This is a genomic window from Flavobacteriaceae bacterium (assembly GCA_014075215.1).
In the GTDB taxonomy this organism is placed as follows: domain Bacteria; phylum Bacteroidota; class Bacteroidia; order Flavobacteriales; family Flavobacteriaceae; genus Polaribacter.
Genome location: CP046177.1, coordinates 3,169,626 through 3,227,296 on the forward strand (window position 1 = coordinate 3,169,626; position 57,671 = coordinate 3,227,296).

General features: G+C 34.6%; 48 protein-coding genes and 6 pseudogenes (2 of these 54 cut by a window edge). 30 read left to right on the plus strand and 24 right to left on the minus strand.

The genetic code is table 11. The annotated features are described in order from the left end of the window. The 5 genes in view from GKR88_15775 to GKR88_15795 are tightly spaced (at most 6 nt apart) and all read left to right on the plus strand, a layout consistent with a single transcriptional unit that may run on beyond the window. Positions 1-1,270, plus strand: the 3' portion of a protein-coding gene (locus GKR88_15775) for an NAD(P)/FAD-dependent oxidoreductase (GenBank protein ID QMU65595.1). Its footprint begins 38 nt before the window's first position; the window shows 1,270 of its 1,308 coding nt (coding positions 39-1,308); its start codon lies beyond the left edge, outside the window; its stop codon occupies positions 1,268-1,270. 6 nt (positions 1,271-1,276) lie between these two features. Next, on the plus strand, positions 1,277-2,878 hold the full coding sequence (locus GKR88_15780; GenBank protein QMU65596.1) for a 4Fe-4S binding protein: 1,602 nt from the start codon (positions 1,277-1,279) through the stop codon (positions 2,876-2,878). Next, complete coding sequence (locus GKR88_15785; GenBank protein QMU65597.1) at positions 2,878-3,363, plus strand: hypothetical protein; 486 nt, start codon at positions 2,878-2,880, stop codon at positions 3,361-3,363. The genes GKR88_15780 and GKR88_15785 overlap by 1 nt, the downstream gene beginning before the upstream one ends. Further along, positions 3,360-4,055 carry a glycosyltransferase gene (locus GKR88_15790; GenBank protein QMU65598.1) on the plus strand — a complete coding sequence of 232 codons (696 nt, stop codon included), beginning with the start codon at positions 3,360-3,362 and terminating at the stop codon, positions 4,053-4,055. Before GKR88_15785 ends, GKR88_15790 begins: the two co-directional genes overlap by 4 nt. Beyond that, positions 4,055-5,545: a glycosyltransferase gene (locus GKR88_15795; GenBank protein QMU65599.1), complete on the plus strand. Its 1,491-nt coding sequence runs from the start codon at positions 4,055-4,057 to the stop codon at positions 5,543-5,545. The genes GKR88_15790 and GKR88_15795 overlap by 1 nt, the downstream gene beginning before the upstream one ends. A 146-nt stretch (positions 5,546-5,691) precedes the next feature. On the opposite strand, the gene GKR88_15800 is transcribed toward GKR88_15795, so the two are convergent. From GKR88_15800 to GKR88_15830, 7 genes and pseudogenes are all read right to left on the minus strand, one after another. Beyond that, positions 5,692-9,990, minus strand: a complete 4,299-nt coding sequence (locus tag GKR88_15800; protein ID QMU65600.1) for a hypothetical protein — start codon at positions 9,988-9,990, stop codon at positions 5,692-5,694. A gap of 6 nt (positions 9,991-9,996) precedes the next feature. Then, positions 9,997-15,009, minus strand: a complete 5,013-nt coding sequence (locus tag GKR88_15805; protein QMU65601.1) for a hypothetical protein — start codon at positions 15,007-15,009, stop codon at positions 9,997-9,999. An 11-nt stretch (positions 15,010-15,020) separates the two neighbouring features. Next, on the minus strand, positions 15,021-15,614 hold the full coding sequence (locus GKR88_15810; protein QMU65602.1) for a hypothetical protein: 594 nt from the start codon (positions 15,612-15,614) through the stop codon (positions 15,021-15,023). Positions 15,615-15,616: 2 nt separating this feature from the next. Further along, entirely contained in the window at positions 15,617-16,267 is a 651-nt protein-coding gene (locus GKR88_15815) for a hypothetical protein (protein ID QMU65603.1), read from the minus strand. Between the two features lies 1 nt (position 16,268). Further along, a pseudogene (locus tag GKR88_15820) lies at positions 16,269-16,809 on the minus strand (OmpH family outer membrane protein). 193 nt (positions 16,810-17,002) lie between these two features. Next, on the minus strand, positions 17,003-19,066 hold the full coding sequence (locus tag GKR88_15825; protein ID QMU65604.1) for an HDIG domain-containing protein: 2,064 nt from the start codon (positions 19,064-19,066) through the stop codon (positions 17,003-17,005). A gap of 250 nt (positions 19,067-19,316) precedes the next feature. Continuing rightward, on the minus strand, positions 19,317-19,460 hold the full coding sequence (locus tag GKR88_15830) for a hypothetical protein (GenBank protein ID QMU65605.1): 144 nt from the start codon (positions 19,458-19,460) through the stop codon (positions 19,317-19,319). 47 nt (positions 19,461-19,507) lie between these two features. On the opposite strand from GKR88_15830, the gene GKR88_15835 reads away from it, so the two are divergent. The 8 genes and pseudogenes from GKR88_15835 (at position 19,508) to GKR88_15870 (ending at position 27,374) form a co-directional block, all read left to right on the plus strand. Further along, the gene (locus tag GKR88_15835; GenBank protein QMU66753.1) at positions 19,508-20,683 is read left to right on the plus strand and encodes an acetyl-CoA C-acyltransferase; all 1,176 of its coding nucleotides are present in this window, start codon (positions 19,508-19,510) and stop codon (positions 20,681-20,683) included. A gap of 36 nt (positions 20,684-20,719) precedes the next feature. Then, positions 20,720-21,490, plus strand: coding sequence for a hydrolase Nlp/P60 (locus tag GKR88_15840; GenBank protein QMU65606.1), 771 nt, complete (start codon positions 20,720-20,722; stop codon positions 21,488-21,490). Positions 21,491-21,792: 302 nt separating this feature from the next. Then, positions 21,793-22,857, plus strand: a complete 1,065-nt coding sequence (serC, locus tag GKR88_15845) for a 3-phosphoserine/phosphohydroxythreonine transaminase (GenBank protein ID QMU65607.1) — start codon at positions 21,793-21,795, stop codon at positions 22,855-22,857. A gap of 92 nt (positions 22,858-22,949) precedes the next feature. Then, the gene (locus GKR88_15850; protein ID QMU65608.1) at positions 22,950-23,900 is read left to right on the plus strand and encodes a 3-phosphoglycerate dehydrogenase; all 951 of its coding nucleotides are present in this window, start codon (positions 22,950-22,952) and stop codon (positions 23,898-23,900) included. A 441-nt stretch (positions 23,901-24,341) separates the two neighbouring features. Next, complete coding sequence (locus GKR88_15855; GenBank protein QMU65609.1) at positions 24,342-25,292, plus strand: site-specific DNA-methyltransferase; 951 nt, start codon at positions 24,342-24,344, stop codon at positions 25,290-25,292. Continuing rightward, positions 25,289-25,903, plus strand: a complete 615-nt coding sequence (locus GKR88_15860) for a restriction endonuclease (protein QMU65610.1) — start codon at positions 25,289-25,291, stop codon at positions 25,901-25,903. Before GKR88_15855 ends, GKR88_15860 begins: the two co-directional genes overlap by 4 nt. A gap of 119 nt (positions 25,904-26,022) precedes the next feature. Beyond that, positions 26,023-26,688, plus strand: a complete 666-nt coding sequence (locus tag GKR88_15865) for a YggS family pyridoxal phosphate-dependent enzyme (protein ID QMU65611.1) — start codon at positions 26,023-26,025, stop codon at positions 26,686-26,688. 19 nt (positions 26,689-26,707) lie between these two features. Continuing rightward, a pseudogene (locus tag GKR88_15870) lies at positions 26,708-27,374 on the plus strand (hypothetical protein). 104 nt (positions 27,375-27,478) lie between these two features. Here the strand turns inward: GKR88_15870 and GKR88_15875 are convergent. Then, positions 27,479-27,622, minus strand: coding sequence for a hypothetical protein (locus tag GKR88_15875; protein QMU65612.1), 144 nt, complete (start codon positions 27,620-27,622; stop codon positions 27,479-27,481). Between the two features lie 35 nt (positions 27,623-27,657). Continuing rightward, positions 27,658-28,470 carry an SDR family oxidoreductase gene (locus GKR88_15880; protein ID QMU65613.1) on the minus strand — a complete coding sequence of 271 codons (813 nt, stop codon included), beginning with the start codon at positions 28,468-28,470 and terminating at the stop codon, positions 27,658-27,660. A 443-nt stretch (positions 28,471-28,913) separates the two neighbouring features. Between GKR88_15880 and GKR88_15885 the strand changes: the two genes are divergently transcribed. From GKR88_15885 to GKR88_15915, 7 genes and pseudogenes are all read left to right on the plus strand, one after another. Next, the gene (locus GKR88_15885; GenBank protein QMU65614.1) at positions 28,914-29,237 is read left to right on the plus strand and encodes a helix-turn-helix domain-containing protein; all 324 of its coding nucleotides are present in this window, start codon (positions 28,914-28,916) and stop codon (positions 29,235-29,237) included. A gap of 2 nt (positions 29,238-29,239) precedes the next feature. Then, positions 29,240-30,667: pseudogene (locus tag GKR88_15890) on the plus strand (N-6 DNA methylase). Between the two features lie 66 nt (positions 30,668-30,733). Next, the gene (locus GKR88_15895) at positions 30,734-30,946 is read left to right on the plus strand and encodes a hypothetical protein (GenBank protein QMU65615.1); all 213 of its coding nucleotides are present in this window, start codon (positions 30,734-30,736) and stop codon (positions 30,944-30,946) included. A 52-nt stretch (positions 30,947-30,998) separates the two neighbouring features. Beyond that, positions 30,999-31,940, plus strand: coding sequence for a hypothetical protein (locus tag GKR88_15900; protein ID QMU65616.1), 942 nt, complete (start codon positions 30,999-31,001; stop codon positions 31,938-31,940). Positions 31,941-31,963: 23 nt separating this feature from the next. Then, positions 31,964-32,329 (plus strand): annotated as a pseudogene (locus GKR88_15905) (methyltransferase). A gap of 28 nt (positions 32,330-32,357) precedes the next feature. Beyond that, complete coding sequence (locus tag GKR88_15910; GenBank protein QMU65617.1) at positions 32,358-32,555, plus strand: hypothetical protein; 198 nt, start codon at positions 32,358-32,360, stop codon at positions 32,553-32,555. Continuing rightward, positions 32,543-33,532, plus strand: coding sequence for a hypothetical protein (locus GKR88_15915; protein QMU65618.1), 990 nt, complete (start codon positions 32,543-32,545; stop codon positions 33,530-33,532). The genes GKR88_15910 and GKR88_15915 overlap by 13 nt, the downstream gene beginning before the upstream one ends. Positions 33,533-33,544: 12 nt before the next feature. Here the strand turns inward: GKR88_15915 and recN are convergent, their stop codons facing one another. The 8 genes from recN to GKR88_15955 all read right to left on the minus strand — a co-directional run bounded on the left by recN (position 33,545) and on the right by GKR88_15955 (position 40,753). Beyond that, positions 33,545-35,200 carry a DNA repair protein RecN gene (gene recN / locus GKR88_15920; GenBank protein ID QMU65619.1) on the minus strand — a complete coding sequence of 552 codons (1,656 nt, stop codon included), beginning with the start codon at positions 35,198-35,200 and terminating at the stop codon, positions 33,545-33,547. Between the two features lie 124 nt (positions 35,201-35,324). Then, a complete protein-coding gene (locus tag GKR88_15925; protein QMU65620.1) occupies positions 35,325-36,215 on the minus strand; it encodes a DUF4835 family protein in 891 nt (296 codons plus the stop codon). Beyond that, positions 36,208-37,413, minus strand: coding sequence for a bifunctional phosphopantothenoylcysteine decarboxylase/phosphopantothenate--cysteine ligase CoaBC (gene coaBC / locus GKR88_15930; protein QMU65621.1), 1,206 nt, complete (start codon positions 37,411-37,413; stop codon positions 36,208-36,210). The genes GKR88_15925 and coaBC overlap by 8 nt, the downstream gene beginning before the upstream one ends. Further along, positions 37,413-37,733, minus strand: coding sequence for a hypothetical protein (locus GKR88_15935; GenBank protein ID QMU65622.1), 321 nt, complete (start codon positions 37,731-37,733; stop codon positions 37,413-37,415). Before GKR88_15935 ends, coaBC begins: the two co-directional genes overlap by 1 nt. Before the next feature lies 1 nt (position 37,734). Continuing rightward, positions 37,735-38,559, minus strand: a complete 825-nt coding sequence (bamD, locus tag GKR88_15940; GenBank protein ID QMU65623.1) for an outer membrane protein assembly factor BamD — start codon at positions 38,557-38,559, stop codon at positions 37,735-37,737. Positions 38,560-38,694: 135 nt separating this feature from the next. Next, positions 38,695-39,204 carry a ferritin gene (locus tag GKR88_15945; GenBank protein ID QMU65624.1) on the minus strand — a complete coding sequence of 170 codons (510 nt, stop codon included), beginning with the start codon at positions 39,202-39,204 and terminating at the stop codon, positions 38,695-38,697. A gap of 12 nt (positions 39,205-39,216) precedes the next feature. Beyond that, a complete protein-coding gene (locus GKR88_15950; GenBank protein QMU65625.1) occupies positions 39,217-40,092 on the minus strand; it encodes a 4-hydroxy-tetrahydrodipicolinate synthase in 876 nt (291 codons plus the stop codon). Between the two features lie 163 nt (positions 40,093-40,255). Further along, on the minus strand, positions 40,256-40,753 hold the full coding sequence (locus GKR88_15955; GenBank protein ID QMU65626.1) for a hypothetical protein: 498 nt from the start codon (positions 40,751-40,753) through the stop codon (positions 40,256-40,258). Between the two features lie 622 nt (positions 40,754-41,375). Between GKR88_15955 and GKR88_15960 the strand changes: the two genes are divergently transcribed. The 5 genes from GKR88_15960 (at position 41,376) to GKR88_15980 (ending at position 45,270) form a co-directional block, all read left to right on the plus strand. Beyond that, on the plus strand, positions 41,376-42,548 hold the full coding sequence (locus tag GKR88_15960) for an ImmA/IrrE family metallo-endopeptidase (protein ID QMU65627.1): 1,173 nt from the start codon (positions 41,376-41,378) through the stop codon (positions 42,546-42,548). Then, positions 42,548-43,054: a DUF4411 family protein gene (locus tag GKR88_15965; protein QMU65628.1), complete on the plus strand. Its 507-nt coding sequence runs from the start codon at positions 42,548-42,550 to the stop codon at positions 43,052-43,054. Before GKR88_15960 ends, GKR88_15965 begins: the two co-directional genes overlap by 1 nt. A 135-nt stretch (positions 43,055-43,189) precedes the next feature. Beyond that, the gene (locus GKR88_15970) at positions 43,190-43,921 is read left to right on the plus strand and encodes a UDP-sugar hydrolase (GenBank protein ID QMU66754.1); all 732 of its coding nucleotides are present in this window, start codon (positions 43,190-43,192) and stop codon (positions 43,919-43,921) included. Beyond that, a complete protein-coding gene (locus GKR88_15975; protein ID QMU65629.1) occupies positions 43,921-44,832 on the plus strand; it encodes a bifunctional metallophosphatase/5'-nucleotidase in 912 nt (303 codons plus the stop codon). The genes GKR88_15970 and GKR88_15975 overlap by 1 nt, the downstream gene beginning before the upstream one ends. A gap of 48 nt (positions 44,833-44,880) precedes the next feature. Further along, positions 44,881-45,270 (plus strand): DoxX family membrane protein, encoded by a 390-nt coding sequence (locus GKR88_15980; protein QMU65630.1) that lies wholly within the window; start codon positions 44,881-44,883, stop codon positions 45,268-45,270. A gap of 46 nt (positions 45,271-45,316) precedes the next feature. Here the strand turns inward: GKR88_15980 and ligA are convergent, their stop codons facing one another. From ligA to GKR88_15995, 3 genes are all read right to left on the minus strand, one after another. Beyond that, positions 45,317-47,314, minus strand: a complete 1,998-nt coding sequence (ligA, locus tag GKR88_15985) for an NAD-dependent DNA ligase LigA (protein ID QMU65631.1) — start codon at positions 47,312-47,314, stop codon at positions 45,317-45,319. 192 nt (positions 47,315-47,506) lie between these two features. Then, entirely contained in the window at positions 47,507-48,949 is a 1,443-nt protein-coding gene (locus GKR88_15990; GenBank protein QMU65632.1) for a glyceraldehyde-3-phosphate dehydrogenase, read from the minus strand. Positions 48,950-49,057: 108 nt separating this feature from the next. Further along, positions 49,058-49,291, minus strand: coding sequence for a hypothetical protein (locus GKR88_15995; GenBank protein ID QMU65633.1), 234 nt, complete (start codon positions 49,289-49,291; stop codon positions 49,058-49,060). Between the two features lie 329 nt (positions 49,292-49,620). On the opposite strand from GKR88_15995, the pseudogene GKR88_16000 reads away from it, so the two are divergent. The 5 genes and pseudogenes from GKR88_16000 (at position 49,621) to GKR88_16020 (ending at position 52,960) form a co-directional block, all read left to right on the plus strand. Then, a pseudogene (locus GKR88_16000) lies at positions 49,621-50,050 on the plus strand (transposase). A gap of 63 nt (positions 50,051-50,113) precedes the next feature. Then, entirely contained in the window at positions 50,114-50,464 is a 351-nt protein-coding gene (locus GKR88_16005) for a transposase (GenBank protein QMU65634.1), read from the plus strand. 22 nt (positions 50,465-50,486) lie between these two features. Then, positions 50,487-51,440 (plus strand): DDE transposase, encoded by a 954-nt coding sequence (locus GKR88_16010; GenBank protein ID QMU65635.1) that lies wholly within the window; start codon positions 50,487-50,489, stop codon positions 51,438-51,440. A gap of 193 nt (positions 51,441-51,633) precedes the next feature. Further along, a complete protein-coding gene (locus tag GKR88_16015; protein QMU65636.1) occupies positions 51,634-51,987 on the plus strand; it encodes a transposase in 354 nt (117 codons plus the stop codon). Between the two features lie 19 nt (positions 51,988-52,006). Beyond that, positions 52,007-52,960 carry a DDE transposase gene (locus GKR88_16020; GenBank protein ID QMU65637.1) on the plus strand — a complete coding sequence of 318 codons (954 nt, stop codon included), beginning with the start codon at positions 52,007-52,009 and terminating at the stop codon, positions 52,958-52,960. A gap of 88 nt (positions 52,961-53,048) precedes the next feature. Here GKR88_16020 and GKR88_16025 read toward each other — a convergent pair whose 3' ends face one another. From GKR88_16025 to GKR88_16040, 4 genes and pseudogenes are all read right to left on the minus strand, one after another. After that, on the minus strand, positions 53,049-55,547 hold the full coding sequence (locus GKR88_16025; GenBank protein ID QMU65638.1) for a hypothetical protein: 2,499 nt from the start codon (positions 55,545-55,547) through the stop codon (positions 53,049-53,051). A 543-nt stretch (positions 55,548-56,090) separates the two neighbouring features. Continuing rightward, on the minus strand, positions 56,091-56,564 hold the full coding sequence (locus GKR88_16030; GenBank protein QMU65639.1) for a hypothetical protein: 474 nt from the start codon (positions 56,562-56,564) through the stop codon (positions 56,091-56,093). A 254-nt stretch (positions 56,565-56,818) separates the two neighbouring features. Continuing rightward, entirely contained in the window at positions 56,819-56,962 is a 144-nt protein-coding gene (locus GKR88_16035; GenBank protein ID QMU65640.1) for a hypothetical protein, read from the minus strand. A 262-nt stretch (positions 56,963-57,224) separates the two neighbouring features. After that, a pseudogene (locus tag GKR88_16040) lies at positions 57,225-57,671 on the minus strand (IS3 family transposase); it runs 718 nt beyond the window's last position.

Here is a 57,671-nt window from a genome sequence, read left to right on the forward strand (position 1 = left end):
GGTTACACTTGCCAGGCATATTCGAAAGAATTCAAATAAAAAAATTACGATTGTTTCGGCAGAGACGGATTACTTTTTTTCTCGTACGGCACTCATGTACGTATACATGGGCCATATGAAATTTGAACACACACAACCTTATGAACCTTGGTTTTGGAGAAAAAATAATATTCATTTGAAAAAGGGATATGTAAGCAATATAGACACTAAAAATAAGCTGTTGAATTTTTCTAGTGGAGAGACACTCTCTTATGATAAATTGGTGATTGCTTCCGGTTCCAAGCCTAATAAATTTGGTTGGCCAGGACAGGATTTGGAAGGTGTAATGGGAATGTATCATAAACAAGATTTGGATAATCTGGAAAAATACGCACCGAATAATAAGGTATGTAAGAGAGCTGTTATTGTGGGTGGCGGGTTAATTGGAATTGAATTGGCCGAAATGTTACATTCCAGAAATATTCCGGTTACATTTTTGGTACGTGAAACCAGTTTTTGGAACGGCGTATTGCCTTCCGGTGAAAGTGCCATGATTAACAGACATATTAGAAATCATCATTTTGATTTAAGGTTAAATACGAATTTAAAGGAAATTATATCCGATGAAAATGGCTGTGTAAAATCTGTTATTATTCAGGAAACCGGAGAGGAAATAGAGTGTAATGTAGTTGGGTTAACACCCGGAGTTTCTCCAAATATTGATTTTGTAAAAAGTTCTGATATAGAAACCGGCCGAGGTATTTTAGTCAACCGTTTTTTAGAAACAAGTATAAAAGATGTATATGCCATCGGAGATTGTGCGGAACAGAGAGAGCCTATTGGCAATAGAAGACCTGTTGAAGCTGTTTGGTATACGGGCAGGATGATGGGAGAAACACTGGCACAGACCATTTGTGGAAACAAAATTGAATACAACCCGGGACATTGGTTTAATTCGGCAAAATTTTTAGATATCGAATATCAAACGTATGGTTGGGTATTTTCCGAAAGAAACAAACCCGATTACGAAGAACATTTTCATTGGAAGCATGAAGATGATACCAAATGTATTACGGTAGCGTATCATAAAGATTCTAATCTGTTCCTGGGAATTAACACCTTTGGAATTAGAATGAGACATGAGGTTTTTGACAGATGGCTTACTGAAGAAAAAGACATAGACTATGTTATACACCATCTGCCGGAAGCAAATTTTGATCCGGAATTTTACAGTTATTACGAAAAAGAGATTTTGGCAGCTTATAATTATCAACTACAAACTACTACATAAAGAATCATGAGTACAAAAGTAAATCACAGTATGTCTTTGGCAACACCAGATGCTAAGGATATATCAACAAAACAAAAAATTGCTGCGATTATGGGAATTACAGGTTTAATTATCCTAATACTGGCAACGTTTAATGTAGCCCTTCCCAATAAAACAATTGTTCTTACAAGCAGTCTGGTTTTAATCGTTTTGGGAACTGTGCTATATGCCAATGAAATCTATCTGAAAAAATTAGAAGGAATTAAAAATGACGGTGTTTGGTTCAAATCTATTTCTTCAAGAGGTCTTTTAGGTTGGATAGCCGGAGTTTCCTTAACCGGTTTTTATATTGTTTTGTATTTCTACGCAGAATTATTAGGCTTAGGAGTTAACGGTGCTCCTAACACAGGTTTGGTAGCGCTGTTTGATCCCTTAAGTTATTTGTTGAGTAACAGGCCCGCAAGCCAATGGTTTGTATATGGCACATTGTATACGGTTGCTATTATAGCTTTTGGATATAAATTTATATTAAAGTACCGCCATAACAAATACCAACAGCTAAGAACGATTTCCGTTATGTTTTTTCAGTTAGGTTTTGCTTACCTGATCCCGGAATTTATGGCAAAATTAAACGAGCAACCTCAATACAACCTCCCTTACTATGACTTAAAAAGTATGTGGCCGTTAAACTATTATTTATTCGACGGTTGGTCTCTGGACGGATTACTATCTTCGGGTAATTTAGGGTTCGGGATGCTCGTTTTCGGTATCTTATCTATTTTTGTGATTTCTCCTTTTTTAACATATAAATATGGTAAACGTTGGTATTGTTCATGGGTTTGCGGATGTGGCGGACTAGCAGAAACAGCAGGAGATTCTTTTAGACAATTGAGTAGTAAAAAAATGTCTGCATGGAAGATAGAAAGATGGTTAATCCACACTGTAATGGTATTTTCTATCATTATGACCATTGCAGTAATTTATACTTACCTGGGAAATGATTCAAAAACTTTTTGGCTTACAAAAGAAGTATTCTTAGTTTTTACTGTGGGAGTTTTAACACTTATTTTCGCCTTAGTACTATTTTTTAAGCGTAATGAATTGGGGAAAGATGCAACCTACGGAGCTATTGGTTTTTTTGTGATTTTAGGTGCTTTACTGGCAATGTATTTGACGGATACTTCCAGCCATGTTTTTTATATCAGTTCCTGGGATTTAAGGTCTGCATATGGAGTATATATAGGTGCTGTTTTTTCCGGAGTTATTGGAACAGGGTTTTATCCTATCCTCGGGAACAGGGTCTGGTGTCGTTTCGGGTGCCCGATGGCAGCAATTTTAGGATTTCAGCAGCGTATGTTCTCTAAGTTTAGAATTACCACCAATGGAGGGCAATGCATCTCTTGTGGTAATTGTTCTACTTATTGTGAAATGGGAATCGATGTTCGGGCCTATGCTCAGAAAGGAGAAAATATTGTACGTTCCAGTTGTGTAGGCTGTGGTATTTGTTCGGCTGTTTGCCCCAGAGGGGTTTTAAAATTAGAAAATGGCGAACAAAAGGGAAGAATTAACCCCACTGAAATATTATTAGGGAACAATGTCGATTTGATGGAATTGGTAAACCGTAAATAATGTTTTTTAAGAAAATCCTACTTATTGGGTTTTGTTTTGTTTTGTTAAAAGCATTTTCCCAGAAAACATACCACAAGATCTATTATAAAAATGGAAACTTAAAAGAAGAAGGCTGGATCAAAAAAAATAAGAAAAACGGATATTGGAAATTCTACTATGAAAATGGGGTTTTAAAAAGTAAAGGACATTTCAAAGATAATTTAGAAACAAAATATTGGTATTTTTTTAGAAAGAACAGTATTAAAGAAAAGGAAGGACATTACTTTTCGGGAAAACAAAATAAGTGGTGGCTGTATTATGATGACAAAGGGCATATTTACCATAAATGTCAATTAAAAGACAATAAGAAAAATGGGTATTGTTTGATCTATAAAATGGAAAAGTTAACAAAGGTGGCTAAATTTCAACAAGGAAAAAAGATAAAAGAATGGACAGATCTTAAATCCTTTAAAAAGGACAATAATTTATCGGATTTAAAAGAATGAAGCAAATCATTAAGGTCATCATTCCGGCATATAATGAGGAAGATGCTATAGTTAATGTTATAAATGACATTCCGGATATTGTTGATGAAGTTATTGTGGTTAGTAATAATTCTACCGATAAAACCGAAGAAAATGCACGAAAAGCAGGTGCTACTGTTTTAAAAGAATCTAAACGAGGTTATGGGTATGCCTGCTTAAAAGGTATGGAATATGTGGTGCACTCTGAGACCGCCAAACATCCGGATATAGTGGTTTTTTTAGACGGAGATTATGCTGACTATCCTGAACAATTAGTTGAAATTATTGCACCTATTATAAATGATGATATGGATTTTGTTATTGGAGCAAGAGTTAAAAAACTAAGAGAGGAAGGGTCTATGACACCGCAACAGGTTTTCGGCAATTGGCTGGCAGCTTTTCTCATGAGATTGTTTTTCAATGCCAAATACACGGATTTAGGGCCATTTAGAGCTATTAAATACAATAAGCTATTAGCGTTAAAAATGGAAGATAAGACCTATGGCTGGACAGTAGAAATGCAATTGAAAGCCATCAAACAAAAATTATCGTATATAGAAGTTCCTGTGAAATATAGAAATAGAATAGGCGTTTCTAAAGTTTCAGGAACCTTAAAAGGTATATTAGCCGGCGTAAAAATTTTAAGTTGGATTTTTAAATATAGTTTCAAATAATGCTTCTTGAATATACTATCATAACTGTTTACTCGATTGCACTCATTTTGATATTTATGTACGCATTGGCACAATTGAACTTACTTTTCAACTATATGAGTGCGCAAAGTAAAAAAGATACTTGCCCAAAATTTGATTTTAAGAACCCCGATGAAGTTCCTTATGTAACCGTACAACTTCCTGTCTATAATGAGTTATATGTCATGCAGCGATTGTTAGAGAACATCGTAAAATTGGAATATCCGAGGAATAAACTTGAAATTCAAGTGTTAGATGACTCTACGGATGAATCTGTCGAATCGACGAAAGCTCAAATTGAAAACTTCCGGGAATCAGGAGTCAATATTCAACACATTCGAAGGAATAACAGGGAAGGTTTTAAGGCAGGAGCTCTAAAAGAGGGATTGAAAATTGCCAAAGGTGAATTTATTGCCATTTTCGATGCGGATTTTTTACCTGAAACAGACTGGCTTCTGCAGACAGTTCCTTATTTCAAAAACCCTGAAATAGGTGTGGTACAAACCCGTTGGGAGCACATTAACCGAAATTATTCTACGTTAACCAAAGTGCAAGCTTTTGCATTGGATGCTCATTTTACACTAGAGCAGGTAGGAAGAAACAGTAAAGGGCATTTTATCAATTTTAACGGAACCGCCGGTATTTGGCGTAAAGAATGTATTATAGATGCCGGCAACTGGCAGGGAGATACGTTAACGGAAGATCTTGATTTAAGTTACAGGGCACAGCTAAAAAAATGGAAGTTCAAATATTTGGAAAATGTGAAAACTCCTGCCGAACTGCCGGTTATTATCAGCGCTGCCAGGTCGCAGCAATTTAGATGGAATAAGGGCGGTGCCGAGAATTTCCAAAAAATGGCCAAACGGGTTTTAACCACTCGGGGGATTCCTGCAAAAACAAAAATTCACAGCTTGTTGCATTTGCTGAACAGTTCTATGTTTTTAATGATTTTTTTAGTAGCAATACTAAGCATCCCTATGTTATACATTAAAAACGAATACGCACACTTAAAACCTTATTTCTATGTGATGAGTTTCTTTGTTATCAGTACCATTATTTTCTTTATCTGTTACTGGTTTATGTTTAAGAAAAGTTATGGCGGTGGCATCAAAAATTTCTTCAAATACATTGCCACTTTCTTTACTTTTTTCTCTATTGCCATGGGATTCTCTTTACACAATACCATTGCTGTTTTAGAAGGTCATTTCGGGAAAAAAAGTGAGTTTGTAAGAACCCCGAAATTCAATATCAAAACCTTAAAAGATACGTGGAAAAATAATGAGTGCATTCGAAAAAGACCTTCTTTAAATGTGATTATTGAGGGGATGCTGACATTTTATTTTGCATTTGGTATGTACAGTGCTTTTATAGTGGGTGACCAAGGAGGAGATTTTGGATTGTTCCCATTTCACTTAATGCTTTTCATTGGGTTTGGTTACGTTTTTTGTAAATCCATTTTTTCAAAAATCTAATATAATTTAAAGTTAGAAAGTTTCCAGTTCCAAGTTCCGGAATTGAGCATCTAATTATAAATTTTTCTTATAGTGCTATAAATAAAATTTATAATTGTCAAAAAGTTGGTATTAAAGTTCATACCACTCAATATTTAAATCTTTTTCTAATTCTTTGTTATTATGCTTCCACTTTTCAGCAAGTGAATTTCCATTAGAACTGACCACACATTATTGTACCCTTTGTGTTTGAGTCCAAAAGGATAGTAATCCGTAGCATGTGTAACCGCTAAGGTTCCGTTTTGTATGGTTTTGTTGATAATGACATTGTCTATATATACGATTTGGCCCGGTCCGCTATAATGGTCTTCTCTTAGTCTAAAATTAAAACGGTAGGTTCCTGTTTGCGAGGGTGTAAAAGTGGTATATAAAACTCCGTTTTGCGCTACTATCCGGTTTTGCTTCAACACATTTGCTTGCCAGATACCAAACTCTAACGGAGCATCTGCAAACCCGGTTTTGTCTACTTCAATGGAAATTTCATAGTGCGTATTGGCTTGTAAGGAATAATAGCCGTTTGCACCGTTCAAATCGGTATCGGTACTTATCTTTAATCTTCCGTTTTCCACGTCGGCAGTTGCCGTTCCGCTCGCTATACAAGGAGAAGCATTTCCGTTGTTAAAATCCGTGATGGCTATCCGTATACCGTGTTGTTTGGAAACTACGGCTCTTACATTGCCCAAATGGTCTGTTAACTGATACAGAGTGGAGTGCGATTGTTTCTTGTATATTCCCACACGAGAGGCTCCGTATACAGGTAGTTCTACCAATGTATTGTTTTCATAAATGGCCAAAACATTTCCCGATACGTCTCTTATATAATCGGTAGTATGGCTTTGGGTTCCGTTGTTATAGGTAGTTTTACGCGTTCTAAAACCTTTATCATTGTAAGTAAAGGCTACTTTAATGACATTGTTGTGATATACTTTGGTTACCAGCCCGCTTGCATTATACTCGTAAGAAACACCTTCTTCCGCATTATTTACTAACTGGCCTATGATATTATAGGTATAATTATTTGTGTCCTGGTCTTTTAAATCATTGGCATTGGTAGTGGTAGTTACGGCATCGTCCACATGGTCTAACCGGTTGGGTTTTCCGGGCTTGTAGTGATAGGTAAACCGATCCATCAGATTGCTGCTATTGGCCTCCGTATTTTTATTTCTATAGAGTGTTTGTATGTTTCCGTTGGCATCATAGGTAATATTATGTACCTTATAATCGTCGGCAGCTACCGCATTTCCTCCGCTAAAGGTAGCTTCGGTCAGCCAATTGTTGCTATTGTATTGGTATGAATATTGCGCAGGAGTATTTGTGCCGTTACCCCAGTTGGTATTAGAGGTAATTCCTTTAATATTTCCGTTAAACTGATCGGTTCCCGAACTCATCATAGAAAAATTAGGGTTTCTCGTATAATCACCATTATAATAATCAATTACCATTCCAAATAGATCATTGTTATCTCCGCCCGGGTCGTTGGCAGCATTCAGATCAGGGTGGTTAATGGCTTTTAATTGTCCTGCTAAGTTATAAACATAATCTATTCCTTGCAAGCCGTTGGCAATTTCTGTTCTTTTTAGTGCTCCTGTTTCGTAATACTGATAGCTTGCATGAGTAATGTATTCAATATCATCGGTAGACGTTTCCACACGTATCAGTTCTTGTACTTCATTATAGGTATATCGGTGAATAAATCTTTCCGAGGATTTGAATTTTTGGTAGATCACTTTTGCCACCTGGCCGGTTACGGGGTCGTATTCATAGTCTATGGTTCTGAGCCCGTGTCCGGAGATCGCTTGCACTATCCACCGTACTCTTCCGTAAATATCATAACTATACCAAGTTCTGTGGCCGTTATTGTCATAGGTAGAGGCTACGTTTCCTGACAGGTAGGTTTGCCGGTAATGGGCCGGTACATAACTTCCGAAACCGTAATACAGCCCATAAAATAACCACCAGGGTGATGACTGATAGGTTACCTCATCATAAATAGTGTATTGCTGTTCTCTCTTTACTCCGTAAGCAGTTGTTGAAGTATCGGGGTCCAGATATGAAAAATCGCCGGTACATATTCCGCTTTCTACGGGGCGCCCCAAAAAATCGTAGTTTGTATATGAAAACTCTTCTACTACATCGGAGATTCTGCTTAAACCAATATGATCTATATAAAAATGGGTTTCCGCAGTGGTGTTGGTATTGTCTTTGACAATGAGTAAAGACAACTTGTTTGCCTGATTTACCGTATAAGCATACTGATGAGTCCCCGAGTTTAAATCCGGACTGATATTATTCCATGACAAATGGTTGCCTGCCTGATCCAGTTCCTGAATATACAGAAGGATTTTTGACTGGGTGGTTGCTTTATCAAATGTCAATGTGATATTCAGCGTTTCACCGGGCGTAGTGGAAAAATCGGATAGTTTATGACGAATACCTCCCCAGGAAGCACTTACATTCACTTTTAAACGTCCGTTTTCCAATACCGGATTGCTGTTTCCGTATTCATATTGTAACCAGCCTCCGTAACCCACGGCAAAATCACTTTCTATAATACTTTGAACCCCGCTTTGTTTGCTGTTTTGAGAAAAGCGGATTTGCCCGTCTTTTCTGTACTTAAATTCCGCATCTCCTTCGTCCGGGCTGGTAGTTTTCAGGATTTGTCCTAAGGAGTTTTGAGTAAAAGTAGTATTCAGATTATAGTTATGAGCTACATTGGCAGATAGGTTGTCCAAACTATCATCATTAAAACCCAAAGGCTGCAAGGTAGCTTTCAGATGCCCTGTGTCGTTGTAATAATTGAGTGTATAATCGTAATAATTTACTTTATAGCGTACGCCCGCATGTGTGGCGGCAACAGGATAGATCACCTTATTTGATTTGTCAATATAGGCAAGGGTAGCTTCTTTTTGTAAGGCAAGTGTGCCTGTATATTCAATTCTGTAAAAGCCTGCCCCCGGGTTATTGGCGGGCACCACTTGCTCACTTTTTAAATCATATACTTTATAATCGGAAGCGTTGCCTAAAAATGAGAGGGTTCCTTCACATCCTTTTGGCAAATGAATGTCTACGTATTTTTGCGCTCCGATCAGGGAAACCACCTCGTATTGCTTTGTGCCTCCGGAACGCGCACTTGCCAGTGCTTTTCCGTCATCGTCCGTAAATGACACAAATTCATTGCCATGCACATCTTCTACTACTGTTTTATGTACTCTTAGCCATGTAATGTGTTTTGACGGATCATTTAAAACCGTGTTGATACCCGAGTAGATCTCTGCGATGTCAGGAGTACCGGGAAAATAATCATATCCAAAAGCATAATACATTTCCTGGGCGGCGTTCATTGAAAAAGAATAGGCTTGTTTCCACTGATTGTCAATTTTATTTCCACCAATAACTTGCTTTACTGCACCAGGGTTTAAGGTACTATAAATAGTTCTGGAATAAGGTCTGTCAGTTTTATCCTGATACATTTCATCTGCATTGGAAGTACTATAATAGTTTCCTAAGGTATGGGGCTGAGTACCCACGGTAGCCGGATTTTCAATATTTGAATTTTCAAAATCAGCAACCGTATAATTAGCATTGTTCGGTTTTTTAATAAACCCTTCTTTGTATTGAAATATCTCGTCTGAATTTTTATTCGTAATGGGTGCGCTTAAGGTAGTAAAAGCAGCCCTTCCTGAATAATCGTATAAGGTTTGTGCAGCCCAAATTCTTTTCTCTTTAATATCATAGGTTTGGGTTTGGATTCCTCTGCCTAATTCATCAAAATACGCTTTGGAGCTACTCAGTACCTTTCCTGTAATATCATAAGATTTGGACTGTACCCAGTTTAAGTTTTCAACAGGGTCGGGGCACCCATTGTTTGTTAAACTATAGGCATTAGGGCAAGTATCTATATTGTTGGTTACTCTCCCCGGAATGGGAGTACAGCTAAATTCGGGAGTTGAGAGGGCGTCTCCAAAACCGTCTCCGTCCGTATCCGAATAATAATTTACCCCGTCGCAACCTGATCCGGCGGCCTGTTGTATGCTGATAGGAATCAGCATTCTGATTTCGCCACCGGTGCTTCCGGCTATTGTAACCTCTCTTACGGTTGCCGTTTGGTTTTCCGCAATGGAAAAGGTTACGTAGCCATAGGTATTTTCGGCAACGCGAATCCAGGAAGGAAGGTTACTAAAAGACAATACCTGCCTGCAATCCAACGGTGAAAATGCCAGCATTATCTTTATGGTTTGTGCATTGGCAGTTACTGTTGCCGGGTTTCTGTATGTAATTTCCGCGCGGTTGTATGTGGCAACAACCCTACAATTGGTATCTTCGTCGGGTGTGAGCAATCTCTGAGCATAACTCAGTAAAGTTCCTGTCATTAAAAATACTATCGTAAAAATGAAACTCTTTTTCATCGTGGTTTAGTTTTTGTAGTTATACGTATGTTTGCTTACTTTTTTAAATCCTCCCGTAATTCCTGCTTCCGGATTATCCAATACTTCTACCCGGGTTTCTTTTAACCTGCCTGCTTCATCGTAGATATAGTGAGTAGACAGGCCATTGGTTCCCATAATATAGCAGACTTCGTCAAATTCATTATAGACATAGCTTGTCATAGACGAGGAGATCGGGTGTATTCTAAAGTCATCAAAATATACCGCTCCCGAATGGGAAGTAACATGAATACTGTTAGCATTGGCCGAAAGATATTGGTAACGGTTCATCAGCACCCAATCTCCGGCAAAGGCTTTTTCTCCGTTAAAGGAAACAGGAGTTGCAAACAGGCTCAGTTTTATTCTTGCATTTTCGTAATTGTCTTTATGTACCCAAACGGATATTTTGTATTTGCCTGCTCTGTGTTCTCCGCTTTTCAGATGTGTTATAAAACCCGGTTGGCCTGCAGTAACTCTCACTGAGTAATTTCCGGTATGTGCTTCTCTGGAGCTTATTCCGTTAGCGCGTATTTCTCCGTCAAAATACCCCGAATGTTCACTGCTGATGTATTCCGCTCCGGAATAGAACATTTCGGTATAGGCCGCATTGGCCGTTGCTATGACTTTGGAATGGTTATCTCCTTTTTTGGAAGCGGCATGGTTTCCATTGATATCTTCCATTTCGAGGACTGAAGAGAAATGGTCATATCGGGCAATTTCAGATACGTTTTTCCATTTTGTATTGCTCTGTGTGACACCAACTCCCCAGTTAAAATCATCATCATTTGAGCTATTAAAACCTACATAAGCACCATTTTGGTCTATGGGGCCTTCCCAAACATAGATCTTATGCTTACGCCATATTTTTTCTTTGGAATTTGTCGGTGAAGATTCAACTCCTGTCGCGTCTCTATACACCCAATCGTTATTCCAGGTTGAAACAGAGGCTCCTATCACTTTTTCACTACCGGTAACCGGATCGATTAAATACGAATAACCGGCTGTTTCCTGTGCAAGCATATTTACATTGTCCGTATGATCTACTTTAGAACCCATAGCAGCATATTTTGTATAGGCCGGTATGGTTTTGGTTTTCAATTTTATCCCGTCGCTTGAATAGGAATAGGACACTCTTGCCTGCCCTGTTATGGGGTCTAAATCGTAGAATTCGGAACTGTAATGATTTCCTGTTTTTATTTCCGTAGATTTTTTTAACAGGCTGGGGTATTTAATTCTGGTTGATGAATTAATCAACCATTTGTCTTTTAAAACGGAAGTATTATTGACATAATCCACCGTTTTATAACTTTGATAAGACTCTTGAGTCATTCCCAGTTTACCCGGTGTTTCTCCTGGTGCATAGTATTCGTTTTCAATTTTACTCAATAATTGCCCCTCGCTGTTATAAGCAGCTACTTCAAGTAAAGAACCCAGGGTGGCCAAATTATCTTTAATGGTGTAACTACTAATATTCACCTTCTTATCCGCTGCAGTATTGTCAATATCCGTACCGGTCATGTTTATTTCATACAAATCACCGAACTTAAGAGCATTGGGATCTTTTTGTTTTAAAACTTTAAACTTGTATGTTGTTTTTCCCTCAGACTGATGATTTGTATTTTTTGTTTCCATGGAAACATATTCATACATGACTCTGGGTGCGGGCAATTCCGCACTATAAGGAAGCTCTTTCTGTATTTCGGGAGCAAAAGGCAGGTAGCTTACATAACCAATCCCATTTCCATTTTCTCCATATTGATATGCTGTAGTATAATTGTTTATACCATCAGTTGTGGTTAGGCTTGCCACTCGAATACCGCCTATATTCTCAATGGGCCTGGTTATATGATAGCGAAAAGTGAACGTATTTATGCTACATTGAGATTTATAATAATGGTAACATGAGTTAGTATCGTAATTTAAGTATACTCTAAACTTATTTTCTCCTAATTCTTCCAATACATCACCCTGTACATTAACTCCTTGTGCATTTGAATAAGCAGAGTTACAGTAATGAGTATTGTTGAAGTTACTACAAATAAAATTAAAAATCCCATGCACTTTATCACCAACGGCCATTCCTATATTACGGCTTGATTCAAGAATAAAAGCATCATTATAGGCCGAATCTTCGGTAACCTTATAATCCTCGTTACGTGTTCTGAAAGTAATACCGGAAGCTACAGCACTTTTAAGCGAGTGGTGGCCATAATTTATCTGTATTTTACCTCCTTGCGGTGTGATAATTTCATTTAAAGACCATAAACTGTTGTCATGTTTGTAATAACCATAATCATCTTTATCCTCCATATCAAAATAATAAGACAAGTCATTATGATAAGAAAATACATAAGGAGGCATCACGTCCGTATCATATTTCCCTTTAAAGTTTACGGATTTTAATGTCAGTCTTCCATAATAAGCATTTGAAGTATTCGGGCTTCCTTTTGCCAGGCTATTGGTAGGATGCTCATACGTTAAGTCAATCACTTTGGAGGCATTGGCCAGTAACCCCTGCCAGTTATCTCCCATATCAAATACATTATCTTTTAGTTTGTAATAGGCTCTTTCTATAGGTTTGTCAGAGTCATTATAATAGATAGCTGCATATTCATGGTTTGAAGTTCCGAATGTTTTGACCACGTTCATATACTCATTTTTTACCAATATTATTTTATCTAATTTTAACGGAGCATGAGCAGGAACTACAAATCTTGAACGATAGGCTGCCGAAGTTTGGTCCAGTCCGTCTACGTGTTCTACAGATTTATAATTCCACTCTTGAGAAAGCCCGTCTTGTCTTTCGCTTTTCAGAAAAAGAGCCGTATGTGTTCTGGTTTGTATTTTATCCAGATAGTATACTTCTTTTCTGCCTCTGATAGCTGTTTTGATGTCGGGATCTTCGTCATTTTCCAAATAATCCTGCCCGTAAGGGTTTTTCCAAATAAAGGCATCCGACCATTTTCCATAATCAAACGTTACCCAGTATCCGTAGTCTCCCTCATCTGCTTTTCCGTTATTATTTGTGTCGTAATAATCCGGGCCTGTAACTGCTGTTAACAGCCAATGAGTTGCATAGGGTTCTAACTGTCTTTTTTCAAAATACGATTGATCTTCGTCGGGTCGTTCTTCTATAATCCCAAAGGTTCTTGTGATGGTTTCATGATTGTATACCGGTAATGAATAATGATAGGTTTTTCCATCTATTGAAGTAATTTTAAAGGCCCCTATACCGTCTTTGGGTTTTACGATTCTGTCAAAACCTGTTCCGGAAGGCAGCAGATATCCTTTTGACTTAACATAAGCATAATCATCTGTAATTTCTTCATTGCTAAAATATGCTATGTAGGTAGCATTCTTTCTTCTCGGCTTGGTATTTGTTTCCACGCCACCCGAATAATATGACAGGATATCGGATTGATTTCCGGTATTGAATACAGCCGCTTCCACATCCGTAACCCCTAAATGAGTACTGATCTCATTGTCAAAATAGAAATAGGGTTTTTGGGTAAATTTAGCATGGTTAGGTATACTGGTAGTGCTTCCGTCAATGGCATATTCCAGGCTAAATTTATCTTTATTTTCCCTACCTGTCAGCCCGAAAAGGACTCCGTTATCAAACAATCTGGAAGACATTCCGCCCGATAAGCCCTGGGCTTGTACATTGTAGTAATCATAACTCGGGAACACCGGATTGTTAGCTGCTATTTTTGAGTTTTCCGATAATGAAGCAGTATCCGTTAACGGGACTTCATAAATATCCATAAAAGCATCTTCATTGCCAATTGCAGTTATCCGACAGCTACAATTTAAAACAGAGCTACTGGCTTCCACACTTTGTGCAAAATTTTCAGCATCCGAATAAGAATTTGTAGTGTAGTTACCGCAAGAAATAGGATGGTCATAATTATTTTCTCCCACACACGAAACCTTGTAAATAGTATTATTAATAATATTTTCGGCATAATAAACAGGACCGGAAACAAAGTCATTTTCATTTTTCCCCAGATAATATCTGAATTCTTGTTTCCCAAAAGACATGCTAAAAATACCTACAGGAGTCGGGATGATTAAAGGAATCTGCCAGCTACTCGTTTCAGTCGTATAATCTCCCATTTGAAAGGTATTCTCAAATTGTAACTGAAGACCAATACCCACACCTCCATTTACTTTATATTTACCGGCGTCGTTTTTGTGTCTGTTTGTTACTTTGGCATCTATGGAAATTCCGGAGGAAGATAATGTTAAACCAACAGCTACTTGATTATCTTTGCCCGAATTTTGAATCAAATCTACACTCAGGCTGCCATTGGTAGATATACTAAAGCCTCCCGAATTGTTGTCAAAATACCCAATAGATCCGTTTACTCCTCCGTTAGAGCTAGCGCTTACACCAAAAGTCATTCCTCCTTTTAATGTTGCTCCAACTCCAAACCCAACTCCGTCTGTACCTAAACTAACATTTCCGCCTAAATTTCCAAATCCTTCAATCTCAAAGCCATAACCAACACTTACAAAACCTCCCAAACTTCTGTTGGAACCCCATGACAGGCCCAAACCTACGGAAACTCCTCCGTAGAGTGAAATCCCGTGAGAATACGTATATACAGATATTTCATCGCCTTCATCATAAAAATATTCGTTAATTAATGAAGTATTGTAATCATCCGGATATCCGTTAACGGCTCTGTTAATGGCTCCCGCATTTAAGTTCCATCCCAGACCTGTCCATGATGCTTCCTGGTCCATGGCAATTCCTGCATGATAGGCCAAAGCCACAGGATATCCTCCTTCCGGTGAAGGTACATTTAATAATAGTAAAACATAGGTTAAATCCCCGGTAACCAGGTTTACCATATCAGCGGCATCTACCGGTTCAAAACTTGCGGCTTCGGGCGCCACAGGGCCTTGTGATTGGGCAACCAGGTGTTGCGTGTTAGCAACGAAAGCAAGTGCTAAAAATAGTGTTGCTGTTTTCAATAGGTATTTTAGTTTTCTCATAGTGTTTTGATTTATGAACATTTTTTATTGTAAAATTTAAACATTTCTTCAATGCCGTCTCGCATTCTAAATTCTTTATTTTTTATTTTTTTCAGGAGTATATCACAATCTTTAAAAAGGGTTTTAAGTTTTTCTTTTAAGTTTCCAAAAATGGGTTGATAAGCACCTAATTTTATCAGTAACTCTTCAGAGGGTTTTTTTATATAATAGGTAACTGATGTTTGTTGAAAGCGTATACCTCCGGCTCCCTGCCCCATAAAGTTATTAGTGACGCCATATAGTGAAATTTTATTTCCGGTAACGAATTCTTCTACCGGGATTATTTTATCAGTACCTTTAAGAGGCAAGGGTTTAAAAACGGCGACGTCATCTTTTCCAAGCTTGATTTTTATAGATTCGATTTCGGAATACTTAATTTTTACAGGTTTGGCTCCGTAATCCTTTTTGTATTTGAATACGTTGGATTTTAATTTTCCCATTACATTTAAGGTATCTCCGTTTTTCAATATAAGTTGAGTGCTTCTCATCCCGGCATAACCTCTGGTTTGACCATAAAAAGATGCTGTAACCAGGATGCATAAGAATGTAAAAAATTTGACTTTCATTGCTATAGTTTTAAGGCGGGTTCATTTTTTAGTTTATCGGTAGCTATTTTAAATTTTACCTCGCCGGAATATATTCCCAAATCTTCGAGGGTAAAATACAGAGCCGCTTCTTTTAAATCGTTTTTATCTCTCGGATAGGCAAAAAGCATGGAAGTTGACTTACTCATGCCATACATTCTGGGATAGCTGTAATCGGCCAGTGCAATCGTATCTTTTTTTGAGGTGAACAGATGTACTTTCTCCTGCATGCCAAAAGAGAGTTGCTGTACCATGGCTCCGAATTCCTGCCTGTTTTTGGGAGCAACACTCAATAATTCTTGCCCGTTTTTGGATATGGATAGTGAAAAGTACAGATACTTATGGTATTTATCTCTGAGTTTTTTTATTTGCTGCGTTCTTTCTCGTCCTTTTTCCAAACTTCCGGAGAGTTCTTGTTTTACCCATACATCCGTAGGCTTATACAGCAAGGAAAAATCATAGCCGTTGATATTTTTTTGGTGGTAATAGCCGTGATCCGGATTTTTAAGATACTTCCATAAATCCTGTTCGGTCTCGAAACTTCCGGTGCTACAGGAAGCAAAGTTTATAATAATGGTGATAAGGAGCAATCTTTTCATTTTCTCTTTTAGCGTTTTCTGTGATTTTAATTTCATCTCAATTTTTTCCTTCAAATTCGTTATTCAACCCTTGTATTATTTTCTCTGTTATATCTGTTCCTTTGTCTGCATACATGATATTTCCTCCTCCGCGGGCTCCAAAAATGATTTTGCTGCCGTACTTTTTACCATAGACTTTTACATAGTCATTGATATCATTGATAATGGTTTGTGTAGCCTTTTTTTCTTCTTCCCGAATCTGTTGTTGTATCGCCTGCTGATAACTACTAATCTGTTGTTGTTTATTACTCAACAACTCTTGTTTTAATGCTAATTCTTTTTTAGTCATTTTAGAACGTTCCTTTTCATATAATTTTAGTTCTTTTTGCCAGTTTGCCAGTAAGCTGTCTACATTAGACTGTAATGAATGTTTTGGCTTTGGTTTGAAACTCTGCTTTTACCTTTTTGGTTCTTCTATATTCATCCATCAATTTATTGATGTCTACATATACAAGTTCCGACGATTTCATTACAAAATACAATGAAACAGCAGATGTGGACATAGCCAAAAAAGCCATTATTACAATGATTTTTTTCATAAGGGTGATTTAAAATTTTTGCTGGCCATAGCTTTTAAGCTTTCTTAGCACGGAACCAAAGTATAAAACTTTTTTTGAATTACCAAAAAAACTTTCTTTTTTGTAAGGCAAACCTACTATAGCGTTCGGAAAAATACATGACAGGTCTTGCGCTTTTTAAAAAGTACTTAATTGGTCATTTTACCTAAAAAAGTTAATCCGGATATTCAATCCGCAAATGATACATATTCATCAATTTGGATTTGATTACTTTTTTGATTTTTTCAATTTCTTTAAAAGTAATATTCGAATTCATAAACTGGTTATCTGATTTTTGCTTTTCTATGATTTTGTTAACTAAATCATCTATAGATTGTGCTGTTGGTATTTTTAAACTTTTGGAAGCAGCTTCGGCCGCATCACACATCATTAAAATAGCTGTTTCTCTTGAAAAAGGAATGGGCCCTTTGTATTGAAAATCTTTAATAGCTACTTCGTGTTCCGGATATCTCTCTTTTTCTTTCATATAGAAATAATAAACCAAACTTGTCCCGTGATGTGTACGAATAAAATCTATGATTCTGTCCGGTAGTTTATTTTTTTTAGCCAGTTCTATCCCTTTTATCACATGACCTACAATGATAGCTGCACTGTCTTTTGGCGATAAGTCATGATGAGGGTTTACGCCTGTCAATTGGTTTTCGGTATAATACATCGGATGTAGCATTTTTCCAATATCATGATATAAAGCCCCTGTTCTGACCAACATGGAATTGGCTCCTATCTCATTTGCAGCTGCCTCGGCTAAATTGGCCACTTGTATGGAATGCTGGAAGGTTCCCGGTGCTTTTTCATTCAATTCTCTTAATAGTTTTGTATTGGTATTAGACAATTCCAAAAGTGTTACGTCAGATACCAATCCAAATATTTTTTCATAAACATAGATAAAGAAAAGAGAAAGAAATGATAACAATCCGTTTGCTGCAAACAACAATAAATATTCCCATTTTACCTGAGAAGCATTTCCTTCTTTGATGATGGAAAATGCCAAATAAGTGATGATGTAAATGAGTGTAATTTGCCCGATGGAAATAAATAAATTAGCTCTTTTATGTAATTCGGAAACCGTAAGTATGGTAACTATTCCTGCTATGATATGTAAATAAATAAATTCAAAACTATTAGGTACGATAAATCCTAAAAGTAATATGGTTAATACATGTGCGAATAGCCCCAACCTGGCATCAAAAAACGCTTTTAAAACAATTGGTAAAATACTTAAAGGAACGATGTACAAATAATCAGCATTGTATTTTATTACGGATGTTTGAATAATTATCATCAGGAAAACATTAAAGAAAATAAATGTGACTTTATTGTTGTTATTAAAGATCGCTGTTCTGTACTTTTTTAAAAATAAAAACAGCATCAATAGCCCAAGAGATACTAAAACCGTATATCCAAACACTATCCAGGTATGGTTTGACTCTTTCCAAATGTTAGACTCGGATTCTTTTTTTAACGATTCTAAAACAGCTAATTTTTTGCCCTCTACAATATCTTTTTTTAAAATAATGATATCTCCTTTGGAAACCTTACCAATGGTTAATGATATATTGTGAATGGCATCTTCAATTACTTTATCCGTAAACTCTTTATCGTAATAAATATTTGGGACGATCATTTCAGATAAAAAATCAAAAACGATAGCGTTCTGATACGTCAGGGGCCTGCTTCCTAATTTTTTTATAATGAAATTGGAAACTTCGTCCGGTTCAAGAATGTTATTAAAAACCACATCTCTAACCTCATTTTCATTTCTTAGTGAAACGACAATATTCTTTTTTGTTATAAAACTACTACTTATAGCATCTGTAAATCCTTTTTTATATACTTCTTCAATGATAGAGATCCCTAATGATGTCATGCTGATAAGGTCTTTACGAGATACCGAATCGTTTGCATTTACGAATGACATTTTAGTTAAAAATTGATCTTTAATATTATCTAAAACACGAGTGTCGTCTTTAAAATACAATTTTGCATTGTTTCTGATAAATTTTTTATCTAATGCTATTTCTTCATCTGTTTTTTGAATTGCAAAATCAAAAGGAGCATACAGATTGTCATACTGCCACGGTTTACCTTTATTAAAATCATATTTAAACTGGCCTCCTTTTGGAAAAAAATATACTATTGAAACAGCAGTAGCTAAAAATAAAATCCCTTTATATATAATCGTATTGTGCTGATACAATTTGTTGATTATCTTATCCATTGTAAAAATTTGAATACACAAACTTAACTTAAAAAAACTGAGGAGACCTTTGCCGTTAGTGATATATTCCGTATTGAAATTGATTTGACTTCAAATTTCTTCCTTCTCGAAAATTTTAAATCCTCAAAACCACCAGGTTATTCCGGTTCAAAATTTTCTTCGGGCGTCGAACTTTTTTGTCAAATCAATTCTGCAAAGGTCTCCTGAGGTCAAAAATGAAGTACCTTATATAGAACTCATCTTGACTTTTTCAATTTGCTAAAAAATTGTTGTTTTCCTCTCTGTTTTTGTCTTTTTTTCTTTCCGTAGCGCTGCTATGCAACTCAAAAAAGCTTTCAACAGTCCTAAAAACTTCTAATTTTCGCTTAAATTCAAAAAGTTTAAACGAGTTCAAGGATAAAATTGATTAATTTTACTCAATTAATTTATCACAAATACCTCATGAAAGAAGTTGTCATTGTCTCTGTTGCCAGAACTCCTATCGGGAGTTTTATGGGAAGCCTTTCTGGTATTCCGGCCCCAAAATTAGGAGCGCACGCAATTAAAAGTGCTTTGGGAAAAATCAATTTAAGTCCGGATAAGGTTGAAGAAGTTTTTATGGGCAATGTCATTTCTGCCGGATTGGGTCAGGCTCCTGCAAAACAAGCTGCCATATTTGCCGGAATCCCGGATAGTGTACCGTGTACTACAGTAAATAAAGTGTGTGCTTCCGGAATGAAAGCTATTATGTTAGGAGCCCAGTCTATTGCACTGGGAGATGCGGATATTATTGTTGCTGGAGGAATGGAGAATATGAGTTTGATTCCACATTATCAGCATGCCAGGCAGGGCTCTAAATTCGGAGCAATTAAGATGGAAGATGGTATGCAGAAAGATGGTCTAACAGATGTTTATGAGCAGATTGCTATGGGAGTTTGTGCCGATGCATGTGCCGATGAATATGAATTTTCAAGAGAAGATCAGGATACGTACGCTATACAATCCTATAAAAGATCTGCCGATGCCTGGGCAGCAGGAAAATTTGCCAATGAGGTAGTAGCCATTGAGATTCCACAAAGAAGGGGCGAACCTGTTGTGATGTCGGAAGATGAAGAATTTAAAAATATTAAAATAGAAAAAATTCCAAATTTAAGAGCCGCTTTTACAAAAGAAGGTACGGTTACTGCCGCTAATGCTTCTGCCATTAACGACGGAGGAGCTGCGTTGGTTCTGATGTCTTTCGATAAAGCGAAAGAACTAAATTTGCAACCTTTGGCAAAAATCATAAGTTATGCCGATGCTGCCCATGAGCCCAAGTGGTTTACAACAGCTCCGGCAAAAGCATTGCCAAAAGCGTTGGCCAAAGCAAATATGACTATTGATGATGTGGATTATTTTGAATTAAATGAAGCTTTTTCCGTAGTAGGATTGGCAAACATGAAACTCTTGGGATTGGACAATAATAATTTAAATGTAAATGGCGGTGCAGTTTCATTAGGACATCCGCTTGGGGTTTCCGGTGCCCGGATTGTTATTGCATTAACGTCTATATTGAAACAAAACAATGCAGGGATTGGTGCTGCCGGAATATGTAATGGCGGAGGCGGTGCAAGTGCAATGGTTATTGAACGGATGTAATTCATACTAAATTATAGTTAAACCGGCAATTTTAATATGTGCTACGGCATTTGTAATTTGAGCATTGTTCCCCTTCGGTTGCGGCCCGACGATACTTCGGAGATGGTTACCCAGGTATTATTCGGAGAGTGTTTTACAGTGTTGGAAAAACAAGAAAAATGGAGTGCTGTTACCTTACAATTTGATGCTTATGAAGGGTATATAGATACTAAACAATACCTCGAAATTTCCGAAAAAACATATAATCAATTATCCAGTGAAGAAAAGGTGTATACCGGTGAGGTTTTGAGTTTTATTACAGATGCTCAACATAACCTCACTACCATTCCCATAGGTTGTAGTTTACCTTCATTTACTAATGCTACCTTTAAAATGAATTCGGAATTATATGCTTATGATGGTGTTACCTTTTCGGGAAAACTTCCTAAAGAAGAAATTGTGAACAATGCATTTTTATTTTTAAACAGCCCTTACTTATGGGGCGGTAAAACACCTTTTGGTATAGATTGTTCGGGATTTACTCAAATGATTTATAAACTGTGTGGTTATTATTTACACAGAGATGCCAAACAACAAGCCATTCAGGGAGAAGTATTGAGTTTTATTGAAGAAAGTGAGCCCGGAGACCTGGCTTTTTTTGATAATGATGAAGGTATCATTACCCATGTAGGTATTATTATGAAAGATCATTATATCATACATGCACATGGTAAAGTGAGAATAGATCTTTTGGATCACAGCGGTATCTATAATTTGGATACTAAAAAGCATACACATAAATTAAGAGTTATTAAAAAGATCATATAAGAGAAGGCTCAAAAGAAAAGAAAGATAGTTATTCGGTAAAAAAAAGAGATTGAGACCTTTGCAGCATTGATTTGGCTTCAAATACAGAATATACACCTATTTTGCAAAGGTCTTAGATTATTATTTTCCAAAGTAAAAAGCTGTTCTGAAATACTCAAAACCCATGATTGTTGCGAGTATACGCGGTCTTTTTAGCTCAAAACTTTCAAACTTGAAGTTGTTTGAAATTTAAAACCGGAAAAGTATTTTTTTCTCTTAGAAAATTTAGACCTTTGCAGCTATCTAAAAAAGATAAGAATCGGATGAAGAAACATAACTTTAGTGCAGGACCTTGTATGCTGCCGGATGAAGTTTTAAAGAAAGCTGCCGAGGCAATTGTTGATTTTAATGGCGAGGGTTTATCCTTAATTGAAATTTCTCACAGGAGTAAGGCTTTTATTGACGTAATTGAAAAAGCAAGGGCACTGGTTATAGAACTTTTAGGTTTGGAAAATAAAGGGTATCAAGTGCTCTTTTTGCAAGGAGGTGCCAGCACCCAGTTTTTAATGGTGGCTTATAACCTGTTAAACGAAAAAGCGGCTTATTTAAATACCGGGACATGGAGTTCCAAATCTATTAAAGAAGCAAAATTGTTTGGCCGGTTAGTAGAAGTAGCTTCGTCAAAGGACAAGTATTATACATATATACCTAAAGGATATAAAATTCCTACAGATGCAGATTATTTTCACTGTACAAGCAATAATACCATTTTTGGGACACAGATAAAGGAATTTCCTCAAACAAGTATTCCACTGATTTGTGATATGAGTTCTGATATTTTTTCTCGCAAATTAGATTTTTCAGCATTTGATTTAATCTACGCGGGAGCACAAAAAAATATGGGACCGGCGGGAACTACTGTTGTTATTATAAAAGAGGGCATTTTAGAGAAAGTAGACAGAACCATTCCTTCTATGCTGGATTATCGAGTACATATAGAAAAGAATAGTATGTTTAATACGCCTCCCGTATTTTCCGTATATACTTCCATGTTGACTTTGGAATGGCTAAAAAATTTAGGCGGAATTCCTTTTATTGAAAAAGTAAATGAAAAGAAAGCCGATTTACTGTATTCCGAAATAGATAGAAATTCGTTATTTAATGGAGCGGCAACTATTGAAGATCGAAGCTTTATGAATGCTACCTTTATTTTAACAGATGAAAATGTAAAAGATACTTTTGAACAAATGTTAAAAGAAGCGGGAATTAATGGTTTAAACGCTCATAGAAGCGTGGGAGGATATCGGGCAAGTATGTACAATGCATTGCCATTATATAGTGTACAGGTACTGGTAGATGTGATGCAGGAATTAGAACGAGTTGGTTGATTTACTAATTTACCAATTTACCAATATATTAATGTAACAATATAGCGATGGGTTAATGATTAATTGAGGGTTAAAATTTTAGATGTACAAAAATGAAGATATTAGCTAATGATGGAATGTCGCAAAGTGGAATTGACGCTTTGGAAGAAAAAGGTTTTGAGGTAATTACCACAAAAATTGCTCAAGAACAACTGGAAAATTATATCAATGAAAATAATATTGATGCTATTCTTGTGAGAAGTGCTACTCAAATCAGGCAGGAGTTAATAGATGCTTGTCCGAGTATAAAATTAATCGGGCGTGGAGGGGTTGGCATGGACAATATAGATGTGCAATATGCAAAAGACCAGGGTTTACATGTGATCAATACACCTGAAGCGTCATCAAATTCCGTAGCGGAATTGGTTTTTGCACATTTGTTTGGAATGGTTCGTTTCTTACATCAATCCAATAGAGAAATGCCTTTGGAAGGAGAAATTCGGTTCAAAACGTTAAAAAAACAATATGCTACAGGTACCGAATTGCGTGGTAAAACATTGGGGATTATAGGCATGGGAAGGATTGGTAAGGAGGTTGCGAAAATTGCACTGGGAGTAGGAATGAAAGTAATTGCCACAGATGCTTTTGTAGGAAAGACCATTATCAATGTTCCTTTTTACAACGGACAGTCTATTGATGTGGAAATAGAAACCGAGCCGGTACATGAAGTATTGAAGCATTCGGATTTTATCACATTACATGTGCCTACTCAAAAAAACTATATTATCGGTCAAGAGCAGTTTGAAAATATGAAAGATGGTATTGGAATTGTCAATGCAGCTCGCGGAGGTGTTTTGGACGAAGTAGCATTAGTACATGCCATTGAAAGCGGAAAAGTAAGATATGCCGGTTTAGATGTTTTTGAAAATGAACCGAAGCCGGAAATTCAGTTATTGATGCATCCTAAATTGTCTTTAACACCACATATCGGAGCAGCAACCATTGAAGCACAGGAAAGAATTGGGAAAGAATTGGCTTCTCAAATTATTAGTTTATTGGAGTAATGATGATTTTTGTTCTTTTTAAAGCTAATGAACTACCCCACACGGAATGTTGAGTAAAATGAGTTCATTAAGTAAATGGCAAAAGAAGTTGTTAATTTCAGCTTTATATCATTGAAAAAGATGTAGTAGATAGACAAATGTATGTGATATATGAATGTTGAGCTTCATGTTGATAGACTATACAACAGAGACCTTTGCAAAATAGTGATATATTCTGTATTGAAATTGATTTGACTTCAAATTTCTTCCTTCTCGAAAATTTTAAATCTTCAAAACCAATGAGTTATTCCGTTTGAAAATTTTCTTCGGGCGTCGAACTTTTTTGTCAAATCAATGCTGCAAAGGTCTCCAACAATGAATTATTCTTTGTTGAAAAAAGAATTTTAATCTGGTTATATAAAGGAGTACCTTTGTATTGAATATAAATTGAAATTATTAAGAATGAAAGTTAAAGAATCAATAAGTGAATTTTTAGAACATATGTATCCTAATACAAGTGAAATAGTACTTGGAGACACATTACATAATCTAAAAAAAATGGATAGTAAAAGGTTCAACTTGATAATTACTTCACCACCATATAACGTTGGAAAAGAATACGAAACAAAGACCTCAATTGAGAAATATTTAGTACTTCAAGAAAAAGTAATTAAAGAACTTGTAAGAGTTACCAGTGAAAATGGGAGTATATGTTGGCAAGTAGGTAATTATGTTGAAAAAGGAGAAATATTTCCTCTTGATGTTTTTTACTATCAAATATTTAAAAAATTAGGATTAAAATTAAGAAATAGAATAGTTTGGCATTTTGGACATGGCTTACATGCACAAAACCGATTTTCCGGACGTTATGAAACATTACTTTGGTTTACTAAGACAGATGACTACATATTTAATTTAGATAATGTGCGTATTCCTGCAAAATATCCCGGGAAAAGGCACTTTAAAGGACCAAAAAAAGGTCAAATATCTGGCAATCCAAAGGGCAAAAATCCTTCTGACATATGGGAAATAGTTGTAAAGGACTGGGAAAGTGGAATGTGGAATATTCCAAATGTAAAATCAAATCACCCTGAAAAGACAGCACATCCCGCACAGTTTCCGGTGGAATTGGTAGAAAGGTGTGTATTGGCACTTACAAATAAAGATAGTTGGGTGCTAGACCCATTTGCTGGTGTTGGCTCCACAGCAATTGCTTCTTTGAAAAATTATCGAAATTCAATAGGGGTAGAAAAAGAAAAAGAATACGTAAAAATAGCCAATGAAAGAATTGAAAAATTAAAAGAAGGCAATTTGAAATTAAGACCAATAAATAAACCTATTCATAAACCAAAGGAAAACGATAAAATTGCTAAAATTCCTGATGAATGGAAAGAATTATATAAAGAAGCATGAAAATAGCACAAGTATATTCACATTTGAATGGTGAAGAATATCTAATAGTTCATCATAAGAAATTATATCAAGAGATTAAAGACGCTATTAAAAACATTGATGCCAATAATTTCAGAACAAAAATCAGCAAAGAAAAAAGAAAAATAGGCAATAAACTTTTTAGCCCTTTTGACCTGAATAAAGCCTTTGATAAAGAATTTGCAAAGAAAGGATGGGCGGAAAGCAGGTACTACTACTACATTACACTCAATCGCGAACTAATGGAAAAAAGTGTTTTGATGCCTGCAAATGAACAAAGACAATTTCTAATTGACAATGGAGAAAAAGAACCTATTTACAGTTATAATCAGACAGATTTCGTAAAAGATAAACTTGCTGTTGAGGTTCAGTTTGGCAAGTACTCATTTGTTGCATATGACTTATTTGTTAAGCATATGCTGTTCTACTCCGGTGGAGTTATCAATTTAGGAATTGAAATTTTACCAACAAAGAAAATGCAATCTGAAATGTCATCCGGGGTTGCCTACTTTGAAGGAGAAGTTTATAATGTTATGAGACAAGGTAGAAACAATCCACCCGTACCACTTTTAATACTAGGAATTGAACCATAGAAGTAAAACACGAAAGCTGACAAAAGTTTAAAGGCTTCATTTTAAAGTTTGTTCAACTCTTTAAAACCTACAAAGAATAGCATTTTTTTGAGAAACATAAAAGTTAAAATAGTTTCCCTATGAACAATATAGAAACTCGCCTTAAAAAAATACATAATACTATCCCCGGAGAGGTAACATTGGTTGCTGTTTCCAAAACAAAACCTGTTGCCGATATACGGCAGGCATATGATGCGGGCCAGCGGATTTTTGGAGAAAACAAAGTACAGGAAATGGTAGAAAAATATGAAGTTTTACCCAAGGATATCGAATGGCATATGATTGGACACCTTCAAAGAAATAAGGTAAAATACATGGCGCATTTTGTTCATTTAATACACGGAGTAGCTAATCTTAAAACGCTGATAGAAATCAATAAGCAAGCTAAAAAATATAATCGTGTGATCAATTGTTTACTACAGACAAAAATAGCTGATGAAGACACTAAATTTGGATTATCTTTTGCGGAAATTGAAACTATTTTGAGTTCTGCCGAATATAAAAGCTTACAAAACGCACGAGTTGTCGGGTGTATGGGAATGGCTACTCTTACTGATGATCAAGAGCAATTGGAAAAAGAGTTTTCATCATTAAAATTATTTTTTGATCACCTGAAAAAAGAGCATTCGGATATATCCATACTCTCTATGGGAATGAGTGCAGATTATCCTATAGCTATAAAAAACGGCAGTACCATGATCCGGATAGGTAGCTCAATATTTGGTGTTAGAAATTATAATGCTTAATTTGTCAGGCAAAAAGAATGTGTACGCAATAATTGATATTGAAACAACTGGTGGTGAGTATAATAAAGAAGGAATTACCGAAATTGCTATCTATAAATATGACGGCTATACAGTTGTAGACCGGTTTATTAGCCTTATAAATCCGGAAAAACCCATTCAGGATTTTGTTATGAAACTGACAGGCATTCATAATAAAATGCTTCGTAATGCACCCAAATTTTACGAAGTGGCCAAACGAGTCTTAGAGATTACAAAAGACTGTATTTTAATTGCTCATAATGCCTGCTTCGATTACAGGATATTAAAAACCGAATTTTCCAGGTTAGAATATGATTTTGTTAGAAATACATTGTGTACTATTGAACTCAGTAGGAAATTGATTCCCGGTCTGGAGTCTTACAGCTTAGGAAAATTATGTAAATCTTTAGGGATTCCTATAAGTGACAGACATAGAGCTTCCGGTGATGCATTAGCAACAGTTCAGCTTTTTAAACTACTTTTGGAAAAAGATACTAATAAAGCAATTTTGAGCACCTCTGTTAATTACTTTGATAAACAGACATGAAAAAGAAAAATATAGCCGAATACTGGATAGCTTACCCGAATCAATGGGTGTCTTTTATATTCATGATGACCATGGAAAAATTCATGTCCCAATAAACAAGATCGTGAGCGAATTGCTGTAGAGTTAGCAGAGAATGATGGTAAATACAAACGCGGTAAAGGAAGTCAAAAACAGGCAGCATTATTAGTCATGGTTGAATCTAAAAATGAACTCATTTAAACTTTTTCAATTTGCTAAAAAATTACTGTTTTCCGCTCTGTTTTTGTCTTTTTTTCCTTCCGTAGTGCTGCTATGCAACTCAAAAAACCCTTCAACAGCCCTAAAAACTTCTAATGTTCGCTTAAATCCAAAAAGTTTAAATGAGTTCAATTTGAATTTTTTTATGAAAAAACTCCTTATTATTTTTAATCAATAAACTTATCCATTACAGCGTCACTAACTCCCATATTGGAAAACCCTCCATCGTGAAACAGGTTTTGTAACGTCACTTTTTTTGTCAAATCCGAAAACAAAGAAATGGTATAATCCGCACACTCCAGATCAGTTGCATTTCCCAGAGGGGCCATTTTTTCCGCATAAGCTAAAAAACCGTCAAAACCTTTTACCCCACTTCCGGCAGTGGTTGGTGTTGGAGATTGAGAAATGGTATTGACTCTTACATTGTGATCGCGTCCAAAGAAATAACCAAAACTACGGGCAATGCTTTCCAAATATGCTTTGTTGTCTGCCATATCATTATAATCGGGAAATACGCGTTGGGCAGCCATATAGGTTAGTGCCACAATACTTCCCCATTCGTTTATAGCCTGCTTATTATACAGAACATTCATTACTTTATGAAAAGACACTGCTGAAACATCCCAGCCTTTGGTAGTAAAATCATATTTTGGATCCGTATAATGGCGTCCTTTACGAACATTTACGGACATCCCAATAGAATGCAGGACAAAATCAATTTTTCCTCCCAAGACCTCCATAGATGTTTCTACGAGGTTTTCCAAATCTTCTATAGAAGTTGCATCTGCCGGAATTATTTCCGATCCGGTTTTTGCAGCCAAATCTTTAATTGCGCCCATTCTCATGGCTATCGGAGCGTTCGTCAGTACAAATTCCGCTCCTTCTTCATGAGCTCTTTCCGCTGTTTTCCAGGCTATGGATTTTTCATCTAATGCTCCAAAAATAATTCCTCTTTTTCCTTTTAATAAGTTATAAGACATTTCTTAAAGTTTAGTTTTTATGTATCGGCAAATATAATGAACTCATCTTAATTTTATTCGCTGTTAATTCAGCTAATGGCTATGAGTAGCTTTGGGAGAACAATCATTCCGGTCCTTTGTAAAATGAGGATATCTTGTGTATTTTGATATTCAGTAGATTAAAAGATTAAAAAATTGAGACCTTTGAAAAATTATTACAAATTAAGGGCACCTCTAAAAACTGGTTTAGTCAATGAAAATGAGCGAAAAATTCAAGAACAAGGCGGAAAGTAAAATATTCCGCAGACGTAGCCATAGTTACGTTGAAGAAAGATTTTATTTGACAACGATGTTATTGGATTTTGCAGCCATTTGTAATAAAAAGTAGTTTTTAGAGGTGCCCTTAAGTAATCTTTATTATATTTGCTTATTACTAGCAAGTTTAAAATAAGCAAGATTTATTTATGGCAACATTTGGAGAGTTTTTGAAAAAAGAACGAGAAAAAAAAGAAATGAATCAAAGTGATTTTGGTCAAGGGATTGGAATCATAATGACTGACATTAGTAAAATAGAAAATGGACGGAAGAAATTCCCGTTTAATAATTTACAACGACTTTCAGAATTTTTGAATAAAAACTTAGAAGAATTAAAAACTTTATATGTTGCTGATATTATTGTTAATGAAGTTCATAAATATAAATGTTCAGACAATGTTTTTTCCGTTGCAGAAGCGCAATCAAAATACAGAAAAAATAAGAATGTAAAACAAGGTAATTTCAATTTTTAATTATGTCAAACGAAAGAAAAACCGAAAATATAGTTAGAAATCATTTTAATAAGTTTCTTTCAAGTATTGAAATAGAGGAGCAAAAATCCGATAATGCTAAAATTGATAAATTACTAAAATCCGCATCAAAAAAAGGAAATGGCAGAGGGTTCCCGGAGTTTATTATTACCTATAAAACAAATTCGGATTTATTAATAGTCATTGAATGTAAGGCAGATGTTACAAAACACGAAAGCAAAACTAAAGATAAATATTCTGATTATGCGGCAGATGGAGTGTTATTATATTCTTCCTATTTATCTAAAGATTTTGATGTACTTGCTATTGCGGTAAGTGGTGAAGATAAAAGAAACTTAAAAGTTTCACATTTTCTGCATCTAAAAAGAGAGCGAAAAGCAACTGAAATATTTGATGACAAACTGCTTTCAGCAGAAGATTATTTAAATGGGTATTTAAAAAGCCCCGAAAAATTTAGACAAGATTATAAAATTCTTCTTGACTTTACAAAAAAATTGAATGAAAAGTTACATACAAATAAAATTTTAGAAAATCAACGCAGTTTGTTATTAAGTTGTGTTTTAATTGCTCTTGAAAATCCTGCTTTTAAAAATTCTTATGCATCACATAAAACGCCAAAAAACTTAGCAAATTCATTAGTTCAAACGGTTTCTAACGAATTAGAAAGTGCAAATATTTCCGGAGATAAACTAAATAATCTGAATGTTCAATTTAGTTTTATAAAGACAGATACTTCTCTTTCGCGAAAAGATAAAGTATTAAAAGAGTTAATTGATGAAATAGATGAGAACATAAATCAATTCATAAAAACCCACGAATATTTTGATGTATTAGGTCAATTATATATTGAGTTTTTAAGATATGCAAATAGTGATAAAGGTTTGGGAATTGTTTTAACTCCACCTCATATAACAGAATTATTTGCTGAATTAGCAGAAGTCAATAAAAATTCTATTGCATATGATAACTGTACAGGAACCGGAGGTTTTCTAATTTCTGCCATGAAAAAAATGATTGAAGACACAAAAGGAGATAAAGAAAAAGAAGATAAAATAAAAACGAAGCAGCTTATAGGTACAGAGTATCAATCTCATATTTACGCTTTGGCTGTCTCTAATATGTATATACACCAGGACGGTAAGACTAATATAATAAACGGTAGTTGTTTTGAACCAAACATTATTAAGGAAGTAAAAGCAAAAAAACCAACAGTTGGTTTTTTGAACCCTCCCTATAAAGCAAATAAAAAAATAGACACAGACGAATTTGAATTTATTTTGAATAATTTAGAATGTTTGGTTGATGGCGGAACTTGCATTGCTATTGTTCCTATGCAAAGTGCCTTAGCAACAAAAGGAAAAGTTTATGAGTTTAAAAAGCAACTATTAAAAAAGCACACTCTTGATGCTGTTTGGGTGCATAACATTTTGTCGCGAAATAGTTATTTTTAAGGATTAACTTTTAAAAGCGACACCATTATGATTAGCGAAGAGGAATTTTTAGCCCAAGCCAAGAAGCGTTATCAAGCGATAGCAAAATTATCAAACATAAAGAGTTACTATGATTACGAAAAGACTTTTGATCAAATATGGACGGACTATGGTCGAGAGGTTTTAGAGAGAAGTATAAGCGAACCATCTAAAGACAGGCGTAAAAAAAAACTTATCACGTTACGGAAAGATAGAGATTAACAACACTCATCCCTTTAGTGAAAAAGTCAATGGATTTAAGATAAGTCCCTATATGCAAGACAAAATGATTTATATTGGTCAAAACGATTGTTATGGAGATGGTCATGAAGTTTTATCGAATCTTCTAGGTGTTTCAGTCAATGCGATGCAGCTTTACAGAGTCACAGACTTTTATGGTGGTTTATTAGAGCAAGAAAAAGTATTGGAGGTTGATGCCGTTGAACCTGATATTCTTAAGGTAGATAACCAAGAGTGCATATATGCTATGGTCGATGGGTCGATGCTTTTCACTCGGGAAGAGGCTTGGAAAGAAGTAAAATTAGGCAGAATTTTTAAACAGAGTAGCTGTATGGACATATCAAATAAACGTGGATGGATACGCCATTCGTTGTATGAAGCATATTTAGGCAAAGCTGATAAGTTTACAGATAGAATGGATAGATACTTAGGCTGTTACAGGAGTATTGATAAGCGACTGATTTTTGTTGGTGATGGTGCTAGATGGATATGGAAATGGGTAGATCAACATTACCCTTTTGCCACACAAATATTGGATTGGTATCATGCTTTAGAACATTTACACGATTTTGCTAAGGTTTGTCTCTCTAATCAAGAGTCATATAACAGTTGGGTTGGTCAACAGGAGCAACTACTAAAAAACAGTCAAGTAAATCAAGTCATTGAGAATATCAAAAACTTAGAATTGACAAAGCAAAATCAACGTAAACAACAAAGCCAACTTATCACATATTATACCGAAAATAGGTCGCGTATGGACTATCAGCAATATCAAAATACAGGAGCAGGTATTATAGGATCTGGAGCCATAGAAGCAGCTAACAGGGAGGTTGTTCAAAAAAGAATGAAACTCTCTGGACAACGTTGGTCTAAAATTGGAGCTCAAAATATGCTCACATTAAGAACAACTAAACTGAGTGATAAATGGAACAAAGTAGTTAACCTAATCTGTACTGAGAAAAATAAAGCTGCTTAAAACGACAAAATGTTATGCACCCTGCTGTTTTATCTATGCCAGATGAATTATTTTTTAATTCTAAAGTTGGTGTAGTTTCTTGTATAATGATTTTTAAAGCACATAAACCGCATCCAAAAGGAAAAGAAACTTATTTTGGTTATTATAAAGATGATGGCTTTGTAAAAAGAAAAATTCAAGGAAGATTTGATGCTTTTGGTAGGTGGAAAACCATAAAAGACAAGTGGATTTCAAATTATATGAATAGAAAACAAGAAGCAGGATTTAGTGTAAACAGAGTAGTAACTGCTGATGATGAATGGGTTGCAGAAGCATATATGAAAACAGATTATTCAAAATTGTCAGATGAAGATTTTACGGATACAATTCTAGATTATGTAACTTTTTTATTCAATAATAAAGTAAATATGGAAGATTATGAGTAAAGAAACCAAACCCAAATATTATTGGGCAAAAATGTACAAAGACAAAGAAATTAACTACGAGCTTAAAGTTACAATGGACGATACATATATCTATTTTGTAAGAAATAAAGATGGTGTTTGTGCGTGGCATTGTGGTAGTTTACTTAAAACAGATTATAGGATTTTAGGAATAAGGGAATGCAACGACTAGTTAAAATATCTGATTTGTTTGAAATTAAATACGGTAATAGTCTAGAATTAATAAACTTAGAACAGTGTACGTCTACTGATTATTGCGCAATACCTTTTGTGTCAAGAACAGAAAAAAACAATGGTGTTTCCGCTTATGTTTTTGAATTAATTGACATAGCACCTAACCCAAAACACACGCTTTCCGTTGCTGTTGGAGGTTCCGTACTTTCTACTTTTTATCAACCCAAAGAATTTTATACGGGGTTTCATGTACTTGTTTTATCGCCCAAAAAAAAACTATCTGTTGTAGAAATGCTATTTTATGCTAAATGTATTTCAAGTAATAAGTACAAATATAGCTATGGTAGACAAGCAAATAAAACAATGAAATATCTGCTAATACCTGAAACTGTTCCAAATCGAATTATTGAAAATTTATCAAATTTTAAATCAAGTTTAGAAAATAATCTAAAACAAAAACCTATTCTTAGCAAAAGAATGCATCTTGATATTAGTAATTGGAAATTATTTTCTTTAAGTGATTTATTTACAATTACAGGTAGCAAAACTACTTCCAAACAAGAGCTTGAGGAGATCGGAGAAGGAATGTTTCCGAATGTTACTACTCAGGCAACGAATAATGGTGTAGATAAATTTTATGACATTTATACAGAAGAAGGGAATATCTTAACTGTTGATAGTGCAGTTTTAGGATATTGTTCTTATCAACCTTTAAGGTTTTCTGCAAGTGACCACGTTGAAAAACTAATCCCAAAGTTTAAGATGAATGGTTATGTTGCGATGTTTTTTGTAACCATTTTGAATTTAGAACAGTATCGCTACAATTATGGTCGAAAAGCAAGTCAAACAAGAATGAAATCTATATCAATAAAACTACCTGAAAAAAAAGGCCAACCAGACTTTGAATTGATGGAAAATTATATCAAATCATTACCTTACTCAAGGTCACTAAGGAAGTTATCAACGCTAAACTAAACGGATACTCAATTATAAACTTAGCAATTCTCTGGCATGAATCATCGCACTATCTGAAATATCTTTACCACTTAGCATTTCTGCAATTTCTACGATTCTCTCATCGGTTGAGAGCTGTCTTATATTTGTTGTAGTTATGCCATTCGCAATTTCTTTATATACTTTGTAATGTTGATCTCCTTTTGCTGCAATCTGCGGCAGGTGCGTAATAGCAATTACCTGCATTTTAGTACTCATTTGCTTCATAATGCTTGCCATTTTATTTGAAATTTTGCCGGATACACCTGTATCTATTTCATCAAAAATAATGGCAGGTAATTTTGTGTTTTCAGATAGCACTTTCTTAATAGAGAGCATGACTCTGGAAAGTTCTCCTCCTGAAGCTACTTTTTTTAATTCGCCAAAATTTGCTCCCTTATTAGCAGAAAACAAAAATGACAGAGTATCTTTTCCATTTGAATAATACGTCTCGGAAGGTACTACTTCAATAGAAAATTTTGCGTGTACCATTCCCAGATTTATTAATAAATTTTCTAATTTGTGTTTCAGGTTAGGAATGGCTTTTTTTCTGAATATGGATATATCAGTTGCAATGGCATCGAGATTTGTTTGAACTTTTTGTATGGCTACTTCTTTTTCTTGTATAAGTTCTTCTGCATTTTCTACCTGGCCGATTTTTTGAGATAGTGTTTCATAAACGGTTATTAATTCCGAATCAGATGTTACACGGTGTTTTTTCTGCAGATCGTATAGCAATTGCAGCCTGTCATTGAGTTTTTCTAATTCATTCGGGTTGAAATCTACAGATTCATTTGCATTTTCTAACTCAGAAATAATATCATCTAATTCTATTTTGATACCGGATATTCTGTCTAATAGTTTCTGATATTCTTTTGAAAAAGAAGCTATTTTTGATATGCTGTTTTCTAAGGTAGAAAAACGATTCTGTAAACCTATTTCATCATGAACAGAAAGCTCCAGTGCTCCTGCCAAACTCAATTTGATTTCTTCTATATTGTTTAATTTATCCAGTTTTTCTTCCAATTCGGTTTGTTCATCAACTTGTATGTCTGCTTTTGAAAGTTCTTCAAACAAATGTGTATGGTAATCGTATTGTTGATTTGCTTCTTGCTGGCTTTTTACTAATTCGGCAGATTCTTTTTTTAGGGTATTAAACAGCAGTAATTCACTTTTATACCGGCTTATTTTGCCCTGATTCTCTGCCAAAGCATCGATTACATCAAATTGAAATGCACTATCGGATAATTGCAATGTCTGGTGTTGGGAGTGTATATCAATCAGTTTTAATTTTAGCTCATTCAGGATGGATAATGTTACCGGTGTATCATTGACAAAGGCTCTTGATTTTCCCGATGGTAGAATTTCTCTTCTGATGACGGTATTGGGTTCGTAATCCAAGTCAACCTCTTCAAAAAAATCTTCTATCTTGTAATCTTTGATTTGGAATTGTGCTTCTACAATGCATTTCTTAGTAGTGTCTTTTAGTGTGGTAATGTCAGCTCTATTTCCCAGTACCAAACCTAAAGCGCCTAAAAGTATTGATTTACCGGCTCCGGTTTCTCCGGTTATAGTAGATAATCCTGAAGAGAAATCAATAGATAACTCGTCTATTAAGGCATAGTTGTATATAGATAATGAGTGAAGCAAAAGATTGTTTTATATAAATTACAAATTTTAAATTCACAATTACGAATTTTTATATCTTCAATATCAACTGATTAAATTTAATTTTTGTGAAATTAATTTTTAGACTCAATATAAGAAATTAAAATTAATTAATTTTTCGCCATTTACTACTATTATTCGGCGAGATTTTTCTTAAAACCTGTATCAGGCGTTGTTTGCTTCTTGTGTTGGGGCCATCCGAATACATATTTACTATTTCATCTGATTTTGCATCGAAGAAAACCCGGATTAAAAAATTACTGATTGTTTTATTTAGTAAACTTTCCATAGAAATTACGGAGTTCTCTATACGTTGCTTTGCATTTTTATTATCATTAACCATTTTATCTAACCCATTTCTATGGTAGTTATACAATACACTCCTGTATTGGGTTAGTTTTGTTGATAACAAATTATCTATAAGCATAAATTTGTTTTGATCACCTACTTTATTTTGCCAGGTTGCCAAGCCGCTTTGTTGTGCTTGTAACATACTATTCTCTGCTTGTTTATAATAAGATTGACCTCCTTTTAGTGCAAAAGTATCAGCGTCAACCCCCAGAATAATGTATACATAAAAAGCTATGGTAGAAATTAAATTGGAATCAAATCGGGTGGGGTTATATATTAATTGGTCAAACTCATTATATCTAAAAGAAAAGTCATTGTCTTTTAGATTTAATACGGGCGATGCATACGCAGTTCCAAAAACAGGTCTTGTCGATTGAATCTGAATGGTACCTTTAAACTGGCCGGATTCCCACGAAGTAATGATGATCGTCATTGCGCAATTAATTCTTTCCTGAGGTTTTACATTCCTGGAAGTCCATTTTTTCTGATTGATAAATTCCGAAATAGATTTTTCCAACGTGCTAAAAATTTGCTTATTTGATCCGGGAATTTGATCCGAATTAATCGTTACTAAACAGTTTAGTTCCTGCCCGCTTATAGTTGCCATACAAGCAATAAGAAATATTAAAAAAAGAATTTTACGCATTCATTCTACTTATTATTTCATTTAAAATATCTATAGCCACTTCCTTTTTTTCTTTTAGTTTAAAAGCAGTTGTTTTTAAGCTTTTATCTATAAATGTAATCTTATTTGTGTTTATTGCAAAACCGGCTCCTTTATCATTTAGGGAATTTAAGACAATGGCATCTAGTTTTTTCCGAATTAGTTTTGATGTTGCATTTTCCATTTCATTTTCAGTTTCCAGTGCAAATCCTACCAAAAACTGTTCTTTTTTTATTGCTCCCAGAGAAGCCAAAATATCTTTGGTAGGTTCCAATAATATTTCTAACGAAGCATCTTTCTTTTTTATTTTCCGGTTTACATAATTTTTAGGTTTATAATCTGCTACTGCAGCAGCTAATATGGCTATGTCTACATCATCAAAAAATTGATGCGCGGCTTCGTACATATCATTTGCAGAGAGAACAGGAATTATTTCTACTGATGAATGTTTGAGTTGTTGACTTGTAGGACCGGTTATCAAGAATACCTGAGCTCCTAAATCGGCAGCATTTTTTGCCAGTTCGAAGCCCATTTTACCACTGGAGTGATTCCCTATAAAGCGAACCGGATCAATTGCTTCGTAGGTAGGGCCTGCTGTTAATAGTATTTTTTTTCCTTTCAGCGGTAGTTTGGATATCCAATCTGCCTCTGTAAATGAAACGATATCTTCCGGTTCTGCCATCCTGCCCTCGCCAATCAAACCACTGGCTAATTCACCGCTCACAGCAGGAATCATCGTATTTCCAAACTTCTCCAAGGCTTGCAGGCTTTGTAATGTAGATGGATGTTTGTACATATCCAAATCCATGGCAGGTGCAAAATATACCGGACATTTTGCAGATAAATAAGTGGCTAAAAGCAAGTTATCACAAATACCGTTTGACATCTTAGATAGCGTATTTGCTGTAGCCGGGGCAATCAGAAAGATATCTGCCCATAGTCCAAGTTCAACATGATTATTCCACAATTCATTTTCTTTTTCATAAAAAGCAGTATGAACAGGGTTTTTAGACAGCGTAGACAATGTAAGAGGCGTTATAAAATCTTTTGAGTCAGGAGTCATGATGACTTTAACTTCTGCTCCGGATTTTATAAATAAGCGAACTAAGCTTGCCGTTTTATAAGCGGCAATCCCTGCAGTGATTCCGAGAAGAATTTTTTTACCGTTTAAAACAGACATTATTCAGTGTCCGGGATTCTATAATATACTTTATTTTCTAACCATTCTTCTACAGCAATAGCCGTAGGTTTTGGTAGTTTTTCATAAAATCTGGAAACCTCTATTTGTTCTTTGTTTTCGAAAACTTCTTCCAAACTATCATTATAAGTAGCAAATTCATCCAGCTTTTCTAATAATTCTTCCTTTAAGTCTGAATTAATTTGAGTTGCTCTTTTTGCTATAATAGAGATAGCTTCGTAAATATTTTCAGTGGGTGCTTCTATTGATTGCCTGTTGTAGGTAACTGTAGAAGTAGATGCATTTGTTTCTTTGTAATCCATTTTAACTCTTCTTAACTAATTTCTTTTGTTCTAACTGCAAGTTTGCTAACATTTCGTTAGATTCTTTTAAATATTTTGACTCAGGGAAGGTTTTAATCAGTTTTTGATAGGCTTTTATTGCATTTTTAATTCTTTGTTCTTTTTTTCTTTCCGTACTCCTTAATGCCAAATCATGATGTGCTTTCAGTCTATAATAAAAAGCTTCTTCTTTGTATTGCGTTCCCAGAAAATCCGAAAGTAAATTATCTAAAGCTACTATGGTTGCTTCATAATTTCTAAAATCCTGTTCAGCAGTTTTATAATATGTTTTTGCTATTTCAAATGCTTTTTTTTCCAATTGCAGTCTGGTTTCTTTATAATGCTTATTTGCATCTGCTATTCTTGCAGAATTAGGATAATCATTAATAAATTGTTGGAAAGCATTCAGTGCTTTATAGATATCCGTAGGATCTAAACTGTATACAGGTGAAGACAATTTATAACTGTATGCAGATAAAAAAGCTGCTTCTTCTCTTTTAGAGCTATTCGGATAATTTTTGGTAAATCTGTCAAAATAGTACCCCGATAATATATAGTTTTTTCTATTAAAATTAGATTGCGCCACCATAAATTGAATCCTTTCCATCTGCGGTTTTCCTCTGTAAGTCGGGATTACTTTTTCAAATAATCGCAACGCTTTTTTAAACTCTTTCGCTTCATAAAGCTTTACAGCCAGCTTGTATTGTTCTTCCGAAGTGCCTTTGTTTAATGCTCTCTGATATTCTCCACATGCAAATAAAACGGTACATAAAACTAACAAAAAGATAAAGTTCTTAATTTTTTGCATCGGGCAAAATTAGTAATTAATTATGGATAAATAAAATGGTTTTTTATGCTGTTACTTTGTATACTGCAATAAAATATAAAAACCATAAAATGGATCTAAAAATCTCGCTAAATGTTTGTTAAATCCGAATTAAACTTATATCTCGTTTTCAGGAATCGTAATTAATCTTTTTACATCATTATCAAAAAGGTACAACCCTCCTTTATCATCTCCTATCAAATTGATCTTATCCAATATATTTCTTGCCAGGGCTTCTTCTTCTATTTGCTCGGAGACATACCATTGTAAAAAGTTATGTGTTGCATAATCTTTGTCTTGCAATGTAATCTCAACCAAATCGTTGATAGATTTTGATACTTTTACTTCATGATCAAACAGATTTTGAAACATTTCTTTGAATGAGCCAAAAGAAACCGGTGGTGCTTCCAGTTGAGAAACTTTTGCATGTCCGCCTCTTTCATTGATAAATTTTATTAATTTAAGCATGTGTTGCCTTTCTTCATCAGAGTGTGCATACATAAAGGTGGCAACTCCTTCAAAGCCTTGTGTCTCTGCCCATGATGCCATTGCCAAATATACTTGGGAAGACTCTGCTTCAACGGTTACCTGCATATTCAATGCATCTTCTATTCTTTTAGTTAACATAAGTGTAATAATTTAAAAGTTTTTTACAAAATTAGCAATCTCTTTTTGAAGTGTATCCGACACTCTTACCAAAGGCAAACGAACTTCATTTTTACACAGTCCTATTTCTTTTAAGATCGATTTTATCCCTGCGGGGTTATTTTCTTTAAAAATTAAGCTTATTCCGTCCATTAACCTGTAGTAATATTGATATGCTTCTTTTGCTTTTCCTTCCAGTCCAAGTTGTATCATTTTTGAAAATTCTTTAGGGAATCCTTGCCCCATAACGGAAATTACTCCGGAAGCACCTGCTAAAACAACATCCGGTGCCAGGTCATCATCTCCTGAGATTACTAAAAATTCTTTCGGTCTGCTCTTTATAAGTTCCAGATATTGCAGCACGTTGTTTCCTGCTTCTTTGATCCCGATAATATTCTGAAAATCATTTGCTAAACGAATGGTTGTTGTTGGCAAAATATTGGATGCCGTTCTTCCCGGAACATTATATACGATAATTGGTTTAGGACTTGCTTCGGAAAGCGTTTTATAATGTTGATAAATTCCTTCCTGAGTAGGTTTGTTATAATAAGGGGATACCGAAAGGATTGCATCAAAATATGATAGGTCTGCCGTTTGCATTTCTTCCACTAAAGCTGCAGTATTATTGCCTCCTATTCCGCAAACAAGAGGCAATCTTCCTTTATTTGTCTCTATTACTTTATTTCTGACAGCCAATAATTCATCTCTCGATAATGTAATCGGTTCGCCAGTGGTTCCTCCTACTACCAAGTAATTAATTCCATTATCAATTTGATAATTTACCAGCTTTTCTAACGCTTCAAAATCTACAGAGGTGTCTTCGTTAAAAGGGGTGATCAATGCTACACCGGTTCCTTCGAATTTTTTCATTTTGGTTTTTTAATATACTATTGCAAAATTACTCTTTTTAAAAATGTATGCTCTATAAAATACCATAAAAATATTTGATTGCCCGTATAGAACAATGAGATAATGTAACAATAGGGTAATGGATTGATGTGACTGTTTCAAGTAAGCATTATTTAAACGAATTTTATAAATTGGTTCTTGTCTTGCTTAAAATTTGCAAGTATTTTTTTACTTCATTCAGGTATATGTGAATATCCGAAAAGTCAGTTTGGATTTCCAAATCAAATAGTGAGTCATTTATGTTTGCTATGCCTACTTTAAAAATAGCTTCGGATTTCAAAGTAGTATATTCCAAATATAGGTTTTTTTGGTCAAATACGGTTATTAAAACATCAAATTCTTTTCCTAAAAAAGATTTTAGATCTTCATCAATAACACATCCTTTCCAGTCAAAGCTATTTTCAGAAAAATATTTTTCCGAAAATTCATTTTTCTTATCATATGTTCTATAATTAAGATAGCAGCTATTTTTAGTTTGAAAATTTTCAGCAATCAATGATTGTAAATCCATATTTTTAGAAAGTGTTTCTGTACTTAAAACACCTATTGAAGTAATCGTATTACGATCGGATATTTTTTTAATTATGGATTTTTGCAGTAACTCATTGATTTTTTTTTGCAAAAAGTATCTTTTTATTTTTTTTAACTTCATCAAATAAATAACCAAAAATGTATCTTAGCACAGGGCAAATATAATGAACCGTATGCATTTTATGAAAAAAGAAGTGATCCAAAGCAAATATGAAGAAATAGTACTGGTAATCCTGATCTGATTATCGATTCTATCTTGAGTTGCATAAGATACTTCTGTGAATTGATTGCCTAAATTTAGAACATGATGTAAGAGGTAATGCCAAAAATAATTATAAAGTTATTTAAAGATTGTGTAAGGAAAATTTCAAAGTTTGAGCTATTTTAGTTTTCTTTTTTATAATTGTATGACTACGATTAATAATATCTAATAGGCTTGTTTTCATCGGTATTTTCATTTTTAATCTTTTTTAAAATCCATTATTTTTGACAGAAAATGAACGGCTACCACACATTAAAAGGAATGTAACCGTATTTTAAAAATTCTGAATATAATAGACGAAGTTTTATGGGTCTGCCATTGGGCAGTTTTCCAGTATTGCTGAGTTGTAATTTTTTGACAGTATGAGCGTTTTAAATTCTATTTTATACCTTTGAAAAGTGAGGTTTGATCAAAGAATTTTTGTATAAGAAATCAAAATTGTAAGAAGACAATGGCTGAGAAAGCATTTATAACATCAGAAATTTTAAAGTGGGCACGGGAAACCGCTGATATTTCTATTGAAAGTGCTGCTAAAAAAGTTTTGGTCTCGCCAGAGCGGATTTTAACTTGGGAATCAGGAGATGATTACCCTACAATCCGTCAGGCAAAAATATTAGCCAAAAGTTATCGAAGGCCATTTTCTCTTTTCTTTTTACCTGAAATTCCAAGAGATTTTCAGCCACTACAAGATTTTAGGCGTAATGATTCAAAAAAGCTTGATACCGCTTCGTTATTCATCATACGAGATGTTCAGGAGAAGCAACAGTGGATAAGCGAGTTTTTTGAAGATATCGGAGAAGATGCATTGTCTTTTGTTGGGAAGTATTCCATTAGCGATAGCCCCGAAGTAGTTGCCAAAAATATTCTTGAAAAACTAAATATCAATCCTGGGAATTATAAAAAAAAGTCTATTGATGAGTGGATAGATAAGGCAGAAAAAGCAGGAATATTTATATCTCGCACAAGTTATATTCATTCCAGATTGATTCTTGATAAAGATGTGATTCAAGGGTTTGCCATTGCAGATACATATGCACCTTTTGTATTCATTAATTCGAAAAACTGGAAAGCGCCACAGCTTTTTACGTTAGTACATGAACTTGCTCATATTTGGATAGCACAATCCGGTATATCGAATGAAATCGATATTGATTTTAGAGAAAACCCGAAATCAAAGCTGCATCCTGTGGAAGTGTTCTGCAATCAAGTTGCTGCCAACGCTTTGATGCCTGCTGAAATAATGAACCAACTCGGTAGTGATGTGTTTCAATCGAATCAACAAATTTTTAAACAAGCGAAAGAACTTGGAGTAAGTTCGTTTGCTTTTTTAGTAAGGGCTTTACATCTTAAATTTATTTCTCAGTCCACCTACACATCTTTAAAAGAAGATGCACAAAACGAATTTGAAAAGTTTTTAGAGAAAGAAAGAATACAAAAAGAGAAACAGAAAAAAAGAAAAGATGGTCCTAGTCTTTACCTTCTTCGATTGCAAAAAAACAGCAAGTTATTTACAAGAATTGTTATGGATTCTTTTCATAACGGTTCATTGCCACCCTCTACAGCCAGTAATCTTTTAAATACACAAATCAATAAGTTTCAAAAATTTGAAAAACTCCTGGCCTGATGTTTGAAGAAGATCATATAAAATACTGCGTTGATGCGAATATGCTGATTCAGGCTTGGCAAAAATATTACTCCCCTACAATTTGCCCTTCGTATTGGGATGTTCTAAACGAGTTAGGAAAGAAAGGAATCATTTTTGTTCCGGAGTTGGTATATGAAGAAATTGAAAAAGGAGAAGATGATTTGTATAAATGGTTAAAAAATAGTGACATCCCGATTAAAAAAATTGATATGGCAGTTACAAACTGCTTAAAAAAGATATATGCTGCCAATCCCAACCATCAGTATTTGGTTTCCAGTAATCAAATTCATTCCAAAGCAGACCCTTGGGTAATTGCCCATGCCATGAATGAAAATGCTGTAGTTGTCACCAAAGAAAAAAAGGATTTTATCAAACGACAAACCAAAATAAAAATCCCTCATATCTGTGACAATATGGGAGTTCGCTGGATGGATGATTTTGAGTTTGTAAAAGAGTTGGATATAAAGTTTGTTTGTTCATTGTAAGTATTAGCATTAAAAAAACCAGGTAAATAACTTTTCTAAAATAAAAAGAATTATTCTTTATACATGAGAGAACAAAACTTTCTTTTAAAACACTGCGAAAACAACATTATTTTTTTGAGAAAAATAGCAGTTAGTATGATGTTGGTAGTGTTTCTTTTTTATTCATGTAAAAATGCTTCGCATAGGAATACAAGGATTGAAGCAAAAACCATTGCCATTGACAGCAGTTTGAAGAGTGATGCTTCTTATATCCGGTTCATTGAACCTTACAGAGAGCAAATGATTACTAAAATAAATACTATCTTAACATATGCTTCAAAAGATCTCGTACGAACAGATGGAAACAGGCAAAGTTCTTTGGGAAATTTAATGGCAGATTTGTGCTATGAAAGAGCAAATCCCTTATTCGAGAAGCAATTTGGTAAAACTATTGATTTTGCAATGTTTAATTACGGTGGTATTCGTTCCGGAATTTTTAAAGGAAATGTAACTTATAGAAATGTGTTTGAATTAATGCCTTTTGAAAATACTTTTGTGGTAGTTGAACTTTCAGGCGAAAAAGCAAAGGAACTCATTCATTATTTTATAAAGAATAAAAAGGCACACCCTTTGTCAAAACAAGTGATACTTTCCATTGACGGAGAAGGGTATGCATTAAAAATTGGCAATGAGTTATTCGATAGTAAGAAAACATATCGTGTACTCACCTCTAATTATTTGCAATCCGGCGGAGATCGAATGGATTTTTTTAAAAACCCGATTAAGTTATATAAATTAGCTTATAAAGTCCGTGATGCCATTACAGATTATTTTAGAGTGACGGATACTTTAGCTGCTACATTAGACAACCGTGTAACCATTAAATAATGAACAGAAGAGCCTTTATTAAAAAATCAGCAGTAGCTTCTTTGGTTATTTTAGGAGGAACGTCTTTACCTTCTTTTACAGATAGAAAAAGCAAGCATATTACCGTGCTTCATACGAATGATACACATAGCCAGATAGAGCCTTTTGAAAAGAACCATTATAGATATTCAAATAAAGGAGGGGTTGCCAGAAGAGCTACATTGATAGCATCTATCCGAAAAGAAAACCCCAATACATTATTACTAGACGCTGGTGATATTTTTCAGGGGACGCTTTATTTTAATTACTTTGGAGGTGAGTTGGAGTTTAAATTGATGAGCATGTTAAAATATGATGTGGCTACTATAGGCAATCATGACTTTGATAATGGAATCGACGGTTTTTTTAAACAACTGCCTCATGCGAATTTTGATTTTGTTTCGGCTAATTACGACTTCACGAACACTGTTTTAGATTCACACGTAAAACCCTATAAAATTATTTATAAAGATGGGGTAAAAATCGGAGTTTTCGGTTTGGGAATTGCATTAAAAGGTTTGGTAGAAAAAAGTTTATATAAAGAAACTGTTTATTTGGATCCTATTGAGGTTTCGCAGGATATCAGTAGTATTTTAAAAGAGAAAGAAGCACGTGATCTCGTAATCTGCCTTTCACATTTGGGTTATTACTACAAAAGATCTCCTGATAACATCTCGGATTTAAATTTGGCAAAAGCCACCAAAAATATTGATCTGATTATTGGAGGGCATACACATACTTTTTTACCTAAACCTACTATTGTTAAGAATAGTAATCATGAAAACATACTTGTAAATCAGGTGGGTGCTTACGGAATAAATGTAGGTAGAATCGATTTTTATTTTAATGAAAAAAACGAAAAATATGCTACCGGCAAAACAATTTTAGTGTAATTTTAATTCTTTTTTTCGTCTAAGAGGGAAGTTTTAAATTAACCATAAATGAAAAAATATTTCCCTTTAGCCCTAAAATTGATTGCTGCAATAATTATGTTGCAGACCTTATTTTTTAAATTCACAAATGCTCAGGAGAGTATTGATTTGTTTACCAAAATTGCCGGTGAAAAGGAAGCACTAATGAGGATAGGTACGGGAATAATAGAACTCATTGCTTTTATATTGCTTTTCATTCCGAAAAAGACATGGCTTGGAGCTTTATTGACTTTCGGGACTATGTCCGGAGCAATTATATCTCATCTTACAATTATAGGGATTGTTCATAATAATGACAGCGGTGCATTGTTTATAAGTGCAATGGTTGCCTTTATGGCAAGTGGCATGTTATTAATTCAATATAAAAGAGATATTCCTTTTATTGGAAGCCGGGTCTGATTTATCTGAAACTCAAAACTCATAACTTTCTAACTTTTCAACTGTATTAGTGTATCATACGAATAAAATCGTGTTCGGAAATAATTGGTACTCCCAAGTCTTCTGCTTTTGCTTTTTTGCCAGGCCCCATATGATCTCCTGCAACTACGTAATTTGTTTTTTTGGAAATGGAAGAGGTTACCTTTCCTCCGTTATCTTCGATAGCTTTTTTGAGTTCATTCCTGTTCATCTGATGGAAAACGCCCGAAACTACAAACACCTTTCCTTCTAATTTAGTTGTCTGATTTTCCAGGTCTTTAGCAGCAACCTGCATTTGTATTCCGTAAGATTTTAACCTGTTTATAAGCTCAATATTGCTCAAATTATTAGAAAAATCCACAATGCTTTGTGCAATTCTGTCTCCTATTTCGTCTACAGCTGTTAGGGTTTCAAAATCTGCGGACAATAAATTGTCAATTGATTTGAAATGCTTGGCTAATTTCTTAGCTACCGTTTCTCCAACAAATCTGATTCCCAAAGCGAATAATACTTTTTCAAACGGAATTTCTTTTGATTTTGCTATTCCATCGATGGTGTTTTGCGCTGATTTTTCTGCCATTCGTTCCAGAGGGATCAGTTGCTCTGCCTTTAAATCGTATAAGTCTGCATAGCTTCTTATGAGTCCTTCTTTACGCAATAAATCTACTGTTTCACCTCCCAGACCATCAATATCCATTGCTTTTCTGCTGATATAATGCTGAATTCTACCTGTTATTTGAGGAGCACAACCAAATTCATTTGGGCAATAGTGCTTGGCATCGCCTTCGGTTCTTATCAGTTCGGTATTGCATTCCGGGCAATGGATTGCATAAACAACAGGTTTTGAATTTTCCGGTCTTTTTGTAATATCCACAGCAATAATTTTAGGAATAATCTCTCCTCCTTTTTCAACAAAAACCGTGTCATGTATTCGAATGTCTAACTTTGCTATCTGATCTGCATTGTGTAAAGATGCTCGTTTTACAGTAGTTCCTGCTAACTGTACCGGCTCGAGTCCGGCTACCGGTGTAATAGCTCCTGTTCTGCCAATCTGGTATGTAATTTCACGCAATATAGTGGATACTTGTTCCGCCTTAAATTTATAAGCCATTGCCCAACGCGGAGATTTGGAAGTATATCCCAGTTCTTCTTGCTGTTGTAAGTTATTTACTTTGATTACCACGCCATCTGTCTCATAGGGTAAATCATGACGTTTCTTATCCCAATGGTTCACAAAATCGAATACTTCATCAGTGGTTTTTGCCAGGATGATAGTATCCGGAACTTTAAAACCTGTTTTTCTAGCTGCTTCTAAGCCTTCATAATGGGTAGTATATTTTCTTTCGTCGGTTACAGCCTGATATAGCAGGCAATCCAAAGGGCGTTTGGCTACTTCATTACTATCTTGAATTTTCAAGCTTCCGCTTGCTGTATTTCTGGGGTTTCGATAGGGTTCTTCTCCGTTAGCAACTCGGATTTCATTCATCTTTTGAAAACCATCTAATGGCAGAATGATCTCTCCGCGCATTTCAAAATCGGAAACAAAATCTTCATGGAGCACTAATGGTATTGATTTAATGGTGCGGATGTTGGTTGTAACCTCATCCCCCTGAAAACCGTCACCGCGAGTTACTGCTCTAACAAACCTTCCGTTTTCATACGTCAGACTGATGGAGGCTCCGTCATATTTTAGCTCACAGGTGTACTCAATGTTTTTTGTATCTAACATCTTTTGAATACGTTTCTCCCAATCTAACAGATCTCCTTTTGAGTACGAATTATCTAAAGAATACATCCTGTTTTTATGTACAATGGTTTCAAAAATTTTTGTTATCCCTCCTCCCACTCTTTGTGTGGGTGAATTGGCATCAAAAAATTCCGGATTTTCTTTTTCCAACTGCTCTAATTCTTTGAGTTTACTATCAAATTCATAGTCAGAAATCGTTGCATTGTCCAGTACATAATAGTTATAATTATGCCGGTGTAGTTCTTCTCTAAGGAATTGTATTTTCCGTTCTATACTCATTATATATAAATTACAAACTTTAAATTCACAATATTAGTTAACTGATTGAAAAATTAAAAAATTGAAAGATTGAAAAATTCCCGAATCAATTCTGCAAAGGTCTCATTATTTTATTTTTTTAAAATAACTTGAGGTTTTTAACTTTTAAATGAGTTCATTGTATATGTATCTAAATGGGCATTCAACTATTTATTAATAATAGGTATATCTTCTTACTTTAGCTATGTATTTCGCCAAACGTATTACCTGATGAGAATATCCGTATTCATTGTCATACCAAATATAAATAACAACGGTATTCCCGTTTGTAATGGTAGCTTTACTGTCAAAAATAGACGGTGCCGTAGTGCCAATAATATCCGAAGATACCAATTCGTTATCTAATGAATATTTTATTTGTTCAACCAAATCTCCTTCCAAAGCATTCTGTTTGAGCATAGCATTTAGTGTTTCGGTAGTTACATTTGTATGTAATTGTAAACTTAAGATGGCTAATGACCCGTTAGGCACAGGTACCCGAATGGCATTTGATGTTAGTTTTCCTTCTAAGGCAGGTAAGGCTTTTGTTACTGCTTCTCCGGCTCCTGTTTCGGTAATTACCATGTTTAGTCCTGCTGCTCTACCTCTTCTGTATTTATGGTGCATATTATCTACTAAATTCTGGTCATTGGTATATGCATGAATTGTTTCCAAATGTCCTTTGATAATTCCGTAATTATCTTCTATAACTTTTAAAACAGGAGTAATTGCATTGGTGGTACAAGATGCTGCCGAGAAAATATCAGTCGTATCAGGATTGTATTCTTTATGATTTACACCATGTACAATATTAGGTATGCCCTTCCCAGGTGCTGTTAATAATACTTTGGCTGCTCCTTTTGCTTTTAAATGCCTGCTCAGTGTTTCTTTACTTCTAAATGCTCCCGTATTATCTATAATCAATGCATCTTTGATTCCATATGCCGTATAGTCAATTTCTTCCGGTGTGTTTGCAGAAATCATTTTCACAGTAGTTCCGTTAATGATTAGTGTATTATTTTCCACATCGGTTTGTACCGTTCCCAGGAAATCTCCATGTACCGAATCTATGTTTAATAGCGAAGCTCTTTTTTCTAATACGGTTTGGTTAATTTCTCCTCGCGTAACAACAGCTCTTAATCTCAACTGAGTTCCTTTTCCCATTTTTGACATCAGTTCTCGGGCTAATAACCTGCCTATCCTGCCAAAACCATATAATACCACATCTTTAGGTTTGATATTTTGTGCCTCGGTTACATTTTTTAGTTGATTTTTTATAAATGTTATTTTGTCCTTGCAACCGCCCATATCCAGATAACATTCGTAGGCAAGCTTACCGATATCTAATTTTGAAGAAGGCAGTTTTACCTGCTTAATAGCTCTGGCTATTTCCAAAGCATCGTAGATGGTAATCGGTTTTATAACAAATTCTTTGGCATAGCCAATTAAATTTAAAACTTCACTTGCTCTTTTGTCTACCAACGGGTTCCTGAATAACACCAGTTCTATGGATTTATCATACCATAAGTCGTTTACAATATTTATAAATTCAATGGTAGCTCTTCTTGTTTGAGCCTGTACGGTAACTTCTTTTTCGTAATTTGCTATTATTGACATATTATGTGTGAAATTAAAAATTAAATGCTGCCGCAAAAGTATTAATTTCAAACGATTTCGTACATCTTTTTCTGTGAAAGTCTGAAGTTTGAAAGTTCGGTTTTTTTACTAAGCTTTTTTATCTGATTCCGAACCACACTGATGTGAAAAAGAATAAGTACCTGTTAGTTCATTGTCGTAATAGGTTTTGTATGTTCCGTCAGAATTAAAAACTAGCTTAACTCCTGGCTCATCTTCTGCAAGCCAAGTTCCAATGATTGCTGTTTGTATATCAGACTGCGGAGCTTGTGCTTTACACCCTATAGGTATTAAAGTCATTATCATAAATATTGCTAAATACAAAAATTTTAAATGAGTTCAGTTACTACAATTTTTAATGCTGCTTTTCTCATCATTTTTAAATCATTAAAAAAAGGGCAGTATATTATAATTGTACTACCCTTGAATTTTATCTAATACTTCATTCAAAATACCAATAAACATCATATTTCAATATCACATCTTTTGATATTTTTTCTAAAAAAAATTCGAAAACATGATATTTAAAATTGTTCAGATATTGGTCTTTCGCAAAATTTTTGTTTATGAAGTGATTTAAACTTTTTTTAACAATAAAACAGGGTTGTTGATATTTGCGTTGCAAAGCGTAAATAATTTAAAAACAACCCCTTATGTACACAGTACTAGATAAAGATACAATAGAAATGGAAATAGTTCCACTTATTCCAAAAACAAAACGAGGTTTTCCACCTACTGTTCCATTAGTTGAGATTGTCAATGCAATTCTCTACAAGCTAAAGACAGGTGTTCAATGGAATCAGTTACCCGTCAAAACATTGTTTGAAGGGGAATCCTTGACTTGGAATACTGTACACTACCATTACAGGAAGTGGTGTTTGTCCGGTATTTTAAAGCAAAGTTGGATTGAGCCACAAGAAGGAGCCAGACCTTTCAAGTGTGGACTTAGACGGGAGTCATACACCAGCGATAAGAGGTGGTGATCAGGTTGAATATCAAGGGAGGAAAAAGCGTAAGACCACTAATGCTCTTTATTTAACTGATAGACAGGGTCTACCATTAGCAATGAGTGAGCCGATATCGGATCAATCTCAAAAGTTGTGTGTGAATTTAAAATAGTATTGTGATCTTTGTAAAAAAAGGAGGTTGGATACTTATATAGATTTACTAAAATTAATTTTACCAGAGTTGTTAGTTGAACATTTTGATTTGTCAAAACATAGTGTTGAAAATGAAGTGATGCATTTGTATTTTGAAGAACGTAACATAGTTCCCAAAGAAGAATCAGAACGTATCTTGATAGCTCACGGATTTCATAAAGAGCTTACCATTCAAGACTTTCCATTACGAGGCAACACAGTATATCTTCACATTAAACGTCGTAGATGGTTAGATAGGAAGACCAAACAAATTGTACAAAGAGATTGGAATTTAGTAGCACAGGGGACTCGAATGACAGAGCAGTTCGCTGCTTTTTTAAAAGAAATTAGTAGATAGAGAAACCAGTGATTGTAGAACTATAGGTAGATTTTACGGAGTTGATGGTAAAAAACTTGGACGTCAATATCGTGATTATTTAAGTGAGTTTAAACAATGGAAACAAAAAAAACATGCTAAAGAGTGGCATGTTTTTCCTGAAAATATAGGTGCTTATTTATCTATTGATGAAACAGCATTGTCTAAAGGAGAACTCTACACCATTATTACCAATAAAAAAGCCAAAGGTAAAAAAGGAGCTATTGTAGGGGTTTTTGCAGGCACTAAGATAGAACCCATTATAGAACAGTTACTTAAAATATCCTCTAAAAAAAGAAACAAAGTCAAAGAAATTACACTAGATATGGCGAACTCTATGAAAAATATAGCCAAAACATGTTTCCCTAAGGCCATACAAGTAACTGATAGATTCCATGTGCAAAAACTAGCTCTAGAAGCGCTACAAGATATTAGAATAAAACATCGATGGAATGCAATAGACCTAGAAAATGACCTAATCAAGTTAGCAAAAACAAAAGGTAAAGAGTATCAACCTGAGATATTTGACAATGGGGACACTAGAAAACAACTCTTAGCTAGAAGTAGATATTTACTCTATAAATCTCCTGAAAAATGGACACAAAATCAATATCTAAGAAGCAAAATACTTTTTGAAAAATATCCTGATATTCAAAAGGCTTTTAACTTAAATCAGAGCCTTAGAAATATATTCAATACAGCTAAATCAATACAAATTGCATATACAAAACTAGCACATTGGTATAATGATGTAGAAAAATCTGGTTTTAAAGCTTTTAATACAATAGCAAATACAATTTCTATAAATTATCGGTCAATACTCAATTATTTTATCAATCGGAGTACAAATGCTTCTGCTGAATCTTTTAATGCTAAGATTAAAGCCTTTAGAGCGCAGTTTAGAGGTGTTAAAAATGTAGAATTCTTCCTGTTCAGATTAACACAAATTTTTGCCTAAAACACAACAATTAGTCTTGATCCCCGATAGGATCAGTCACAAAAGTTGTGTGTGAGTTCAGATGAAGATTAATTGTTAATTGAAGATTGAATGAAGTGTGTCTTTGCGAGTGAAACGAAGCAATTAGGGATCAGGGTCAAAAGTTTTGTGTGGATTGAATTAAAGTTTTGATCTTTGTAAAAAAAAACAGAGATTGGAATTATCCTTAGACCTTTTAAAATTCATCTTACCTGAGATGCTCGTAGAACATTTTGATTTGGTAAGACACACTCATCGAAATGAGGAACTTCATTTGTATTTTGAAGAGCGTAATGTTGTTCCTAAAGAAGTCATAAATCCTAATGTAATTGCTCATGGTTTCCACAAAGAGATTACTATTGAAGACTTTCCTTTGCGTGGAAACACTGTGTATCTTCACGTAAGGCGACGTAGATGGTTAGATAAAGAGACTAGGCAAATCATTCAAAGAGATTGGAATCTAGTAGCTCAGGGAACTCGCATGACAGGTGAGTTTGCTGCTTTTTTAAAAGAGATTAGTCGATACTGAGAAGAGTGATTGCAAAACCATTGCAAGAATCTATGGCGTGAATGGGAAGAAGTTCCAAAGGCAGTATCGAGATTATTTGAGTGAGTTTAAACAGTGGAAGGAAAAGTCTCATGCCAAAGAGTGGTTGATCTTCCCTGAGAATATAGGAACTCGATTATCTATCGACGAAGTAGCCTTATCAAAAGGAGAACTCTACACCATCGTTACCAATAAAAAAGCTAAAGGAAAGAAAGGAAGTATTGTGGCGATCATAGCTACTACCAAAGCAGAACCTATTATCAAACACCTATTTAAAATCTCATCTGCGAAAAGAAACAAGGTCAGAGAAATTACCCTAGATATGGCGAACTCCATGAAGCTGATTGCCAAACGGTGTTTCCCCAAAGCCATACAAGTAACCGATAGATTCCATGTACAGAAACTAGCTCTAGAAGCACTTCAAGAAATTAGGATCAAACATCGATGGGAAGCCATAGATACAGAAAATGAACGGATCAAACTTGCCAAAACCAATAACAAAGAATATTACCCTGAAATATTAGAAAATGGAGATACCATAAAGCAACTCTTGGCTAGAAGCAGATACTTACTCTACAAAGCACCAAGTAATTGGACAGAAGATCAAAGAGTAAGAGCTAACATCCTCTTTAAAAGATATCCTGATATCAAAACAGCTTTTAAGCTCGTACAAGGACTTAGAAATATCTTCAACACAGCAAACTCAATACAAGTCGCTTATACAAAACTAGCGCATTGGTATAAAGATGTAGAACAAACAGCATACAAGGCTTTTAATACCATAGCAAACTCTATCAGGCTTAACTATAGATCAATATTGAATTACTTCATTAATAGAAGTACTAATGCAGCGGCAGAATCTTTCAATGCCAAAATCAAAGCCTTTAGATTACAATTTAGAGGGGTCAAAAACACAGAATTCTTCCTCTATAGATTAACTACAATTTTTGCATAAACACAACAATTAGTCTTGATCCAAAAACTGCCTCAAAATCCAAAAAATAGCTAAAAAATCCATGATTCTCGTTTAGTGTTAACACGCCCTAATTAAAATTGATTTTAAGTCCTCCCAAATAAGCACCTTCTTCTGAATTGGGCAATAATTCAAAAGGTGTAATGGTATGTTCTATGTCCATATCTTTTACATCTATCTTCAGGTAATAGTTTCCGGGAATTAATCCCAAATAACTAAAATATCCGTCGGATTCAACCTTTGCAGTTGCAATTTTTTTATTTTCCATATTGTATATTGATACTCTTGAAGGTCTTCCTATTTTCTTATCAAAAGATACAACTCCTTCTATTTCACCAACTTCTCTAAATGGTAAGAAAATAGTACTGTAAAGTCCTGCCTGAGGTCTGATACCAATGGTTTTATATACTAATTGGTGATATATATTTTCAACCCTGTCTTGATTTAATTCAACCTCCTGGACTATTCCGGGTGTCATTTTATGAATATAAATGCTTCCGTTTTCTAAAAACTCTCTTTGATTTCCGCCTTCAAAATTTAAACGTACTCCTTTAACCATGGGCTCGTCATTATCTTTAAAACCGTTATTATTTTTATCGAGAAACGGAATTAACAGTGCGCCAGTCCCTCCTACATCTGCATTGCTTTTTAGAGTACTTCGGCCTCCTTTGTTGCCTAAAATATAACTTCCCGATAGTGCATTACTATTTGAAAAACCGCCACTACCATAATTTATATCAGTCTTTACTAAAAATGATGAAAGATCATATCGCAACGAAACAGCTACATTTATATCTCTAAATGCAGCACGGCAACTGGCTGAAATCCTCATAGAAAAATTTGAATTGGGTTTATACTGTATATTTAAAATACTTTGTTTTGATTGTTCGGTTTTAAAATCGTCGAAATATTGAAGGTTAATTTTAACTGCTCTGCCAGCATTGATATCTAGTCCAAATTGAGATCGATTTAATTCTGATACCAAAGCATTATCGGACGATGAACTGTTCATTACATTTGAGTAGCTAAATCTATATTTCGAGATATCCAGTTTTAATCCGACAATTGTAGTATTTCTTAAAATAGCTGTTTTACTTATTTCTTTTTGAAGGTTTAATGACAACACCATTCTTTTAAATAAAGTCATTCTTTTTTGGTAGGCTATAAAAAATTCTTTTCCCCGATTGCTTTGACCGGGAATTACATTATTAGCAAAAAAATCGGTATACTCTCCTCTGAAATTACCATACTTATTAGTGGAAGCCCGAAAGGAAACATTGAACAGGCTACTGTGTTGATATGCTGCATTTACAGAGAGGTTATTTTTAAAAAAGGTTGTATATACTCCCGAATAGGGAATAGTTTTGGGTTTGTAATTTTTAAAATGAGTGATATTCTGAATCCCCATGTAAGTAGTTATATTTCTCGTAATCCCGTAGTTTGCTCTAAAACCACCATTTATATTATTTTCCGAAGCTGTAAAAAAAGATTCGTAAGTAAGTTCGTTTTTATCATTTTGCTGAGGTAGTAACCCCAAGTTATTGTGCTGTTCAACTAAGTTTCCATTCTCATCAATGTATCTTAAACTAATAGAAGATTTGGCATATACCGGTGTGTATTTGAACGAATAATAGCCGTTACCGTCACTATATTGATAATCTACCAACTCCCTACCTGCATATAATTCTATCGGGGTATTAGGACTTATAAATCCGTTAATTTCTTGTTCTCTATATCTTCTTATATACGCATGTTTGTTAGAAAAACGTATTCCGTAGCTTTTACTAACTCTGCCAAAATTAGTAAATCCCAGACCTCCTAATTCGCCTATCTCCAGGTTTTTTATAAATTTGGCGTCATAGCCGTTTTTCCAGTTAAAAAACAGGTTATCTAAAAAATTACTTCCTTCCTCTCCGGGTTGAAAACGATACCCCAGATTCAGACTGCCTCCCAGTACTACATGTTTTGAATTGGCATTAATAAAACTAGTACTTTTTTGGTTTGAAAAATTGTTGAAACCAATAGTATAATCTATGGAATTGAAACGATAAAGAGTTTTGTCTTGAGTATAAACAGTATCCAACTGCAGTATTTTTGCACTCTTATTTTTAATACTGTTTTTTAAGCTTTTTTCCCGTAAAAGCCGAACTTCTTTTGGGCTTTTTTCTTCTGTTGTTAAAATAGCAGAGATATCTTTTCTTAAATATTCGATAATAATTCCAAACTTTTTCAAAAACTCCGGCCTGACGTACTCTTTATCCGGCCGTAAAACAATAAAGTTGTGGGTATCTATTTCAGATTCTACCTTATCAATTACCATACGGTTTTCAGGAAAATCAAATAAATAAGGTTCTTCGAATCTTTTATCATGAACATATAAAATACCATCTCTACGCTCTATTGGAATTTCCAATACATTAATTACTTCATAAAAAGATAAAAATACATCTGAAGTTCCTAATAGTCCTTTTATATAATAAGAGGCATTTTCAAAAGGTATCACCACATTTACATCTATTTCATCCAGAAGAGGAGCAATCTTTTTATCTGCAGTATTTTTTTGTGCCATAAAAAAACCGGAGTGTAGAAAAAATCCAATAAATAAAAAATAAAATTTTAATTTCATATAGTGTTTGCCTATTGCTCCAATTTTTAAAACCTATATTGTTTGTTGATAATTAATTCAGTTATATCATTATCTTCTTTTTAATAAGTCTCTTTTCATAGCATTTCCGATATTGTTTGTTAATGACACAATTCAAAAAATTTAAAAGCTTTATAGTGTAAATATCTGTATATAAATGGATTAATTACCCGCTAGAACATCGAAGCACTATTATCTGTAGACGAAATGAACTTTTCTTACGACAAAGCAGAATTAGAACTGGTATTAAAAGAGTTGAAACCCAGGACTTCCAAACTTCTTAAATAGTATCATAACCCAACACCTCGCCCAAGGGCGAGGTGTTGAGTATCAAAAAACCTATATGATTCTTTTGAGGAAAGCTATTGTATAGCTATTATCTTAGTACTGAGCTGATAATGTTGTAGTACCTGTATATACTCCCGGAGTACTTGGAGATGAATCATCCTGACCTACTACTTTAATGTTTCAACCTAAACTTAACTTTAACTCTCCACTACTATTTAATGAAGTAGTCATCGCTGCTGCTGTTGTAGCACCAAATGAATAGTATTTTGGAACAAACTCAATAGTAGAACCACCTGCATTGGTCAAGTTAGAGCTAGCTGCTGCTGTTAACTGAATTGCAGTACTTGGAGTTCCTTTTATCGTAACGGTACTTACTGTTGGAGAACCTTCGAAATCTGTCTGTGCTCCGTCTGCTGTTGTAGCTGTTGAAGTAGCCGCAGAATACATGCTACCATCTCCTTGTACATGATAGTAACGGTTACCTGTAGCAGGAATGGCTACTTTTTGAAAATCTAGTAAAGTACCGGACACAGTCAATGGAATTACTAATTCTGCTTCCACATTCATGGTTCCGCTTCCAGAAAACACCTGACCAAATGAAGTCATACTTACACATCCAAATACGATGGCTACTAATACATTTAATTTTTTCATGATATATAAAATTTTAAAGTTATGCTGCAAATCTCTGACGATAATCCAAATCAAAAATTCCTTTTTCTGCTAATCAACCTTTTTTATAGATCAATGGAAAAATAAAAACGTTCAAGTGATATATCACTAATCATATCTATAGGTAAATTTTCTCCATAATCAGTTAGAAAGTTGAAAAGTGTAAAGTGTAAAGCTCTACTGAAGCTTTTCAGAGTTTCAACTGCTTTTTTGACATCGAACTCATTTAAACTTTTTCAATTTGCTAAAAAATGGGTGTTTTTAGCTCTGTTTTTATCTTTTTTTCCTTCCGTAGTGCTGCTATGCAACTCAAAAAAGCTTTCAACATATCTAAAAACTTCTAATGTTCGCTTACATCCAAAAAGTTTAAATGAGTTCATCAATTATGTTTTTTTATAGCAAGTAAGAAAGCAAAAAAGATTTCTTGACTCTGGAACCAAGAACCATGACTGTTTTGGTTCTCAATTCTGGTAGTGTAAGCGCTCTTGCTTTAAAATGTATCCGCAAACCTTAATTTATGTCAAGTTACGTTGATTTAGCCATATGAACTTGCAACAAAAAAGAGGACAATTATTTAAGAGACTATGCTGCTAACTTTTGGTTATACATTGGTGGATATGCAACAAAAAATGGTACAAAAAGTTAAGCTACATTTTTGATTTGATATAATTTTTCAAATTCGATGATATTTTTGTAACCAAGAGCAGAATGTCTTCTGTATCTGTTGTACCAAGTTTCTATGTATTCAAAGACTTTAATTTGAAGACTTTTGTTGGATATAAACTTATTGTCTATCATTAGTTCTGTTTTGATTGTTTTAAAAAAAGATTCAGCTACTGCATTATCCCAACAGTTTCCTTTTCTACTCATACTGGGTGTTACATGATAACTTTTAAGGATATTAACAAACGCATGAGATGCGTATTGTACACCTCGATCAGAATGAAAAATCATACCTTCACAAGGCATTCTGTTGTTTACAGCCATTCTCCATGCAGCAATGATAGTTTGTCTTGCTTTGAGTCCATTGCTCAAAGACCAACCAATGACTTTACGATCAAACAGGTCAATAATTACCGTTAAGTACAG

Excerpts from the sequence above, each read along its gene's own strand:
- GKR88_15780 (QMU65596.1), top strand. The coding sequence starts at position 1,277 with ATGAGTACAAAAGTAAATCACAGTATGTCTTTGGCAACACCAGATGCT.
- GKR88_15785 (QMU65597.1), top strand. The coding sequence starts at position 2,878 with ATGTTTTTTAAGAAAATCCTACTTATTGGGTTTTGTTTTGTTTTGTTA.
- GKR88_15790 (QMU65598.1), top strand. The coding sequence starts at position 3,360 with ATGAAGCAAATCATTAAGGTCATCATTCCGGCATATAATGAGGAAGAT.
- GKR88_15795 (QMU65599.1), top strand. The coding sequence starts at position 4,055 with ATGCTTCTTGAATATACTATCATAACTGTTTACTCGATTGCACTCATT.
- GKR88_15800 (QMU65600.1), bottom strand. The coding sequence starts at position 9,990 with ATGAAAAAGAGTTTCATTTTTACGATAGTATTTTTAATGACAGGAACT.
- GKR88_15805 (QMU65601.1), bottom strand. The coding sequence starts at position 15,009 with ATGAGAAAACTAAAATACCTATTGAAAACAGCAACACTATTTTTAGCA.
- GKR88_15810 (QMU65602.1), bottom strand. The coding sequence starts at position 15,614 with ATGAAAGTCAAATTTTTTACATTCTTATGCATCCTGGTTACAGCATCT.
- GKR88_15815 (QMU65603.1), bottom strand. The coding sequence starts at position 16,267 with ATGAAATTAAAATCACAGAAAACGCTAAAAGAGAAAATGAAAAGATTG.
- GKR88_15825 (QMU65604.1), bottom strand. The coding sequence starts at position 19,066 with ATGGATAAGATAATCAACAAATTGTATCAGCACAATACGATTATATAT.
- GKR88_15835 (QMU66753.1), top strand. The coding sequence starts at position 19,508 with ATGAAAGAAGTTGTCATTGTCTCTGTTGCCAGAACTCCTATCGGGAGT.
- GKR88_15840 (QMU65606.1), top strand. The coding sequence starts at position 20,720 with ATGTGCTACGGCATTTGTAATTTGAGCATTGTTCCCCTTCGGTTGCGG.
- serC (QMU65607.1), top strand. The coding sequence starts at position 21,793 with ATGAAGAAACATAACTTTAGTGCAGGACCTTGTATGCTGCCGGATGAA.
- GKR88_15850 (QMU65608.1), top strand. The coding sequence starts at position 22,950 with ATGAAGATATTAGCTAATGATGGAATGTCGCAAAGTGGAATTGACGCT.
- GKR88_15855 (QMU65609.1), top strand. The coding sequence starts at position 24,342 with ATGAAAGTTAAAGAATCAATAAGTGAATTTTTAGAACATATGTATCCT.
- GKR88_15860 (QMU65610.1), top strand. The coding sequence starts at position 25,289 with ATGAAAATAGCACAAGTATATTCACATTTGAATGGTGAAGAATATCTA.
- GKR88_15865 (QMU65611.1), top strand. The coding sequence starts at position 26,023 with ATGAACAATATAGAAACTCGCCTTAAAAAAATACATAATACTATCCCC.
- GKR88_15880 (QMU65613.1), bottom strand. The coding sequence starts at position 28,470 with ATGTCTTATAACTTATTAAAAGGAAAAAGAGGAATTATTTTTGGAGCA.
- GKR88_15885 (QMU65614.1), top strand. The coding sequence starts at position 28,914 with ATGGCAACATTTGGAGAGTTTTTGAAAAAAGAACGAGAAAAAAAAGAA.
- GKR88_15895 (QMU65615.1), top strand. The coding sequence starts at position 30,734 with ATGATTAGCGAAGAGGAATTTTTAGCCCAAGCCAAGAAGCGTTATCAA.
- GKR88_15900 (QMU65616.1), top strand. The coding sequence starts at position 30,999 with ATGCAAGACAAAATGATTTATATTGGTCAAAACGATTGTTATGGAGAT.
- GKR88_15910 (QMU65617.1), top strand. The coding sequence starts at position 32,358 with ATGAGTAAAGAAACCAAACCCAAATATTATTGGGCAAAAATGTACAAA.
- GKR88_15915 (QMU65618.1), top strand. The coding sequence starts at position 32,543 with ATGCAACGACTAGTTAAAATATCTGATTTGTTTGAAATTAAATACGGT.
- GKR88_15925 (QMU65620.1), bottom strand. The coding sequence starts at position 36,215 with ATGCGTAAAATTCTTTTTTTAATATTTCTTATTGCTTGTATGGCAACT.
- coaBC (QMU65621.1), bottom strand. The coding sequence starts at position 37,413 with ATGTCTGTTTTAAACGGTAAAAAAATTCTTCTCGGAATCACTGCAGGG.
- GKR88_15935 (QMU65622.1), bottom strand. The coding sequence starts at position 37,733 with ATGGATTACAAAGAAACAAATGCATCTACTTCTACAGTTACCTACAAC.
- bamD (QMU65623.1), bottom strand. The coding sequence starts at position 38,559 with ATGCAAAAAATTAAGAACTTTATCTTTTTGTTAGTTTTATGTACCGTT.
- GKR88_15945 (QMU65624.1), bottom strand. The coding sequence starts at position 39,204 with ATGTTAACTAAAAGAATAGAAGATGCATTGAATATGCAGGTAACCGTT.
- GKR88_15950 (QMU65625.1), bottom strand. The coding sequence starts at position 40,092 with ATGAAAAAATTCGAAGGAACCGGTGTAGCATTGATCACCCCTTTTAAC.
- GKR88_15960 (QMU65627.1), top strand. The coding sequence starts at position 41,376 with ATGGCTGAGAAAGCATTTATAACATCAGAAATTTTAAAGTGGGCACGG.
- GKR88_15965 (QMU65628.1), top strand. The coding sequence starts at position 42,548 with ATGTTTGAAGAAGATCATATAAAATACTGCGTTGATGCGAATATGCTG.
- GKR88_15970 (QMU66754.1), top strand. The coding sequence starts at position 43,190 with ATGATGTTGGTAGTGTTTCTTTTTTATTCATGTAAAAATGCTTCGCAT.
- GKR88_15975 (QMU65629.1), top strand. The coding sequence starts at position 43,921 with ATGAACAGAAGAGCCTTTATTAAAAAATCAGCAGTAGCTTCTTTGGTT.
- GKR88_15980 (QMU65630.1), top strand. The coding sequence starts at position 44,881 with ATGAAAAAATATTTCCCTTTAGCCCTAAAATTGATTGCTGCAATAATT.
- ligA (QMU65631.1), bottom strand. The coding sequence starts at position 47,314 with ATGAGTATAGAACGGAAAATACAATTCCTTAGAGAAGAACTACACCGG.
- GKR88_15990 (QMU65632.1), bottom strand. The coding sequence starts at position 48,949 with ATGTCAATAATAGCAAATTACGAAAAAGAAGTTACCGTACAGGCTCAA.
- GKR88_16025 (QMU65638.1), bottom strand. The coding sequence starts at position 55,547 with ATGGCACAAAAAAATACTGCAGATAAAAAGATTGCTCCTCTTCTGGAT.
- GKR88_16030 (QMU65639.1), bottom strand. The coding sequence starts at position 56,564 with ATGAAAAAATTAAATGTATTAGTAGCCATCGTATTTGGATGTGTAAGT.
- GKR88_16035 (QMU65640.1), bottom strand. The coding sequence starts at position 56,962 with ATGAACTCATTTAAACTTTTTGGATGTAAGCGAACATTAGAAGTTTTT.